This is a genomic window from Streptomyces sp. NPDC026575, assembly GCF_055567415.1.
Genome location: NZ_JBVHQM010000006.1, coordinates 112,104 through 169,774 on the forward strand (window position 1 = coordinate 112,104; position 57,671 = coordinate 169,774).

Here is a 57,671-nt window from a genome sequence, read left to right on the forward strand (position 1 = left end):
CCGGGGGCGACGAGGATGCCGCGCTTGGCGAGCTCGCCGACGGTGTCCCAGCAGGGCTCGTCACGGGTCGCCCACAGGTAGAGCGACGCCTCGCTGTGCTCGATGCGGAAGCCCGCGGCCTCGAAGGCGCCGCGCAGCGCGGCGCGGCGGCGGGCGTAGCGTGCGCGCTGCTCGGCGACATGGGCGGTGTCCCCGAGTGCGGCGACGGTGGCGGCCTGGACGGGCGCCGCGATCATCATGCCGCCGTGCTTGCGGATCTGCAGCAGGTCGCCGAGGACCGCGGCGTCGCCGACGAGGAAGGCGGAGCGGTAGCCGGCGAGGTTGGAGCGCTTGGACAGGGAGTGGACGGCGACGATGCCGTCCGGCGAGCCGCCGCAGACGTCCGGGTGGAGCACCGAGACCGGGTCGGCCTCCCAGCCCAGCTCCAGGTAGCACTCGTCGCTGAAGAGCAGCACACCGTGCTCGCGCGCCCAGGCGACCGTGCGGCGCAGCTCGTCGGCGCCCAGCACCCGGCCGGTGGGGTTGGACGGCGAGTTCAGCCAGAGCAGCCGCAGGCCCTCGGGGTCCAGGTCCCAGGGGTCGTCGTAGACGACCGGCTCGGCGCCGGCCAGGCGGGCGCCGACCTCGTACGTCGGGTAGGCCAGGCGCGGGTAGCCGACCTTGTCGCCGGGGCCCAGGCCCAGCTGGGTCGGCAGCCAGGCCACCAGCTCCTTGGAGCCGACGATCGGCAGCACGTTGGTGTGCGCCAGGCCCCGGGCGCCCAGGCGGTCGGAGGCCCAGCCGGTGAGCGCGTCGCGCAGCTCGGCCGTCCCCCACACCGTCGGGTAGCCGGGGCTGTCGGCCGCCGCGGTCAGCGCCTGCTGGACCACGGCGGGGACCGGGTCGACCGGGGTGCCGACGGACAGGTCGACGATCCCGTCGGCGTGCGCGGCGGCGGTGGTCTTGTACGGCTCCAGCCGGTCCCACGGGAAGACGGGGAGCCGGTCGCGGAGCGACTCCCGGGAGGATTCGGGCTGGGGGGTGGAGGCTGCGCCCACGGTGCTCTCTTTCTCGGTGGTGCCGGGACGCCCGGCGCATACGCCTCGGTCCCGCACGGCGGAGGGCCGTACGGGACCGAGGCAGGTCGAAGCCGTACGGCGGGGCCGTACGGGTCCGGGGCGGCGCCGTGCGACCGCTGACGACGTCGAAGGGCCGGAAGGGAGCGGCAGGGCTCCCTCCTGGGCCCTCGGGTCGTTACTGGTTCTGCGGCGGCAGCCCCGCGATGAAGGGGTGGTCGCGCTCGATCAGGCCGAGCTTGCTGGCGCCACCGGGCGAGCCGAGCTCGTCGAAGAACTCCACATTCGCCTTGTAGTAGTCCTTCCACTCCTCCGGGGTGTCGTCCTCGTAGAAGATCGCCTCGACCGGGCAGACCGGCTCACAGGCACCACAGTCGACGCATTCGTCCGGGTGGATGTACAAGGACCGGGAGCCCTCGTAGATGCAGTCGACCGGGCACTCCTCGATGCACGCCTTGTCCTTGACGTCGACACAAGGCTGCGCGATGACGTAGGTCACGCTGTCGTTCCTCCTCGGTAGGGCCGGCGGGACCGATTGGCGGTACCGCCGCTGGGCGCGCGGGAGCGCGGCGTCGTCGATGCCCGCCACCTAGTATCTCCGTTCCCGGGCACGAGACGAACAAGAGGGGCGGTTTGAGCGATGGAATTCCTGGCCGGCGGTCGCGCGGAAGTCCGCATCACCCGTGCTGACGTGGGCAAAAGGGTATCCGTCCGGCGTCGGACGGGGGGTGGGCCCGGGGAGGCGGCGTTCACGGACGCGGTCGGCGTTCTCACATCGTGGGACCAGGGTGTGCTGAGCATCACACGGCGCAGCGGCGAGTGTGTGCGGATCGAGGAATCGTCGCTGGTCGCGGCGAAGGTGGTGCCCGCCGCACCGGCCCGCAGAAAGGTGCCGGCGGCCGGCACCCGGGAGCTCCAGCAGGTCGCGGCCCGCGGCTGGCCGGCTGTCGAGACCGAACGTCTCGGGGAGTGGACACTGCGGGCCTCCGGCGGCTTCACCCGCCGGGCCAACTCCGTACTGCCCCTCGGCGACCCCGGCGTCCCGCTGGACGAGGCGCTGGAGCGGGTCGAGCGGTGGTACGGCGACCGCGGGCTGCCGGCGGTGATCACGGTCGCCACCGGGCGGGCGGACACCGACGACGAGCTGGCCGCGGAGCTGGCCGGACGCGGCTGGCCCGACGAGGCGCACACCAGGGTCCTGATCTCGGCGCTGGCGCCGCTCGCGGACACCGAGGCCGACACCTCCCGCGTTGCGCTCTCGCGCGAGGCGGGCCCGGAGTGGCTGGCCCTGTACAACCGGACCGGCGACGGCGGCGATCCCACCGGCGCGGCGCGGGCGGTGCTGACCGGCGGCCCCTCGGTGTGGTTCGCCACGGTGCGCGGCGCCGACGGCCGGACGGCGGCGATCGGCCGCCTGGTCGTCGACGGGCGCTGGGCGGGGTTCGCGGCGCTGGAGGTGGACCCGGCCCTGCGGCGGCAGGGGCTGGCCACACTGGTGATGGCGGCGCTCGCCGAGCGGGCCCTGGACGAGGGGGCTTCCGCGGCGTATCTGCAGGTCGAGGCGGACAACGAGGGCGCCCTGGCGTTCTACGAACGGCTCGGCTTCAGCGACCACCACGGATACCACTACCGGCGTGCCCTGCCGGGCGGCCGCGACTGACGGAGTATCGCTCGTATGCCCCAGGAACCCGAGCCGGACCAGGCCGCCCGTGACGCGCGGCGGCGGCTGTTCGCCGAGGCCGCGCGCGCCGAGGCGCCCGACCTGGCGCTGCTGTGCCTGCTGATCGGCGCCGAGGCCGACCCCGGGCTGGACGAGCGGGGCATCGACGACGTCCAGATCGAACTGGACCGCCTGGCCGGGCTGCTGCCGTACGCCCCGACCGGCGGGCCGGGCGCCTGGGCCCGCAACCTCGCCGAGCTGCTCGGCGCCCGCTGCGGCTTCGGCGGCTCCCCGGCCGACTACCGGCGGCTGGAGTCCTCGCTGCTGCACGAGGTGGTGCGGCGCCGCCGGGGCCTGCCGATCCTGCTGTCGGTGGTGTGGATGGAGGTCGCCCGGCGGGCCGGCGCACCCGTGTACGGGGTGGCGCTGCCGGGGCACTTCGTCGTCGGCTTCGGCGACCCGTACGGGGCGCACGTACTGGCCGATCCGTTCGGGGGCGGGCGGCCGCTCACCGACGACGACGCGGCGCTGCTGGTCGCGGGGGCGACCGGTGGGCGGCTGACCGAGCAGATGATCGAGCCCGCCGGCCCGCTGGACGTCGTGCTGCGGGTGCTCAACAACATCCGGGCCTGGGCGCAGGCCCGGCCGGAGCACAGCGCGGTGCAGCTGTGGGCGCTGGATCTGTCGCTGCTGCTGCCGAGCCATCCCGCGCGGCTGCGCCATGAGCGGGCCCGGCTGCTCGTCCAGCGGGGCGAGTTCCTCGCCGGGGCGGCCGCGCTGGAGGAGTACGCGCGGGTGGTGGAGGCCGTCGAGCCGACCGGTGCGGACGCGATCCGCCGCGAGGCGGCCGCGGCCCGCGCCATGCTCAACTGAGCGGCGGCGCCACGCCCGGCGTCAGCTGGGGAAGCTCCGTACCGGAGGCCCCGGCCGCGAGCCCCGTAAGAGGCGTCCGGCGCCGGACGACCAATACGGTCGCGTCGTCCAGCAGCTGGCCGCCGGTGAAGGACTCCAGGTCGGCGCGGAGGGTGCGGGCCAGCTCGGGCGGTTCCAGGCCGGTCCAGCCGGCCAGGCGCTCGGCCAGCGGGTAGAACTCGCCGTCCTCGCCGCGTGCCTCGGTGACGCCGTCCGTGCACAGCACGATCCAGTCGTCCGGCTCCGGCAGGACCCGTACGGCGCGCCGCGGTTCGGCGCTGAGCGGGCCCAGGCCCAGCGGCAGCCCGCCCTCGCCGTCCCGGCGCTCGTACACCGTGCCGTCGCGCACCAGGTAGTACGGGATGTGGCCGCAGGACAGGACGTGGCCCCGGGGGCGGGTGGCGGTGGCAGGCATCTCCATCAGCAGCGCCGTGACGAACCGCTCGTCGGTGCCCTGCTCGACGGAGCGGGCGTTGTAGCGGGTCAGCGCGCTCTCCATGCGCTCGGCCACCGACTCCAGGGAGTCCTGGTACTGCGCGGCCTCGCGGAACGACGCCAGCACCTCCAGGCCCGCGCCGATCGCCGGCATGCCCTTGCCCTGCACGTCGCCGATCATCAGCCGCAGCCCGTGGGGCGTGTCGATGGCCTCGTAGATGTCGCCGCCGACCCGGGCGCCCTCCTGGGCGGAGACATAGAAGCCGTACGCCTCGACCGGCCCGGCGCGCAGCGGCAGCTCGCGCAGCATCGCCCGCTGCACCGTGTCGGCCACCAGGCTCGTGCGGGCGTGCAGCGCCTCGCGCTGGAGCCGGGTGCGGCACAGCACCAGGGAGAAGACCGCCACCAGGACCGCGCCGAAGATGCCGACGACCCGGCTGGCCGGGGCCCAGTCCGGCACCGTGAAGATGTCGACGTAGGTCAGGCACACCACGAAGACGGCGGCCACCAGGCGGGTGTGGCGGTAGGAGCAGCGCAGCGCGGCGTACAGCGGGGCGATGCCCATGAAGGACGAGATGTGCAGCTCCGGGCCGGTCGTCGCGTCCAGGACGGTGACGACGAGGATCGCGAGGATCAGCAGCGCGGTGGCGCGGCGATCGCTCGTTGTGCCTCGGTTGGCGGCCGTCACACCTCCAGCCTGCGCGAAGCCACCCGGCACCGCACAGGGACGAAGGTCCCGTGCCCGGCGGGGCGGCCCTGGACGGCCGCCGGGGACGGCTCCTAGAGCCAGCCCTTGTCGCGTGCCGTGCGGACCGCCTCGGCGCGGTTGCGGGCGCCGGTCTTCTGGATGGCGGTGGAGAGGTAGTTGCGGACCGTGCCCTGGGACAGATGCAGGGCGTGGGCGATCTCGGCGTTGGTGGAGCCGTCGGCGGCCGTGCGCAGCACCTGCCGTTCGCGCCCGGTCAGCGGGCTGGCACCGTCGGCGAGCGCGGCCGCCGCCAGGGCCGGGTCGATGACCCGCTCACCGCGCAGCACACGGCGTACCGCGTCCGCGAGCCGGGCCGCCGGGGCGTCCTTGACCAGGAAGGCGTCGGCGCCGGACTCCATGGCGCGCCGCAGATAGCCGGGACGGCCGAAGGTGGTGAGGATGACGATCTTCACGTCGGGCAGCTCGGCGCGCAGCGCGGCCGCCGCGTCCAGCCCGCTGATGCCGGGCATCTCGATGTCCAGCAACGCGACATCGACGTCCCTGGCCCGCGCCGCCGGGAGCACCTCGTCCCCGCGGGCCGCCTGTGCGACGACCTCCAGGTCCTCCTCCAGCGACAGCAGCGCGGCCAGCGCCTCCCGGACCATCGACTGGTCCTCGGCCAGCAGCACTCTGATCATGACGGCCAGCTTAGGGCCTGTCCGATGGGTCGGGGTCGGAAAGGCCGCGGCGTCTGGTGCGGTGCATCGCAAGGCGCCGGAGCGTCTCGATAGCGGAGCTATCGGGATGATTCGGCAACGCCGCGAGGTGCCGTGCCAGGCGTCGCGGGCCCGGCCAGGACCCATCGGACAGGCCCTAGAACGCGTCGCGGCCCGTGACTCCGCCCGTGCCCGGTATCTCCTCGCGGCCCGTGGCTCGGCCCGTGTCCGGTACCTCCTCGGGGGCCGAGGACCCGGACGGCGAAGGGGCGGGGGCGGTCAGGGGGACATAGGCGCGCAGGGCGAAGCCGCGGCCGCGGGGGGTGGGGCCGGTCTCCAGGCGGCCGTCGGCCAGGGCCAGGCGCTCCCGCAGGCCGCTCAGGCCGTTGCCGTCGTGCTGGGCGCGGGGCGGGCCGGCGCCGTCGTCGAGCACCGCCAGGCACCAGGAGCGCCGCTCGTCGGCCTCCCACTCCTCGGTGAGCAGCACCTCGCAGCGGCGGGCACCGCTGTGCCGTACGACGTTGGTGACGGCCTCGCGCAGCGCCCAGGCCAGCGCGCTCTCCTCGTCGGCCGCGAGCCCGCGGTGCTCGCCCTCCAACGCGGGGTCGACGGTGAGCGCGACGCCGGCGGTGCGCAGCGCGGCCCGTGCGCCCGCCAGCTCGACGGCGAGCCGGGGGCGGCGGTAGCCGGTGACCGCCTCGCGGACATCGACCAGCGCCTGCCTGCTGACCCGTTCGATGTCGGCGACCTGCTGGGCCGCTGCGGCCGGCTTGTCCGGCAGCATCCGCCCCGCCAGCTCGCTCTTGAGCGTGATCAGGGAGAGCGAGTGGCCGAGGAGGTCGTGCAGATCGCGGGCGAGGCGCAGCCGCTCGTCGTTGGCGGCCAGCCGGGCGACCTCCTCGCGGGCCTCGCGCAGCTGCGAAGTCGTACGGATCAGATGCTGGACGCCGACCATGGCGAAACCGCTCAGGAGGCAGGGCAGCGCGTAGGCGAAGAGGTAGATCCGGGTGTGCTCGTAGCGCATACCGATCGCCACGAGGGCGGCCGTGAGCGCCGGTATGGCCCAGCGCGACATCCGGAACGGCAGCGTCACGGCGCAGGCCACGCAGACGAAGGTGAACAGCACCAGCCAGTTCGGGCCCAGGGTCCACGACAGCAGCCCGGCGAGCACCGCGAGGAAGCCCACCAGCGCCCGCACCACGATCCCGCGCAACGGGGCGTGGACCATGTGCCGGAAGACCAGGGTGAAGTAGACGGCGATGAAGACCGACAGGCCCGTCCACCCCAGCGCCTCGCCCCGCGCCGACATCTCGCCGTCGATCAGCTGGCCGACGGGCCCGGACAGATACAGGAACCAGATGACGATCCACAGCGACTTGGTCATCGCCTGCCGGAGGTCGCGCGGCGGGGACCCGATCATGACGGGGTTTCGCTCGGTCCCCGGCTCAGTCATCGCCCATCCGGTCTGCCCATCCCACCGTCGATCCATCCGTGATCACGCCGCGCGGGCGTCCCTGCGGTACAGCCAGGCCGCGCCGCCGGCGAAGAGAACAAGGTAGCCGAGGAGGATGGCGATGTCCTTGCCGTGGGGGGCGCCGCCGACCTCCACCGCCGTGCCGAGCGCGGCGTAGGCGTGGGTGGGCAGCCACTCGGCGATGTTCTGCACCCACTGCGGCAGGATCGTCAGCGGCATCCACAGGCCGCCGAGGAAGGCCAGCGCGAAGTAGACCAGCATCGATATCGGGCGGACCGCGTCGCCGGTGGCGAGGTAGCCGATGGCGACACCGAGCGCGGCGAAGACGAAGCTGCCGAGCCAGGTGCACAGCACGATCGCCGCCCACTGCCAGACTTCGAGCCGGACGCCCTTGACCGCCGCACCGGCGATCATGACCAGCACGATGGAGGGCAGGCTGACCGTCGCCGCCGCGGCTATCTTCGCGGCGACATAGCCGCGGCCGGGCAGCGCCGTCAGCCGCAGCTGCCGCACCCAGCCCTTCTCCCGCTCCTTGGCGATGCGCTCGCTGTTGCCCAGCAGCACGGCGGTCATGGCGCCGAAGGCCGCCATGGAGACCATGAAGTACAGCCCCATGTCCAGCTTCATGCCGGGGATCGGCTTGCTGTCCGCACCGCCGGCGATGATCAGATACAGCGCGGGAGGATAGATCACCGAGAAGAACATGAACTTCTTGTTCCGCAGGGCGCGGATGATCTCCAGCTTGATCAGGGTGGTCATCGGGCCGCCTCCTCGGCGGTGGTGGGGGTCTGGTCGGACGCCGTGGTGAGGGCGAGGAAGGCCTGCTCCAGGCCGAGGCCGGAGACCTCCAGATGCCGCGGGTAGAGGCCGAGGGCGTACAGGGCGTGGACGGTGGCGTCGGCGTCCTGGGACTGGAGGCGGACCGTCCGCCGGCCGGAGCCCGCGGCGGAGCCGCTGTCGGACACCGTCAGGGAGGTCAGGAACGGCAGGCCGGCGAGGGCATCGGCGTCGACCGGCTCGTCGAGGTCGAAGGCGACCCGGCGGGCACCGGCCCTGGCCTTGATCTCGGCGGCGCTGCCGTCGGCCAGCACCCGGCCGCGGTGCAGCACGATCACCCGGTCGGCGATCTCGTCGGCCTCTTCGAGGTAGTGCGTCGCGAAGAGGACCGTACGGCCCTGTCGGGCCTGCCGGCGCATCGCGCCCCAGAACGTCTGCCGGGCCGAGACGTCCATGCCGGTGGTCGGCTCGTCCAGCACGATCAGGTCGTTGGCACCGGCGGTGGCGAGGGCGAAGCGCACCCGCTGCTCCTGGCCGCCGGAGAGCTTGTCGACCATGCGGTCGGCGATGTCGGTGATACCGGCGGTGGCCATGATCTCGTCGAGGGGGTAGCCGCGCGGATGCAGATCGCGGGCCAGCCGGACCAGCTCCTGGACCTTGACGCCCTCCATCAGGCCGCCGCTCTGCAGCATCGCGCCGACCCGGCCCTGCTCTATGGCGCGCTGCGGGCTCGTGCCGAACAGGGTCACGCTGCCGGAGTCGGCGGTGCGCAGCCCGAGCAGGAGGTCGAGGGTCGAGGACTTGCCGGCGCCGTTCGGGCCGAGGAGGGCGACGGTCTCGCCCGGATACAGCTCCAGATTCAGGTCGGCCACCGCGCGCACCGCGCCATAACTCCGGCTGACCTGACGGAAGCTGACCACGGGCGCCCGGCCCGCCTCCTCGGCGGTGGTGGCTGTGGTGGTCGCTGCGGTCGTCATGCTCTTCAGCTTCCGGGATCCGCCCGGCGCGCGGCAGTGCCGATCGTCCGCACTCACCCATGACATCTGTCATGGGTGAGGCCCCCTAGGGGTCTCCTCGGGGTGCTGCCGAGAAAACCCCCAGGGGGCCTGTTCACCTGCGGTTTCGCATCTTGGGGCGGTCGGCCGCCACACGGCCGTCGGCCGGTGCGCGGCCTCCCGTCGGCCGGTACGCCGCCGGCCGTCAGCCCGCGTCCGCTCCGATGGTCTGGATCCGCTCGGCCGGGGTGGTGCCCTGCAGCGCCTTGCCGACCGCGCTGGCCACCTCCTCGACGGAGACCGGCTTCTTGGACCCGTCGCCCTTGGTCAGCAGCACGCCGTTGAAGGTGTCGCCGTAGAGCTCCTTGAGGGCCTGCCGGTCGTAGTACGGCACCAGCTCGCCATTGCTGCCGATCTTGAAGGACAGGAACTTCGGGATCGACTTCTGCGGGCTGAAGGAGACCGCGTGCACCGCGTCCGTACGGACCGTCACCAGGCCCCGCATCGCGGGCTCGGCGTACTGCTTCATCGCCTTGTCCACCGCGGCCTTGCTGACCTGCGGCTGCTGGGTGCTGGCCGCGAGCACGACCGGTGTGTCGGTGCCGGTCTCGATGCGGCTGCGATAGGCGTCGGCGATCTTCTGCTTGGACGCCTTGACGTCGACCGCCTTGTGGGGCGCGCCGTAGTGCGGCACCGCCTTGCCGTTCTCGAAGGTGATCCCGCCGTCCTGGGCGGCGCCCCCGGGCCCGGCGGCGTTGGCCAGCGCGACCTGCAGCTTCTCGTCGTCGACGATCATCGCCGGCTTGGCCGTGCGGGTGCCGCCGAACAGCGACCCGATGACGGAGACCGGGTTGTAGTCCCGGCCGGCCGCGTTGCGGACCGTGGCCTGCGTGTCGACGTCCAGGCCCGCCTTGGCCGGCTGGAGGGTGACGGCCTTGCCGTCGACGGTGAGCTTCAGCGGTGCGGTGCGGCTGTTCTTGAGCGCCTCGTCCAGCTTCTTGACGGCCTCTTCCTTGGTGGTGCCGCCGATGTCGACGCCGAGCGCGGTGGTGCCGTTGGGCACGTCGGCGTGGTCGAGCAGCAGACCGGCGCCGTAGGCCACACCGGCCAGGACGACGATCGCGACACCCGCGAGGACGAGCTTGTTGCGGCCCTTCTTGGGCGGGTTGATGGGCTCGGGGATCTTGGGCCGCGGCTTCGGCGCCGCGCTGTCGCCCTCACCGGCCGGGGTGGCCGCGAACGGCGAACGGGACGACGGCCCGTCGGCCCCGGGGGTCGCCGGGATGCCGCTGACCAGGGTGTCGCCCGACACCCGGCCGGCCGGGGCGCCGCCCTGCGGGCCGCCCGCGGGGGCGCTCTTCGCCCCGCGCTTGCCCTTCGGGCCACCGGGCGCCGCGGCGCCCTGTCCGCCGGGCAGTCCGCCCGAGATGCCGCCGCCGGGGCCGTGACCGCTGCCGGGGCCGGCGAGCGGCGCGGGCGGCTGCGGGGTCAGCTCCGCGGTGTCGCCGATTCCGGGCGCGGTGCCGCCACCGGCCAGCGGATCGCTGAACCCGGGCGGGAGGTTGAGCGCGGAGTTGCCGCGGGCCGGTCCGGTCGTCGGGCCGCTGGGGCCCGCCGGCGCGTCGAACGGGCTGTGGTCGCGCGCGAGTCCGGAGGGGGCGTCGAACGCCGGCCCGTCATCGGGGCCCGCGCCGTCGAACGGCGAGCCGCCCCGCGGACCGCCGTGCGCGGCGCCGTCGAACGGTGAGGAGGCGCCGCGCGGACCGCCGTCGAAGGGCGACGGACCGCTCGGCCCGGGACCGCCCTCGAACGGTGCCGCGCCGCCCTGCGAGGCCGGGGCGTCGGAGAAGTACGGCAGGTCGGGGCGCTGCGGAGGCGTGGCGCCCGGGGTGCCGTGCGGCGGGGTGGCACCACCCGGGGCGGCCGGTGCCGCATGGGACCCGGTGGTCGAGGACGAACCGGACGGCCCCTGCGCCTTGCGCGGTGCGAACCAGTCGCTGGTCTTCTCGGCCGGACCGCCCGTGGTGGTCTCGCCCGCCGGGGCGTCGGGCCGGGGCGTGTTCGCCGTGCGCTCCGCGCCGCGCTCGGCTCCGCGCACGGGGCGGGTCGCGCCGCGGGGCGCGGCGGAACCGCCGGTGGCGGCCGGTCCGTTCTTGCCGGACTCCTCGCCGACCGGCTTGCGCACGACGACCGGCGGGATGGGGCGCGAACCCGGAATATTGATCTTGATCCGCGTCGTCAGCGTGGTCTCGGTCTTGGGCTCCTCCGGGCGCGCCGCGGCACCGGGCGCCAGCGCCTCGTCGGCGTCTCCCCTGGGCGAGCCGTACGGCGGCGTCCCTGACGGGTACGCGGCTGCGCCACGGCCCTGAGGGCCGGAGGACGAACTGTCAGATTCACGACTCAAAGCAGGTTCTCCCGGTTGGCTCCGCCGCTCGTCAGAGATGTTCCCCGGCCCGAGGCCGAGGGGTGCCCCCAGGGCGGCGCGACGGCGCGCACCACCATACTGTCCGCCGCGGGCGGACACCCGGGGAGCGTACGAAGACCGCCGCCACGGGCGATACCCCCGCGTGCGGGCCGTTCACCCGCACCGGCATGGCATTCGTCCCGGTATGTGCCACGTCATCCGCCAACTCCGCCGTGCCGCAGGCCCGTAGCGCGCACCTGGGCGGCGGTGGCGCAGATCACAGCGGCGAGGATGCCGCCGAGCAGGAAGATGTACGAACCGGCCCCCGGGCTGAACAGGAAGTCACCTTCCGGCCGCACCTCGCCGAGCAGCAGGAACACGGTCACCAACCAGGCCGCACCGGGCGCCAGCACACCGGCCGGGGTTCCGGTCGCCCTGGCTCCCCCGTAGAACAGGCCGCCCACACCGGCCAGAGCCAGGACCAGGCCGCCGGGGAACCAGGCCGCCTGCACCAGCGTTCCGGCGATCGCGACCAGCACGCCCGCGACCAGAAGCAGCACATACAGGCCGATCCGACCGGGCGTCAGCGGTGCGGGCGCGGCGGAACCGGCGGTCGGCGCCATGGGGCCGCCGGACCGCGCCCGGGGCCCGGGGCCGGACGTGCCGCCCGAACCCGCCCGGGACCGCCGCCCCTTCCCGGCGGACCCGCCGACATCCCTCTTGCCGGCGGACGCGCCGCCGTCGCCACCCTTGGCCGTGCTCATTCCGTCATCTCCTCGATCCGGGCACTCTCCTGCATACCCAGCATTTCGCCGATACCCGCGAAGAGATCGTCCTCCCTCGCGCCGGCCGGGGCGCCCGGAGAGCCGTGCACCAGCCGATAGTGCTCCGTGGCGAACAGCGGCTGCCCCAGGTCGTTGGAGAGTGCGAAGAACGGCCCGTCGACCGCGATCTGGGTGTAGTGCGCCCGCATCGCCGCGGTCTTCGCGGCCACCTGCGCCGGGTCGCCGGCGATCGAGGCGGTGACCTCGCCGTCCGGCACCACACCGGGCACATCGTCGACGGCGGCGATCCCCGGGAAGCCCCGACCGGCCGCCCGCAGCCGCTCGAATCCCTCCTCGACCACGGAACGGGGGTTGCAGTTCCAGTAGATCTTCCCGATCTCGTGCGCGGTGCCCAGCTCCGGCCGGAAGTCCGCCCGCGCGGCGAGCTCCGCACCGCGCATGGCGACGCGGTGCGCCTGGATGTGATCGGGGTGCCCGTATCCGCCGTTCGGGTCATAGGTGACCAGAACCTGCGGGCGGACCTCGCGGATGACGGCCACCAGGTCGGCGGCGGCCTCGTCGAGCGGGGCCTGCCAGAAGGAGTCCGGCCGCTCGTTCTGGGGGGCGCCCATCATCCCGGAGTCGCGGTAGCGGCCCGGCCCGCCGAGGAAGCGGTGGTCGCCGACGCCCAGGGCCGCCATCGCGGCGGCCAGCTCGTCCTCGCGGTACGGACCGAGGGCGTCGTCGCGGTCCGGCGCGAGCGCGGCCAGCTCGGCCGGGATGACCTCGCCCTCCTCGCCGCGCGTGCAGGTCACGAGGGTGACCAGCGCGCCCTCGGCCGCGTACTTGGCCATGGTCACGCCGTTGTTGATCGACTCGTCGTCCGGGTGGGCGTGCACGAGCAGCAGACGGCGGGCGGGAACGTCATCGCGGGGCGCGGTGTCCCCGCTGGAGGCGGTGAGAGGCGACGGGGCGGTCATGCCGACAGCCTACGAGCCGACCGGCCCGCCCTCACCATGCGATCCCGCTCGCCCGCCCGGCGGCCGGGCGGAGTGCGGGCGCGGCGGAGGCGGGCCGGTCCGGGAACGGCTCAGAACTTGATGCCGCCGATCATGCTGGCGACATTCGTCGTCAGCGACTTGACCGTCGGCGCGACGGACGAGCTGGCCAGGTAGAAGCCCAGCAGCATGCAGACAAAGGCATGCGCTGCCTTCAGTCCGGACTTCTTGACAAGCAAGAAGACGATGATCGCCAGCAGCACCACCGCCGAAATCGAGAGTGCCACGGCGGCTCACCTCCAAGTACTCACGGTCCGGTCAGAGTTGATGGTGCACGGACCGCTTCCACGGACCCGCGCACCGGGGTATGCCAAGGGCTCTTTACCCCGTACCCACTACGCGCAAGGGATCATAACTTTCCGCGCTAGCGCATAAGTCGGAGCACGGGAGCAGAGTGGGGGCGCACACGATCTTCACGAGCACGACCTCGGTGAGCCCCGGCGTCTCGCCGCCGGTCCGGCCCCGATCGGCCCCCCAGGCCATAGGCTCGGCCCATGACAGGACAGCCCTCGTTCCCGCGGCAGTATGCCCGTACGCAGCGCTTCACCCTGGGCGCACCGCGCGGCTACAGCGTCTCCCCCGACGGCACGCGCGTCGCCTTCCTCCGTTCCGCTTCGGGTACCGACCGAAGCCAGCAGTTGTGGGTGCTCGACCTGGAAGAGGGGCGGGAGTTCACGGCCGCCGACCCGCAGGTCCTGCTGGCCGGCGCGGAGGAGAAGCTCCCGCCCCAGGAGCGGGCCCGCCGCGAGCGCAGCCGGGAGAGTTCGGCCGGCATCGTCGGCTATGCGGCGGACTCCGCCGTGGAGTTGGCGGCGTTCTCGCTGTCCGGCCGGCTGTTCGTCTCCGAGCTGCGCGCCGGGACCACCCGCGAACTCCCGGTCCAGGGGCCGGTGGTGGACCCCCGCCCCTCCCCGGACGGACGGCATGTCGCCTTCGTGGCCGAGGGCCGGCTGCGGGTGGTCGCGGTGGACGGCGCCGCGACGTCGGACGACGACGGGGCGGCCGGCGGCGCGCGGGCGGACCGGGTGCTGGCCGAGCCCGACGGCCCCGAGGTGACCTGGGGCCTCGCGGAGTTCATCGCGGCCGAGGAGATGGGCCGCTACCGGGGCTTTTGGTGGTCGCCGCAGAGCGACGCGGTGCTGGCCGCACGGGTCGACGAGGCGCCGGTGCGGCGGTGGTGGATCTCCGATCCGGCCCATCCCGACCGTGAGCCCGCGCAGGTCGCCTACCCGGCGGCGGGCACCCCGAACGCCGAGGTCGCCCTCGCGCTCTTCGGCCTGGACGGCTCGCGCACCGACGTCACCTGGGACACCGCGCGCTACCCCTATCTGGCGCGCGTGCACTGGTCCGCGGCCGGTCCGCCGGTACTGCTGGTCCAGGCCCGCGACCAGCGCGACCAGCGCTATCTGACCGTCGACACCGCGACCGGCGCGACCCGCACGGTGCACGAGGACGAGGACGAGGACTGGGTCGAGCCGTTCCCCGGCGTGCCGGCCTGGACGCCGGACGGCCGACTGGTGCGGATCGCGGACGAGGGCGGTGCGCGCAAGCTGTTCGTCGGCGACCGGCCGCTGACCGGGGCGCCGCTGCATGTGCGGGCCGTACTGGACATCGGCGAGGACGACGTCCTGTTCTCCGCGAGCGGCACCGACATGCACGACATCGGCGTCTACCGCGCCTGGTTCCGCGGCAGCGGCGACCAGGGCGGCTGGGAGCGGGTGGGCGAGCGCCCGTATCCGACGGTGTCCTCGGCGGTGCGCGGCGGCACGCTGACCGTGCTGTCGCAGACCTCGCTGGAGCGCCCGGGCACCCAGGTGGACGTGGTCCGGCTGGATCCCGACGGCGGGGAGAAGACCCTCGCCACGATCGGTTCGTACGCCGAGGAGCCGGCGCTGACCGCCCGGCCCCGCCTGGTCCTGGCCGGGGAGCGGGAGATTCCGTGCGCGGTGCTGCTGCCGGGCGGGTATGCGGAGGGCGACGGTCCGCTGCCGGTCCTGCTGGACCCGTACGGCGGTCCGCACGGTCAGCGGGTGGTCGCCTCGCACAACGCCCATCTGACCTCCCAGTGGTTCGCCGACCAGGGGTTCGCGGTGATCGTCGCGGACGGCCGGGGCACCCCGGGCCGCTCCCCCGCCTGGGAGAAGTCGGTCTCCCGGCGCATCGCCCAGTGCGCGCTGGACGACCAGGTCCACGCCCTGCAGGCGCTGGCCGGATCCTTCCCCCTCGACCTGGACCGGGTGGCGATCCGCGGCTGGTCCTTCGGCGGCTACCTCGCCGGGCTCGCCGCGCTGCGCCGGCCCGATGTCTTCCACGCGGCGGTGGTCGGCGCTCCGGTGACCGATCTCCGCCTGTACGACACCCACTACCAGGAGCGCTATCTCGGCCACCCGGACGAGGAACCGGCGGTCTACGCGGAGAATTCGCTGATCACGGACGAGGGACTGTCGGGAGCGGTGGAACCGCACCGCCCGATGCTGATCGTGCACGGCCTCGCGGACGACAACGTGGTCGTGGCGCATTCGCTGCGGCTGTCCTCGGCACTGCTGGCGGCGGGCCGCCCGCACGAAGTTCTGCCGCTGTCCGGGGTGACCCATATGACACCCCAGGAACAGGTGGCCGAAAACCTACTGCTGCTCCAGGTCGAATTCCTCAAGCGGTCGTTGGGGATGCGCATCTGATACCGGGGATATAGGGGAGGGCGATAACCCTGGACGCATACCGGGGGCATAGGTGAGGGCGATACCCCTGGACGGATACCGGGGATATAGGTGAGGGCGATGGCCTTGATCGAATACCGGGGATTCCCCCTCACGGACATCGAGTCGCTCATGTGTCGTATACGGCGCAGGCCCGTCCGACGCTCACCAGCCGGGCGGGAGTGTGGACGGCGGGGGCGGGGCGTGCGGAGGCCGCGCCGCATCGGGTGCGGAGCCGTAGGCCCGTACGGCGTCAGGGTCCTCGGAGGCGTCGGGGACGCCGGGGCGGGCCGCCGCGATCAGCGCGGTCAGCCCGGCGGCCGTCACGAACGCCGCGGTGGCCAGCTCCAGCCGGGCCACACCGGGCAGCGCGGCGAGGCGGCCGAACTGCCCGGTGCGTCCGGCGAAGGCGAGCGCCGTGGCCCCGTGCACGGCCAGCAGGGCGGCGGCGGTGAGCGCCGCGGGCCGGGCCCAGGCCGCCTGGCGCAGCGCGGCGGCCGCGGCCCCCAGGGCCAGCAGCGCGAGCGCCAGCGCATGCCAGTGCACCGGGGGCGCCAGCAGGGCCCCGAAGACCGACGCGTCGCCGAGCAGCCCCTTGCGGTAGACGTCCCCGCCGACCCGCATCCACCAGTGGATCTCCCATCCGGCGACGGCGGCCCCGGCGGTCCCCAGGAGGACGGCGGCGACCGCGGCCGCCCCCTTGTACGGCCGTCCCGGCGGCCCCGCATCGGCTCCGTGGGGCGCCGCGTGGACGACCCCGTAGGCCGACGAGGCCACCGCCGCCGGCCCGCGCGCCGGGCGCCCCGTATGACGGCCGGCCCGGCCGCCCCGCCGGCGGTCCGCCGCGACCACCACGAGCAGGGCCGCGGCCAGCGCGAGTTGGACCAGGACGCTCGCCCGCGCCTGTGCCGTCAGCCCGCCGTCCGGCCCCGGCGGCCGGCCCGCGCCCAGCGTCCAGGTCAGGGGGGTGCGCAGCAGGGCGGTGGCGAGGGCGAGGGAGAGCAGCGCACCGGCCGCCACGGACGCGGGGACGGCGCTGCGCCGCACCGCGACCGCGGCGGCCAGGGCGCCGAGCACCAGCAGCGGGTCGAGCGGCGAGGTGGCCCAGGCGGTGGCCTCGCGTGGCCGGCGGGCGTCGCCGAGCCAGGTCCACCACACGTCCGCGAAGTGCCGCGCGACGGCGAGGTCCCGGACGATCCAGCCCGCGCTGAGCAGTGCGAGCAGCAGGCAGACCAGCGCGCCGGCGCGGCGCGCGCCTCGGGTGAGATCGCGATCCCGCACTGTGGACACGGCCCGCCCCCCGTCCGTGTCGAAGTACCAGGGTGGCCCACGGCGCCCCGGTACACGAGGCGTCCACCGCAGGTCTACTCGACTCCCGGCGCCGGGACAACAGCCCCGAACGGAGTAGTGGGCGAAGTGGTGCAAAACGGCGACCGGCCGGGGCGCCCAGCGGCGTCCCCGACCGGTCTACGGCACCCGCACGGCCGTACGTTGTTCATCATGGCGCGTCCGTATATCGGTGTTGCGACAGTGAAGTTGCCTTCATGTTAAAGCGGTTGGTGGGCATATGTCCCCCATGCCGCATATCCCGCCCACCTGTCAAGCACGCCCTGGCGTCGATCTGCGCAATCTTCGCTCAAGAAGTAGACGACCTGTTCGTAAGCGCACCCGATCCCCTTGACTCCGCCGTAATTCACTTGCGAAAGTCCGCTCATCCAGCGGTGCAACTCGGCGCCGCTTCACGTTCCAAGAGAACTCGGCGCGGGGGCACTTCGCGATGACTAGTCCATCCCAGACCGCGGTTACCAAGTCCGATACCCCGGGACTTGGACCCAAGGGTCTGAAGAAGGAAAAGAAGAGCAAGGGCGGTGAGCTCGTCGGCCGATCCCCCGGCCAATTGATGTGGATGCGCTTCAAGCGCGACCGCACGGGCATGATCTGCGCGATCGTCGTACTGGCTTTCTTCGTGATCGCGGCGCTGGCCCCGGTGATCGGCTCGCTGTACGGGAAGGATCCGTACACGTTCTACGGCAGCGAAGATCCCAACCTGCTGGACGAGTTCGGTTACCCGGCCGGGGCGAACGGGGGCATCTCACCCGAGCACTGGTTCGGCATCGAGCCGCAGCTGGGCCGGGATGTGTTCATGCAGCTGATCTACGGCATCCGGATGTCGCTGGGCATCTCCGTCGCGGTGACCGTCCTGACCGTGCTCACCGGCATCCTCATCGGTGTGACGGCCGGGTACGTCGGCGGCAAGGCCGACTTCTTCATCAGCCGGGTGATCGACTTCCTGCTGGCCTTCCCGAGCCAGCTGACCTTCGTGGCCTTCATGCCGGTCGTGGTGGCGCTCTTCGTGGACCCGGGTGACGAGACCCCCACGTACGTACGCGTCTGCGCGCTGATCATCGTCCAGTGGTTCCTGGGCTGGATGGGTCTGGCACGACTGCTGCGAGGGCAGGTGCTCTCCCTGCGCGAGCGGGAATTCGTGGAGGCCGCCAAGATCACCGGGGCCTCGCCCTGGCGGATCATCCGCAAGGAGCTGCTGCCGAACGTGGTCACGCCGGTACTGGTGCAGAGCACCTACATGCTGCCGCTCTTCGTCACCGCGGAGGCGGGCCTGTCCTTCCTGGGCGTCGGCATCGTCGAGCCGACCCCCGACTGGGGACGGCTGTTCCAGTCGGGCGCCCGCTTCTACGAGAACGACCCGACGTTCCTGCTCTTCCCCGCCGCGGCCATGCTGATCTTCGTGCTCTGCTTCAACCTGCTCGGAGACTCGGTCCGCGACGCCTTCGACCCCAAGTCCGGGCGCTGATCGTCCACTTGCGGGGGGCTCGCTGTCACCCCCACCTCCCGGGCCTGCCCCGGTTGCTTCGGACAGCACAACTGGACCCCAACTGACAGGCAGGTGCTTGGAACTCATGAACGCACTTTCTACGCGCAGAGCACGCGCGGTGATCGTGGCCCTGGCGGCCGGTTCACTCGCGCTGACCGGTTGCAGCGGCGGCAGCGGCTCCAACAAGGACAAGGCGCAGACGGACGCGGACGCCGCGGCGCAGGCCAAGGCGGTCCCGCTGGGCACCGCCGCCGACTCCGTCGGCCCGGCCGTCGCGGTCAAGGGCGCCCACTCCGGCGGCACCATCCGCGTGTACCAGCGTGACAGCTACAACCACCTCGACCCGGGCCAGATGTACGTCAGCGACATGAAGGCCCTGTCGCAGCTGATCTTCCGCGGCCTGACCGCCTTCAAGCAGGACGACAAGGGCAACGCCAAGGTGGTCGGTGACCTGGCCACCGACGCCGGCCAGATGTCCGACGGCGGCAAGACCTGGAAGTACACGCTCAAGGACGGCATCAAGTTCGAGGACGGCAAGCCGATCACCTCGAAGGACATCCGGCACTCGATAGAGCGGCTGTACGCCAAGTTCATCACCGACGGCCCGACCTACATCCAGACCTGGCTGTCGGGCAGCGGCACGACCTACCGCAAGGCGCTGCCGGACGGTCCGTACAAGGGCGACCACCTGCCCAAGAGCGTCCTGGACACCCCGGACGAGAAGACCGTCATCTTCCACTTCAAGAAGCCGCAGTCGCAGCTGCCCTACGCGCTGACGATGCCCGGCTACAGCGTGGTGCCGGACAGCGCCAAGGACACCAAGGACGCCTACGACGTCAAGCCGGTGTGCGCCGGTCCGTACAAGATCGCGTCGTTCAAGTCCGGCAAGTCCATGCAGCTCGTGCGCAACAAGAACTGGGACCCGAAGACGGACCCGATGCGCACCGGTTACCCGGACGGCTACAACATCACCTTCAACCACCAGGCGTCGGACTCCACCAAGCGCCTGATGGCCGACCAGGGCGAGGCCAAGAACGCGGTCAGCTTCACCAACGCGGTGGAGCCCACCCTGACCAAGAACGTGCTGGACAACGCGAGCGCGAGCAAGCGCCTGGTGCAGGGCTACCAGCCCTACGTCTGGCAGATGAACTTCAACATGGACCGCCTCAAGGACAAGAAGATCCGCGACGCGATCACCTACGCGCTGCCGAGCCAGCAGATCGTCCGGCTCAACGGCGGCAGCTACGGCGGTGAGATCGCCGGCGGTCTGCTCGCCCCGACCGTGGCCGGCTACAAGAAGGGCTACGACCCCTACGGCAAGCTGAAGAACCCCAACGGCGAGCCGGAGAAGGCCAAGAAGCTCCTGAAGGAGGCGGGCAAGACGGGTATGAAGCTCGTGTACGCCTACTCCAACACCGAGTCGCGCCAGAAGGAAGCCGTCGCCATCGAGGACGCCCTGACCAAGGCCGGCTTCAACGTGCAGAAGAAGGAGATCGACGCGGCCTCCTGGTACGAGCAGATGGGCAAGGTCGACAACGGCTTCGACATCTACATGACCGGCTGGGGCCAGGACTGGGCGGACGCCTCCACCGTCATCCCGCCGTCGTACGACGGCCGCCAGATCCAGGACGGCGCCGCGAACTACTCGCACGTCCGTGACCAGCACGTGTCCGACGAGATCGACCGCATCGAGAAGATGACGGACCTCAACAAGGCCACCGAGGCGTGGACGAAGCTGCACCAGTACATCGTGGAGAAGGTCAACCCGGCCGCCCCGGTCTTCTACACCAAGATGCTCCAGCTGTACGGCTCGAACGTCGGTGGCGCCCGCTACAACATGGACGTCAGCTACCTCGACCCGAACACGCTGTACCTGAAGAAGTAGCGGTAGCCGCTCAGGCGACCACCTGACGAAGGCACTCCGGACGGCGCGCACACGGCGGAACGCGCGCCCTCCGGGGCCTTTGTCCTCCCACCCCTCACGCCCACCGCCGCCGCCGTCCTGAGAGCAGCGAACTGCCATGCTTCAATTCCTACTTCGCCGGACGTTCGGCGCTGTTGTCATCCTTCTTCTGCTCAGTGCCTTCACGTTCTTCGTGTTCTTCGGTGCCGGTGACCCGGCCGCGATGTCCTGCGGAAAGAACTGCACCGCGGACAACATCGCGCTGATCCACCAGAACCTCGGCCTCGACAAGCCGCTGCCGACGCAGTACTGGGACTGGCTCGTCGGCATCTTCGCCGGCCGCGACTACTCCATCGGCCACTGCGACGCCCCGTGCTTCGGCTACTCCTTCGCCACCAAGCAGGACGTCTGGGCGACGCTGATCGACCGGCTGCCCACCACCGCCTCGCTGGCCGTCGGCGGCGCCGCGGTGTTCCTGACCGTGGGCCTGGGCACCGGCCTGCTCGCCGCCTACAAGCGCGGCTCGTTCCTGGACAAGGTCCTCACCTCGGTCTCGATGGTGCTGAGTTCCGCGCAGATCTACATCCTCGGCCCGATCGCCCTGGGTCTGTTCGTCTACAGCGGCCTCATGGACTCCCCCAAGTACGTGGAGCTGACCTCGGACCCCGCGGGGTGGTTCATGGGTCTGCTGCTGCCCTGGCTCGTCATGGCGACGATCTTCACCGCGCAGTACACCCGTATGTCCCGCTCGACGATGATCGAGCAGCTGCAGGAGGAGCACGTCCGGACCGCCAAGGCCAAGGGCCTGTCCCGCTCGTACGTCTTCCTGCGCTACGCCTGGCGCGGCTCGCTGATCCCCATCGTCACGATCCTCGGCATGGACCTCAGCTCGCTGTTCGGCGGCGCGATGATCACCGAGTTCACCTTCCAGCTGGCGGGCGTCGGACGGCTCGCGATCGACTCCGTCCTCACCCTGGATCTGCCCATGGTCATGGGCGTGCTGGTCTTCAGCGCCGCCCTGATCCTGGTGTTCAACATCATCGTGGATGCGACGTACGCCTTCATCGACCCGCGCGTGCGCCTGTCCTAGGAGAGCCTGAAGTGACCACACTCACCAAGACCGAGGACGCCACCACGCCGTCCGGGTCCGACCCCTTCCTGTCCGTTCGTGACCTGCAGGTGCGGTTCTCCACCGAGGACGGCATCGTCAAGGCGGTCGACGGTCTCTCCTTCGATCTGGAACGCGGCCAGACGCTCGGCATCGTCGGCGAGTCGGGCTCCGGCAAGTCGGTGACCAACCTCTCGATCCTGGGGCTGCACAACCCCAAGACCACCGAGATCTCCGGCGACATCACGCTGGACGGCCAGGAGTTGACCGGGGCCAAGGAGAAGACCCTGGAGAAGCTCCGCGGCAACAAGATGGCGATGATCTTCCAGGACGCGCTGACCGCCCTGTCGCCGTACTACACCGTCGGCCGGCAGATCGCCGAACCGTTCATCAAGCACACCGGCGCCAGCAAGCGCGAGGGCCGGCAGCGCGCCATCGAGATGCTGGCCAAGGTCGGCATCCCGCAGCCGACCCTGCGGGTGGACGACTATCCGCACCAGTTCTCGGGCGGTATGCGCCAGCGCGCCATGATCGCCATGGCGCTGGTCTGCAACCCCCAGCTGCTGATCGCCGACGAGCCGACCACCGCGCTCGACGTCACCGTCCAGGCGCAGATCCTCGACCTGCTCAAGGACCTCCAGCAGGAGTTCGGCTCCGCGATCATCCTGATCACCCACGACCTCGGCGTGGTCGCCAACACGGCGGACGACCTGCTGGTGATGTACGCGGGCCGGGCCGTCGAGCGGGGCTCGGTCAAGGAGATCCTCACCCAGCCCCGGCACCCGTACACCTGGGGCCTGCTGAGCTCCATGCCGCGGCTCTCCTCGGACGTCAGCGAGGCGCTGCACCCGATCCCGGGCAGCCCGCCGAGCCTGCTCAACCCGCCGTCGGGCTGCGCGTTCAACCCGCGCTGCGGCTTCGCCGGCGAGGTCGGCGGCACCAAGTGCACCGACGAGCGGCCGCTGCTGGAGCTGGGGCGGGCCGCGGCCTGCCACCTGAGCGCCGAGCAGAAGCAGACCCTCTTCACCGAGCAGATCAAGCCCCGGCTGGGCTAGGGAGCGACCACCATGTCAGACAACGTCACCCTCCCGGCACCCCGCGACGCCGCGCCCGCCCAGGGCGAGCCGCTGCTCACCGCCGAGGGCCTCACCAAGCACTTCCCGATCTACGGCGGCTTTCCGTTCAAGCGGAGGGTCGGCGCGGTCCAGGCGGTCGACGGCGTCGACCTGACCGTGCACGCCGGCGAGAGCTTCGGCCTGGTCGGCGAGTCGGGCTGCGGCAAGTCCACCACCGGGCGGCTGCTCACCCGGCTCATGGAGCCGACCTCCGGCAAGATCACGTACGCGGGTCAGGACATCACCCACGCGGGCCGCAAGCAGCTGGCGCCGATCCGCTCCGAGATCCAGATGATCTTCCAGGACCCGTACGCCTCGCTCAACCCGCGGCAGACGGTCGGCAGCATCATCGGCGGCCCGATGGAGATCAACGGGATCAACCCGCCCGGTGGGCGGGAGAAGCGGATCCGTGAGCTCCTGGAGACCGTGGGCCTGAACCCGGAGCACTACAACCGCTTCCCGCACGAGTTCTCCGGCGGCCAGCGGCAGCGCATCGGCGTGGCCCGGGCGCTGGCCCTGGAGCCGAAGCTGATCGTCGCCGACGAGCCGGTCTCGGCCCTGGACGTCTCCATCCAGGCCCAGGTCGTCAACCTGCTCCAGGAGCTCCAGCGCGAGCTGGGCATCGCGTTCCTGTTCATCGCCCACGACCTGGCGATCGTGCGGCACTTCAGCGAGCGGGTCGCGGTGATGTACCTCGGCAAGGTCGTCGAGGTGGGCTCCCGCGACGCGATCTACAACCGGCCGCGCCACCCGTACACCCACGCGCTGCTCTCCGCCGTGCCGGAGGCCAAGCTGGTGGAGAGCGAGGAGGAGGCGCGCGAGCGCATCCGGCTCGCCGGCGACGTGCCCTCCCCCGTCAACCCGCCCTCCGGCTGCCGCTTCCGCACCCGCTGCTGGAAGGCGCAGGACAAGTGCGCCACGGAGCAGCCGCCGCTGATCCAGCTCTCCGGCAACGAGGCGGGCCACCTGACAGCCTGCCACTTCCCGGAGGAGCCGACGACCGCGGCCCGCGACGAGGACATCATCCTCGACCCGGCGCTGGCGGCGATCGAGGACGCGGGGACCGACTCCGACAAGTAGCACGCAGGATCTGCCGACTGCCGCCGTGGCGGGAACTTCTCCCGCCACGGCGGTGTTGTCGTTCGGGGAGGGGGTGACGCCGATGCGGATCGGAGAGCTGTCGGCGCGCACGGGCACGCCTCGGCGGCTGCTGCGCTACTACGAGGAGCAGGGGCTGATCGTCGCCACGCGCTGCGCCAACGGCTACCGCGCGTATGACGAGTCCTGCGTCGACCGGGTGCTGCAGATCCGCGGGCTGCTCGACTCCGGGTTGCCGACCCGGATCATCAAGCAGATCCTGCCCTGCCTGGACAAGCCCCGGGCCATCCACTTCCCCGACGCGACACCGGAGATGCTCGCCACACTGGAGCACGAGCGCGACCAGATGACCGAGCGCATCGAGACGCTGATACGCAACCGGGACGCCATCGGGGCGTATCTGGAGGTGGTGCGCGGCACGGTCGGCGGCGCGAGGGGCGCGGCGCGGGGGGTGGCCTAGGGCCTGTCCGATGGGTCAGGGTCGGAAAGGCCCTAAGGGCTGTCCCGTAATCCCTGGCGGGCGCACGACGACAGCTACGGCACCTCTCCCCCACGCCTGAACGGCGCGGGGGGACCCCCACCGTTGTCGGAACGTCCGGATACGCCCAGTATCCGGACGCCCCTCCGCCTTGCGATGCACCGCATCTGACGCCGTGCGCTGATCCACCAGGGATTACGGGACAGCCCTTAGCGATGCGCCACCGGCCCCGGTTCCGGGCCGTCCGGCAGCCGCTCCTCGCCGTCCTCTCCGCCGGGCAGCCGCTCCTCGCCGTCCTCGCCCTCGGGCAGCCGCTTCTCGCCCCGTGCCGCCTGGCGCTCCTGGGCGAAGTGGCAGGCCGAGGGGTGCCGGGCCGGGCCGGTCGACTCCCGGAAGGGCGGGGGGACTTCGAGCGGGGGGACGACCTCGGCGCACAGGTCCCGGGCCTTCCAGCAGCGGGTGCGGAAGCGGCAGCCGGACGGCGGGCTGGCGGGTGAGGGGACGTCGCCGGTGAGCAGGATGCGGTCGCGGGCGGCGCGGGAGTCGGGGTCCGGTACGGGCACGGCGGAGAGCAGGGCCTGGGTGTAGGGGTGGGTGGGGTGGTCGTAGATCTGCTCCTCGGTGCCGATCTCGGCGAGCCGTCCCAGGTACATCACCGCGATCCGGTCGGAGATATGCCGGACGACGGACAGGTCGTGGGCGATGAAGACGTAGGAGAGGTCGAACTCGTCCTGCAACTGCTCCAGGAGGTTGACCACTTGGGCCTGGACGGAGACGTCCAGCGCGGAGACCGGCTCGTCGGCGACGATGATCTCCGGGCGCAGGGCCAGGCCGCGGGCGATGCCGATCCGCTGGCGCTGGCCGCCGGAGAACTGGTGCGGATAGCGGTTGATGTACTCGGGGTTGAGCCCCACCACGTCCAGGAGTTCCTGGACCTTGCGGCGGCGGTCTCCCTTGGGGGCCACCTCGGGGTGGATCTCGTAGGGCTCGCCGACGATGTCGCCGACCGTCATCCGGGGGTTCAGGGAGGTGTAGGGGTCCTGGAAGACCATCTGGATGTTGCGGCGCACCGCCTTCATCGCCCGGCCCGACAGCCGGGTGATGTCCTCGCCGCGGTAGCGGATCCGACCCGCCGTCGGGCGTTCGAGGCCCACCAGCAGCTTGGCGACCGTGGACTTGCCGCAGCCCGACTCCCCGACGATCCCCAGGGTCTCGCCCTTGCGGAGGTCGAAGGAGACCCCGTCGACGGCCTTGACGGCGCCGATCTGCTTCTTGAAGAGCACGCCCCGGGTCAGGGGGAAGTGCTTGACCAGATCGCGGATCTCCAGGAGGGGCTCGCCGGGCGCCGGTCCGGCGCCGGCCGCGGCCGGGCTTGCGTCATCGCGCGCCACCTAGGGTCTCCTTCCAGAAGTGGCAGGCACTGGCCCGGCCGGGGCCGGCCTCGTACAGCGGCGGCAGGTCCGTGCGGCAGATGTCCTGCGCCAGCGGGCAGCGCGGGTTGAACGGGCAGCCCGGGGGGATGGCCGTCAGATTGGGCGGCAGTCCCTTGATCGCGTACAGCCGCTGCCCCTTGTGGTCCAGCCGGGGGATGGAGTCCAGCAGCCCTCGGGTGTACGGGTGGGCGGGCGCGCGGTAGAGCTGGTGGACGGGTGCGGTCTCCACGATCCGCCCGGCGTACATCACCGCGATGGTGTCGGCGACGTCGGCGACCACGCCCAGGTCATGGGTGATCAGGATCAGCCCCATGGTGAACTCGCGCTGCAGCTCCGCGAGCAGGTCCATGACCTGCGCCTGGACGGTGACGTCCAGCGCGGTGGTCGGCTCGTCGGCGATGATCAGATCGGGGCCCAGGGCCAGCGCCATCGCGATCATGATGCGCTGGCGCATCCCGCCGGAGAACTGGTGCGGATAGTCCCCCACCCGCGCCCCGGCCGCGGGGATGCCCACCCGCTCCATCAGCTCCACGGCCCGGCCGCGGGCCTCCTTGCGGGACATCCCCTCATGGACCTGGAACATCTCCCCCAGCTGCGCCCCGACGCTGAGCACCGGGTTCAGCGAGGACAGCGCGTCCTGGAAGATCATCGCCATCTTGGCGCCGCGGACCCTGCGCCGCTCGTCCTTGCGCAGCGTCAGCAGATCGCGGCCCTGGAAGATGATCTCGCCGCCGGTCACGAAGCCGGGCGGCGAGTCCAGGATCCCCATCACGGCCTGTGCGGTGACGGACTTGCCGGAGCCGGACTCGCCGAGCACCGCCAGCGTCTGGCCCGGCGCGACGCCGAAGCTGACGCCGTTGACGGCCTTCGCGATCCCGTCCCGGGTACGGAACTCCACCCGCAGGTCCCGCACGTCGAGCAGGGCGGTGTCGGTGACCGTACCCGCGCCACCGCCTACGGCCTCACCGGCACTGTTCGTCATCTGCCGCCTCCTCAGCGCAACTTGGGGTCGAGGGCGTCGCGCACCGCGTCGCCGAGCATGATGAACGCCAGCACCGTGATGCTCAGCGCGCCCGCCGGCCACAGCAGCATGTGCGGCGCGCTGCGGATGTAGGTGGAGGCCGAGGAGATGTCGATGCCCCAGGAGACGGTGGGCGGCTTCAGGCCCGCCCCCAGGTAGGACAGCGTCGCCTCCAGCGCGATGTACGTACCGAGCGCGATGGTGGCGACGACGATGACCGGCGCCACGGCGTTCGGCGCGATATGCCGCAGCAGCATCCGCCCGTTGCCGGCGCCCAGGGCGCGGGCGGCCTGGACGTAGTCGTGCTGCTTGGCGGTGACGACGGAGCCGCGGGCGATACGGGAGACCTGCGGCCAGCCCAGCAGCACGATGAACCCGACCACCGGCCAGACGGTGGTGCTGGTGACGACGGAGAGGAAGACCAGCCCGCCGAGGATCACCGGGATGCCGAAGAAGATGTCGGCGGTCCGGGAGAGCAGGGTGTCCGACCAGCCGCCGAAGAAGCCGGCCAGCCCGCCCATCAGGCTGCCCAGCAGCGCGGCACCGGCGGTGGCGCAGACGCCGACGGTGATGGAGGCGCGGGCCCCGTAGACCACGCGGGTGTAGACGTCCCGGCCCTGGGTGTCGAAGCCGAAGGGGTGGCCGGGCTGGGAGCCCTGCTGCGCCTTGGCCAGGTCGGCGCGGTAGGGGTTGCCGGTGGCGATCAGCTGCGGCCAGATCGCGATGACCACCAGGAAGACGATGACCAGCGCGGAGAGCACGAAGACCGGGTTGCGGCGCAGATCGTGCCAGGCGTCGCTCCACAGGCTGCGCGGCTTGCCCAGGGGCACGGGGGCGGGTGGCCCGGCACCGGGCGGCGCGGCGCCGGGCCTGCGCTCCAGCGACTCGGCCTCGCCGATGGCCAGCGCGGCGGAGCCGCCGTCGCCGTGGCCGATGGCTTCCTTGGGGACGTAGGAGTCAGGCATAGCGGATCCTCGGGTCGAGGACGGCGTAGAGCAGGTCGACGAGGAGGTTCGCGACGAGGAAGACCAGCACCAGGATCGTCACGAAGCCCACGACGGTCGGCGAGTTCTGCCGGAGGATTCCCTGGTAGAGCTGGAATCCGACGCCGTGGATGTTGAAGATGCGCTCGGTGACGATCGCGCCGCCCATCAGGGCGCCGATATCGGTACCGATGAAGGTGACCACCGGGATCAGTGAATTGCGCAGCAGATGGCGGGTGATGACGCGGCGTTGCGGCAGGCCCTTGGCGACGGCCGTACGGACGTAGTCGGCGCGGGCGTTCTCCGCGATCGAGGTGCGGGTCAGCCGGGTCACATACGCCAGCGACACCAGCGCCAGCACCAGGCCCGGCAGCAGCATCTCGTTCAGCGGCGCCTCCGGGGCGACGGACGGCGCGGCCCAGCCCCACCGCACGCCGAAGACGAACTGCAGCAGATAGCCGCTCACGAACGTCGGGATGGACACCACGACGAGCGAGAGCAGCAGCACGGTGGTGTCGATGCCCCGGCCCCGCCGCAGACCGCTGAAGACCCCCAGCACCACGCCCACGATCATCTCGATCACGATGGCGATCACCGTCAGCCGCAGGGTGACGGGGAAGGCCGAGGCCATCAGCTCGGTGACCGACTGGCCGTTGAAGGCGGTGCCGAAGTCCCCCCGGAAGATCTGCCCCATGTAGTGCAGGTACTGCTGCCACAGCGGCTGGTCGAGGTAGAGGTCGCGGCGGATCTGGGCGGCGGTGGCGGGGTCCGGCGCCCGGTCGCCGAACATCGCCGCGACGGGGTCGCCCAGCGCGTACACCATGAAGAAGATCAGGAAGGTGCTGCCGACGAACACCGGGACCATCTGCAGCAGCCGCCGGATCACATAGCGTCCCACCGGCCCCAACCTCCCTCATCGCGCGGACAGTACGGGCGGCGCGGGCGGCAACAGGGCCCGCGGCGCGCTCAGTTGACCTTGATCTCGTTGTAGACCGGCACGCTGAACGGATTCAGCGACACATTGCTGATCCGGTCCGAATAGCCGCCGCTGCCGTTCTGGTACCACAGCGGAATCGCCGGCATCTGGCGGACGAGTATCCGCTCCGCGGCCTGGAACTTCTCGACGGCCTCCTTGCTGTCCGGCGCCGCGTTCGCCGCATTCACCAGCTTGTCGAATCCGGCGTTGCTGAACTTGCCGTCATTGGCCGAGGAGTTGGTGTAGTACAGCGGCTGAAGGAAGTTCTGGATCAGCGGATAGTCCATCTGCCAGCCGTTGCGGAACGGTCCGGGCATGCCCTTCGCCGCGATCTTGTTCCGGAAATCGGCGAACGTGCCGATCGGATTTCCCACACAGGCTCTGTCGTCCCGCAGCGATTTGTTGATGCTGTTGCAGATCGCGTCGACCCAGTCCTTGTGCGAGCCGGTGTCGGCGTTGTACGTGATGGTCATCCGGCCGCCGGGCAGCCCGCCGCCTTCCTTGATCAGCGCCCTGGCCTTCGCCGGATCGAACATGCAGACCTCACCGCACAGCCCCGCCTTGTACCCCCCGTCCATCCCGAGCACCGGCGAGGTCCAGTCCGTCGCGGGCGTCCGCGTCCGCTGGAAGATCTCCCTGGTGATCTGCTGCCGGTCGATCGCCATCGACAGTCCCCGGCGCACCTTGTCCTTGCCCGGCTCGCCCCATCCCTTGAGGTACATGGGGAAGGCGAGGGTCTGGATGATCCCGGCCGGCTGGTTGATGTACCGCTTTCCCAGATCGGCGTGGACGCTCTTGAGCTGGGCGGCCGGCACGTCGTCGACCAGATCGAGGTTCCCGGCCTGCAGATCGGTGTAGGCGGTATTGCTGTCCGTGTAGACGCGCAGGTCGATCCCGGCGTTCCGGGCCGGATCGTCGCCCGGGTACTTCGCCCATTTCCGCATCCGCAGCACGGACCCCTTTTCATAGGAGTCCACGACGTACGGGCCATTGCCGATGGGCTGTTCCAGCCATGCGTCATGGTCGGTGAAGAACGCCCGCGGCAGCGGCATGAAAGCCGCATAGCCCAGCGTGTCCGGCCAGCTGGAGAATTTCTGACGGAGTTTCACGGTGAAGGTCCGGTCGTTCTTCACCGCAAGCCCCGACAGGGTCCGGGCGGTGGCCACACCATTGTCCGGATGCACCCGGTCGAAGCCGTCGATGTACTGGAAGAACGGCGCGTTCTTCTGCTTGTTGTCCAGCAGCGCCCCGTAATTCCAGGCATCCACGAACGATGCGGCGGTGACCTTCTCCCCGTTGCTGAAGGACCAGCCGGGCTTCAGCGTCACCGTGAAGTTCTGCGAGTCCTCGGTCTCGATGCGCTCGGCGACGACGTTCTGTGCGGCCCCGGTCCTCGGGTTGTAGCGCTTGAGCCCCCGGAACAGCATCTCCAGGACCTTGCCGCCCTGGACCTCGTTGGTGTTCGCCGGCTCCAGAGGATTCTGCGGATCCCCCCACGAGGCGCTGACCACCCCGGCACGGGCCGCGTTCCCCCCGCCGCAGCCCGTGGCCACGAGGGCCACCGCGACGGCGCACGCGCCCCACTTCGCGCGCGTGGCTCCACCCATGGTGCCTCCTCAGCTCCGCGATCATTAGCCCACATAAGATCGCAAAGTGGGGGGTGTCGCATTTTTGGGGTGCTCCATTTGCCGGTTCGCTGCGCTTGGCTGGCTTCCCACGTTGTTGTCTGCGGCGCCGTGGGGGTTTCTCGCCGTTGCGCCTGCGGCGGGCGGTGCCGCTGCGCGGGGCTGTTCGGCTGCCGGTGACGGGCCGGTGGGGTAGGGGTGTGGGACTGCTGCGCTTTACGTCCCACACCCCTACCCCACCGACCCGCCCCCTCCCGTTGAGTGTGGGAGAAGACCGTGGGGGTGAACGTCAGCCCTCGTCTGCGCGCGGTCGACGGATAAGGCCCGCCCCCACCGGCCTCCCCAACCCCCACCCACGGGAGGGGACAGACCGTAGGACGAAGTCCGTAGGGCTGTCACCGCACCCGACACACAAACGCCCGCCGCTGGGGGTACCTCCCACGCCCTTTAGGCAGAGGGGGAGCAACGGCGAGAAACCCCTACGGCGGGAAAGCCGACAACGTGGGAAGCGGGCCAAAACGCAGGGAGGGGCGCCCCCCGTACAAGAGGGACGCCCCACAAACCTGAGCCCGAATAACGGCCCAGCGCCCAGCGTTACCGCTTGGCGCGGGACGCGGTGCGGCCGCGCTCCTTCTGGTCCAGGACGACCTTGCGGATGCGCACGGCCTCCGGGGTCACCTCGACGCACTCGTCGTCGCGGCAGAACTCCAGGGACTGCTCCAGGGAGAGCTTGCGCGGCGGGACGATCGCCTCGAAGGAGTCGGCCGAGGCCGACCGCATGTTGGTGAGCTTCTTCTCCTTGGTGATGTTCACGTCCATGTCGTCGGCGCGCGAGTTCTCGCCGACGATCATGCCCTCGTACACCTCGGTGCCGGGGTCGGTGAACAGCACACCGCGCTCCTGGAGGTTGGTCATCGCGAAGGCGGTGACCGCGCCGGAGCGGTCGGCGACGAGCGAGCCGTTGTTACGGGTCGCCAGCGTGCCGAACCACGGCTCGTGGCCCTCGTGGATCGAGTGGGCGATGCCCGTACCGCGGGTGTTGGTCAGGAACTCCGTGCGGAAGCCGATGAGGCCGCGGGACGGGACGACGAACTCCATGCGGACCCAGCCGGAGCCGTGGTTCGACATGTTGTCCATGCGGCCCTTGCGGACGCCCATGAGCTGCGTGACGGCGCCCATGTGCTCCTCGGGGACGTCGATGGTCATGCGCTCGACCGGCTCGTACGTCTTGCCGTCGATCTCCTGCGTGACGACCTGCGGCTTGCCGATGGTCAGCTCGAAGCCCTCACGGCGCATCTGCTCGACCAGGATCGCCAGGGCCAGCTCACCGCGGCCCTGCACCTCCCAGGCGTCGGGGCGCTCGGTGTCCAGGACCCGGAGGCTGACGTTACCGATCAGCTCGCGGTCCAGGCGGTCCTTGACCTGGCGGGCGGTGACCTTGCGGTCCTTGACCGCGGCCTTGGCGTCCGCGCCCTTGCCGGTGCCGCCACGGCCGACGAGCGGCGAGGTGTTGGTGCCGATGGTCATCGAGATGGCCGGCTCGTCCACCGTGATCAGCGGCAGCGCGATCGGGTTCTCCGGGTCGGCCAGGGTCTCGCCGATCATGATGTCCGGGATACCGGCCACGGCGCAGATGTCACCGGGGCCCGCGACCTCGGCGGGCTTGCGGGTGAGCGCCTCGGTCATCATCAGCTCGGTGATGCGGACGTTGGCGACCGAGCCGTCGCGCTTGATCCAGGCCACGGTCTGGCCCTTGCGCAGCTCGCCCTGCTCGACGCGGAGCAGCGCGATACGGCCGAGGAAGTTGTCCGCGTCGAGGTTGGTGACGTGGGCCTGCAGCGGCGCCGTCTCGTCGTACTCGGGGGCCGGGACGTGCTCCAGGATCGTGGAGAAGAACGGCTCCAGGTTGGTGGAGTCCGCCGGGACCGTGCCGTCCTCCGGCTTGGTCAGCGAGGCGATGCCGTCACGGCCGCAGGCGTAGACGATCGGGAACTCGATCTGGTCCTCGTCCGCGTCCAGGTCCAGGAAGAGGTCGTAGGTCTCGTTGACGACCTCGTCGATCCGGGAGTCCGGGCGGTCCGTCTTGTTGATGCACAGGATGACGGGCAGACGCTGCTGGAGGGCCTTGCGCAGCACGAAGCGGGTCTGCGGGAGCGGGCCCTCGGAGGCGTCCACGAGCAGGACGACCGCGTCCACCATCGACAGACCGCGCTCGACCTCGCCACCGAAGTCGGCGTGGCCGGGGGTGTCGATGATGTTGATCGTGATGACGTCGCCGCCGTCCTTGGGGTGATACTTCACCGCCGTGTTCTTGGCGAGGATCGTGATGCCCTTCTCACGCTCCAGATCGTTCGAGTCCATCATGCGGTCGTCGAGGGACTCGGCGGCGTGCGCGGCGAAGGAGCCGGCCTGCTTGAGCATGGCGTCGACGATGGTCGTCTTGCCGTGGTCGACGTGGGCGACGATGGCGACGTTACGAATGTCGTGGCGGGTGGGCATACTGGCGGCGCTTCTCCCGGAATCGTGGATGGCGACGCGTCCATCCGGTACGCGCGCCTGCCGGGCATGACACGCCACGGCCTCACCCCATGGTACGTGGCTGCGGCGGTTATGGCCGCCGCAGCCCAGGCCCATACCCTCTGACCTGCGGTTTTTTACCGATTGTTAGCTTTGGGGTGGCCCTTACTTCTTGTAGCCGATGTCCTGGAAGCGCGGTGTGGCGAACCCGAAGGCGCCCACGTTGGCCAGCGACTCCTTGGTGGCCACCAGCTCGGGCCGCTGGTAGAGCGGGATCGACCCGGCGGCCGCCCAGATCCGGGCGTCGGCCTGCTCCACCAGCGTGCGCGCGGCGGTCTCGTCCAGCTCGGAGGCGGCCTGGTCGAAGAGCTGGTCGATGTGGTCGGTGCCGACCCGGCTGTAGTTCTGCTCGACGGTCAGCGAGCCGTCGGGCGCCGGCTGCGGCTTAGCGTAGATCGGACGGGCGTCGGTCGCCGGGTAGGCGGTGCCGGGCCAGGAGTACAGCGCCAGGTCGAAGTCGCCGGAGGCGATGTGGTCCTGGAAGTAGCTGGCGTCGGAGACCCGCTGCAGGGAGGTCTGCACGCCGATCTTGGAGAGCATCGTGGCGATCCGCCGGCCGACGGTGCGCAGCGGCTCGGCGGCCGCCCCGTCGGGCAGGACGAAGCGCAGCGTGAGCGGTTTGCCGTTCTTCCTGACCGTGGTGCTGCGGGCCGCCGCCTTGTCCCCGGCCGGGTCCCGGTCGGCGCGGGCGACGGCCGCGCCGTGGACGTGCCCGGCGACGACGTGGCGGGCGCCGGGGCGGCCGCCGGACGCCGGCAGGTCCACCTGGCGGCCGGTCTCGACCAGCTCGGCGGCGCTCAACGTCTGCGCCGCGCGCTTGCGGTACCGCTTGTACCGGGCGTACGCGGCCGAGTCGCGGTCGCCGTCCGCCTGCTGCTTCTGCCGGGCGGCGGCGTCCTTGTAGATCGCGGCGCTCTGCCGCAGCAGGGCCGCCCGCTGGATCTCCGAGCCGACCGCGCCGGTGAAGGACAGCGGCGCCTCGGCGGCGGCGGGCCGGGCGCCCGGCTCCTGGGCGCCGCGGGCGGGCGGGCCGGCGTGCCCGGGAGCGGGGCGGCCCGGGTTGCGGCCGTCGTTCGCGCCGTCGGCGTCCTCGTCGTAGGCGTCGGTCCCGCCGTCCCGGTCGTCCTCGCCGTCGTAGCCGTCCCGCCCGGGGCCGTCCCCCACCCGGTCGCGGCCGGCCGCCCCGCCGTCGTCCCCGGGGCCGTCCGCGCCGCGCCAGGCGCCGGGCGCCGGTGCGGCCGCCTTCCCGCCGGCCTGCCGCCCCTCGCCGTCGGCCTTCCAGCCGGCGTCGGCGAGCAGCGCCTTGGCCGCCCCGGTGTCCTGGTCGCCGAGCGCGTCGCTGTGGTCCTCGTAGCCGCGCTGCCCGGCCATCAGCAGATGGCTGCCCAGCGGCTCGGACGGCAGGTCCAGCGGCTTGAGGACGACGTCGGCGAGGGCCTGCCGGTCGATGGCGCGGGCCACCGCGCGGCGCACCCGGTCGTCGGCCAGCGGGCCGCTGCTGCCGTTGAGGGCGAGCTGGGTGTAGGCGGGCTCCAGGGCCTTGTGGAGGGTGTAGCCGCTCAGTGCCGCGCGCTCGGCGGCGTTCTTGGCTCCATGGCGGTCCTGGGCGCGGCTGCCGTCGCCCTGGGGGCCCGCGTTGCCGGCGGCGGGCTTGCGCAGGAAGCCCGCCGCCGGCCCCCGGGCGGAGGCGACCCGCTTCGCGGCGATCTGGTCGACCGCGGCGACGTCGATGGACCCGGCGGCCAGCGCCGCGGACCGCTTGTCCCCGGGCAGCGCCTCCAGCACGATCTTGTCGAGCTTGGCGGTCGCGCCCCACCACGACGGGTTGCGCACGAGGACCACCCGCCCCTTGGCGGCGTCCCGCTTCTGGACCAGGAACGGGCCCGCGCCGACCGCGAGCCGCTCGCGCGCGGAGTCGTTGAAGGCGTTGGCGTCGCCCATCACGCTCTTGGGGTAGAGCGGGGTGAACAGCGACCGCCAGTCGGCGTAGGGCCGGGCGAAGGTGACCTTGACCTCGCGGCTGCCCGCACCCTGCTCGACCTTGCCGATCCGGTCGTAGCCGGCGTTGCGGGCGGTCCAGTACGCGTTGTCCTTGCCGCGCAGCGCCGTCCACTGGGCGATGAAGTCCGCGGCGGTGATCGCGGTGCCGTCGCTCCACCGCGCCTTGGGGTTGATCTTGTAGGTGACGACCTGCTTGGGGTCGCGGGCGCTGATGTCCGCGGCGTCGAGGTAGTCGGCGTTGCGCTGCGGGGCACCGCCGGCGTCGACGGTGAACATGCTGGGCAGCACCGCACCGGCGATCCGGCTGGTGGTCGCGTCGGCGTCGGCCTGGAAGGCGTTGAGGGTGCCGGGCATCGCGTCGACCGCCCAGCGCAGGGTGCCGCCGTCCTTGACCTCGTCGCGGGGCGCCGGGGCGATGTCCTGGGACGCCGGGGCGGACGACTGCCCGCCCTCCCCGCTGCATCCGGAAAGGGCCGGCAGCGGGAGCAGCACCCCCGCCGCGGCCAGTGCGGCGATGCGGCGTCCACGGACCGCGCGGGCCGAGGGGTTGTCGTGGTGGGTCATGACCGTTACCTCCGGGCTCGCCCGCGCGGCGCCGCCGGCGTTCTGGCTCCGGCACACCACGTTCGGCCGACTTTGCGGCTCATCACATCTATGAGCCCCTACTGAAAGCGACCGTTCGACGCCCGGCCACCCGACACGTCCAAGCCCGTACGAAGGCCACCCGCCCGGCGCAATACGACAGGACCGACAGGGGGTCAGCAGGCGTGCGTACGGCCGTATTCACCGCCCCCGCCCGTATCGGCGTTCGATCTCCGCCGTCGCACCCGGTAGCCGAAACGCACCGGTTCGAGTCGTAATCGCGCCGGACCCCTTCCCAACCCCTACTGTGACGCGCGACACTCTCGGGCGCATGAGATCGCCCACCACACCTTCAAAGTGAGGGCACGTGATATGTCCCATCAGGACGAACTGACGGCGGTTGAACGCAGCCTGGACGACCTGGTCCGGTCGGTGGGAAGGCTGGAGGCGCGACTCGGCACCGGCCTGGACGTGCGCCGGGTGCGCAGCGATACGGACCACCTGCGCGAGAGCCTCGACCTGCTCAAGCAGAGCGCGGCGGCCGGACCCTCCGTCCGGGGCGGCGCTCCCCCGGCCGTCGAGATGGTGACGATCTCCGACGCCCCCTACGACGCAGCGCTGTGGGCGGGCGCCGAGGACGAGGGACTCGGCTGCCGCAACGGCCATGCGCCCTAGGGGGAAACCCCTGGTGGATGGCCCTTAGGGGGTGTCCTCGCCCCACTCAGACCCCTACCCCGTTGCCGCCCCGACGGAAAGCGTTTCGAAGCAGCATTCCGGACGGAGCGCCCTTCACGGAGACCGACGTTGGCCACTGGCACCGAACCCTCATCGCAAACGGGCGCGAGCGGTGTGCACACTGCCTCGCGCGCCGCCATCCCCGCCCGCCATCTGCGCACCGACCGCTGGTGGCTGGCACCGGCCGGCACCGCCGCCGGACTGCTCGCGTTCATCGTCTACTCGACCTGGCGGGCGTTCGCGAACGCCGACTACTACGCCGCGCCCTATGTCTCGCCGTTCTACTCGCCGTGCCTGGCGCAGAACTGCCACACCATGCGCGGCGGGCCCAACTGGGAGATCGTCGGCAGCTGGTGGGGCCTGTCCCCGGCGCTGCTCATCCTGATCTTCCCGCTGGGCTTCCGGCTGACCTGCTACTACTACCGCAAGGCGTACTACCGCGGCTTCTGGGCCTCGCCGCCGGCCTGCGCGGTCGCCGAACCGCACAAGACGTACACCGGTGAGACCCGCTTCCCGCTGATCCTGCAGAACCTCCACCGCTACTTCTTCTACTTCGCGGTGCTGGTCGCCGGGGTGCTGACCTACGACACCGCGCTGACCTTCCGCGACGCGCACTACGAGTGGGGCCACATGGGTCTGGGCACCCTGGTCTTCCTCGCCAACATCGTGCTGATCTGGGCGTACACCCTCTCCTGCCACTCCTGCCGGCACATCATCGGCGGCCGGCTGCGGCACTTCTCCAAGCACCCGGTGCGCTACCGGATGTGGGGCTGGGTCGGCAGGCTCAACGAGCGGCACATGCTGCTCGCCTGGTCCTCCCTGATCAGCGTGGCCCTGGCGGACTTCTACGTCTACCTGCTGGCCAGCGGGGCCATCTCCGACCTCCGCTTCTTCTGACCGACTTCTGCGACGGCGGCTGCCCCCGCGGCAGCCGACCGACGGCAGCTTCTCCAAGGAAAGGTGTGCCCCCGATGGCGCATGTGGACCGGCAGGCATGGGACGTGGTCGTGGTGGGCGCGGGCGGCGCCGGGCTGCGCGCCGCCATCGAGGCCCGCGAGGCCGGTATGCGGACGGCCGTGATCTGCAAGTCCCTGTTCGGCAAGGCCCATACGGTGATGGCCGAGGGCGGTATCGCGGCCAGCATGGGCAACGTCAACGAGCACGACAACTGGCAGGTCCACTTCCGCGACACCATGCGCGGCGGGAAGTTCCTCAACCACTGGCGGATGGCCGAGCTGCACGCCCGCGAAGCACCCGACCGGGTATGGGAGTTGGAGTCCTGGGGCGCGCTCTTCGACCGCACGCCCGACGGCCGGATCTCCCAGCGCAACTTCGGCGGCCACGAGTACCCGCGCCTGGCGCACGTCGGCGACCGTACGGGCCTGGAGCTGATCCGCACCCTCCAGCAGAAGATCGTCTCGCTCCAGCAGGAGGACGAGAAGGAGTTCGGCGCCCACGACGCCCGGCTGAAGGTCTTCCAGGAGTGCACCGTCACCCGCATCCTCAAGGAGCGCGGCCCGGAGGCGGACGGCCGGGTCGCCGGGGCCTTCTGCTACGAGCGGGAGTCCGGCCGCTTCTTCGTCCTGGAGGCCCCGGCGGTGGTGCTGGCCACCGGCGGCATCGGCAAGTCCTTCAAGGTGACGTCGAACTCCTGGGAGTACACCGGCGACGGGCACGCGCTGGCGCTGCTCGCCGGGGCACCGCTGATCAACATGGAGATGGTGCAGTTCCACCCCACCGGCATGGTCTGGCCGCCGTCGGTCAAGGGCATCCTCGTCACCGAGTCCGTACGCGGCGACGGCGGGGTGCTGCGCAACAGCGACGGCCGGCGCTTCATGTTCGACTACATCCCCGACGTCTTCAAGGAGAAGTACGCCCAGACCGAGGAGGAGGGCGACCGCTGGTACGAGGACCCGGAGAACAACCGCCGCCCGCCCGAGCTGCTGCCCCGCGACGAGGTCGCCCGCGCCATCAACGCCGAGGTCAAGGAGGGGCGCGGCTCCCCGCACGGCGGGGTCTATCTGGACGTCTCGACCCGGATGCCGGCCGAGGTGATCAAGCGCCGACTGCCGTCGATGCACCATCAGTTCATGGAGCTGGCGGACGTGGACATCACCGCCGAGCCGATGGAGGTCGGGCCGACCTGCCACTACGTGATGGGCGGGGTCGATGTGGACCCGGACACCGCGGCGGCGACCGGCGTACCGGGCCTGTTCGCGGCCGGTGAGGTCGCCGGCGGCATGCACGGCTCCAACCGGCTGGGCGGCAACTCCCTGTCCGACCTGCTGGTCTTCGGCCGCCGGGCGGGGCTGCACGCGGCCGAGTACACGGCGGCGCTGACCGAGCGGCCCGCCGTCGACCCGCTGCAGATCGACGCCGCCGAGGCGGAGGCGCTGCGCCCCTTCAGCGCCGAGGGCGGCGAGGACGCGGACGGCACCGGGCACGACGAGGGCCCGGCGGAGAACCCGTACACCGTCCACCAGGAGCTCCAGCGGGCGATGAACAGCCTGGTGGGCATCATCCGCAAGGAGGGCGAGATGTACGAGGCCCTCAAGCGGCTCGCGGATCTGCGGGTGCGGGCCCGGCGGGCCGGCGTCGAGGGGCACCGGCAGTACAACCCGGGCTGGCATCTCTCCATGGACCTGCGGAACATGCTGCTGGTCAGCGAGTGTGTGGCCCGGTCCGCGCTGGAGCGCGAGGAGAGCCGGGGCGGGCACACCCGCGACGACCACCCGGCGATGGACCGCAGCTGGCGCAACATCAATCTGGTCTGCCGGCTCGCGGACCCGCAGGGCGACTCCCGGGCCGCGGACCCGGCGCTGGGGCAGATCCGGCTCTCCCGCCGCGAGATGCCGCCGATCCGCCGCGATCTGCTGGAGCTGTTCGAGAAGGACGAGCTGGCGAAGTATCTGACGGACGAGGAGCTGAGCCGGTGAGCGAGCAGCAGACGGTTTCCCACGCGGCCGAGGGTTCCGGGAAGTCCGGCACCTACCAGGCGCACTTCCGGGTGTGGCGGGGCGAGACCGGCACCGGAGGTCTGGAGGACTACACGGTCGAGGTGCACGACGGCGAGGTGGTGCTGGACATCATCCACCGCCTGCAGGCGACCCAGGCGCCGGATCTCGCGGTGCGCTGGAACTGCAAGGCGGGCAAGTGCGGTTCGTGCAGCGCGGAGGTCAACGGCCGGCCGCGGCTGATGTGCATGACCCGGATGTCGGTGTTCGACCGTACGGAGACGATCACGGTCACGCCGATGCGGGCGTTCCCGGTCATCCGCGACCTGGTCACCGACGTGTCCTTCAACTACACCAAGGCCCGCGAGATCCCCTCGTTCGTGCCGCCCGCGGAGCTGGCGCCCGGCGAGTACCGCATGCAGCAGGAGGACGTGGGCCGCTCGCAGGAGTTCCGCAAGTGCATCGAGTGCTTCCTGTGCCAGGACACCTGCCATGTGGTCCGCGACCACGAGGAGAACAAGGCGGCGTTCGCCGGCCCGCGCTTCCTGATGCGGATCGCCGAACTCGATATGCACCCGCTGGACGCGGCGCCGGCGTCCGGCATCGACCGCAAGAGCACCGCGCAGGACGAGCACGGGCTGGGCTACTGCAACATCACCAAGTGCTGCACGGAGGTCTGCCCCGAGCACATCAAGATCACCGACAATGCGCTGATCCCGCTGAAGGAGCGCGCCGCGGACCGTAAGTACGACCCGCTGGTGTGGCTCGGGAACAAGATCCGGCGCCGTACGGAATGACCTCCCCGCGGATCAGACGGCGCGCGGTGCTCGCGGGCATCGGCGGCCTTCCGCTCGCCGCGGCGGCCGGCGTGCCCGAGTCCGACGACCGGGCCGCGGGCGCCGCCGCGGCCCGGGACGGCGCGGCGCCGACGCTGCTGCGCGGCGCCGATCTGGTGCTCACCATGGACCCCGGTATCGGCGAGGGCCCCCTGGGCGCGCTGGCGGACGGCGTCGACCTGCTGCTGCGGGGCGGCACGATCGCCGCCGTCGGACGGCGCCTGGAGGCGCCGCCGGGCGCCCGGGTGCTTCAGGTCGGCGGCAGGATCGTGCTGCCGGGGTTCGTGGATCTGCACAACCACCTGTGGCAGTCCAGCATCCGGGGCGGCTGCGCGGACCGGGACCTGAAGGGCTGGCTGTCCGGCTGCAACGGGCAGGTGCTGTCGAAGATCGGCCCCCGGGACATGTACCGCTTCGTGCGGCTGGCCGCGCTCGACGTCCTCGGCGCGGGCGTCACCACCGTCGTCGACTGGGTGCACCCCCTCCCGTACGACACCGCCGGGGCCTACGTCCGGGCGCTGGACGACGCCGGGGTGCGGTTCGTCTACGCGGCGGCCCAGCACGCGGCCGACCGGGAGCTGATCCCCCGGGTCAAGAGGGACTTCCTGGATCCGCTGCCGCTGGCCTCCGCTCAGGTGTCGGCGCAGCCCGGGATGTCCGTCCGCGCCGAGCTGCGGCAGTTCCACACGCTCGCGCGGGAGCTGGGCGTGATGCTCAACTGCCATGTGCTGGAGTGCCGCCAGGACCGCGCGGACGATCCGGTCCGCGCGCTGCGCGAGGTCGGCGCGTTCGGCCCGGACCTGCTGATGAACCACGCGGTGCACCTCGACGACCGGGAGATCGCGCTGACCGGCGAGCACGGCGTCCGGGTGGCGCACTGCCCGCTCAGCAACATGCGGCTGGCCTCGGGCATCGCGCCGCTGCCCGCACTGCACCGGCACGGCGTACCCGCCGGGCTCGGCCACGACGGCGGGACCAACGACACCTCGGACATGTTCAACCTGATGAAGGCGGCGGTGGGCCTCCAGCGGGCCCGGCACGAGGACGCCGGGGTCCATCCGACGATCCCGGCGGTGCTGCGGATGGCGACGCTGGGCGGTGCGGAGTGCCTCGGCATGGCCGACCGGATCGGGTCGCTGACTCCGGGCAAGCGCGCCGACGTCGTCGTCCTGGACCCCGGCACCCTCAACTTCGCCCCGCGCTTCGACTGGACCAGCCAGATCGTGCTCAACGGGCAGCCCCCCAACGTCAGCGAGGTCTTCGTCGACGGCCGGCCGCGCAAGGCGCACGGTGAGCTGGTGGGGGTGGACACCGCGCGGGTGGTCCGCGAGGCGGAGCGGGCGGCGGCGAACCTGCGCGCCGCCGCCTGACACCGCCCTCAGAACAGACTCAGCAGCGCTTCCGCCGGGTCCATGCCCGTCGACTCCCCGTCGGGCAGGGCGAGTTCGAACCAGACGGTCTTGCCGCGCGGGGTGCGGCGGCTGCCCCAGCCCTCGCTGAGCAGGCCGACCAGCTGCAGCCCCCGGCCGCCCTCGTCGGTGTCGCGGGCGCGGCGGCGGCGCGGCTGGGCGAGATCGGCGTCCCAGACCTCGCAGACCAGCGTGCGGTCCAGCAGCAGCCGCACCCGGATCTCACCGTGGCCGTGCCGCAGCGCGTTCGTCACCAGCTCGCTGACCAGCAGCTCCGCGGTGTCGACCAGTTCCTGAAGGCCCCAGTCCGTGAGCTGGTCGCGGGCCAGCTCACGGGCGCGGGCCACCGAACGGGCCTCCGGTGCGAGGCTCCAGTCGCCCACCGAGTCCTTGGGCAGCCCGTGCACCCGGGCCATCAGCAGCGCGATGTCGTCCTCGCCGTGCGAGGTGTCCAGGGCGCTCAGGACGTGGTCGCAGGCGTCCTCCAGCGGGCGGTCGGCGTCCGACAGCGCCGCCCGGAATGCCTGCAGCCCCTCGTCGAGGGGGTGGTCGCGGGACTCCACCAGCCCGTCGGTGTACAGGGCCAGCAGCGCGCCGTCCGGCAGCTCCACCTCGGTCTCCTCGAACGGCTCGCCGCCGACGCCCAGCGGCATCCCCGGCGGCACGTCGAGCAGCAGCGCGTCCTCGCCCTCCTCGACCAGGACCGGCGGCAGATGCCCGGCGTTGGCGAACGTCGCCCGCCGGGTGACCGGGTCGTAGACGGCGTAGACGCAGGTGGCGAGGTAGACCTCGGAGAGGTCGGCGGTACGGGCGGAGCGGCCCGGCTCCGGCGCGCCGGACCGGCCGCGGGCAGCCCGCCCGGCGGACCGGCCGTCGCCGCTGCCGCCGAGCCCGCGGGCGATCTCGTCCAGCGCCGAGAGCACCTCGGCCGGTTCCAGGTCCAGCAGCGCCAGCGTCCTTACGGCGGTGCGCAGTTCGCCCATCGCCACGGCGGCGCGCAGGCCGCGGCCCATCACGTCGCCGACGACCAGCGCCGTGCGGTGGCCGGGGAGTTCGATGACGTCGAACCAGTCGCCGCCGACCTCCGTGGCGGTGGTGCCGGGCAGATAGCGGCAGGCGATGTCGAGGCCGGCCGCCTCCGGGTCGCCGGGCGGCAGCAGACTGCGCTGGAGGATCAGCGCGCGTTCGTGCTCACGGCGGTAGAGGCGGGCGTTGTCGATGCAGACCGCGGCGCGCGCCGCGAGCTCCACGGCCAGGGCGGTGTCGCGCTCCCCGAACGGCTCGCTGCCCTTCGCGCGGGAGAACTGCACCAGCCCGACGACGGTGTCCCGGGCGACCATGGGCACGACGAGCGTGGAGTGCACCACGGCGCCCAGCTCCGGTCCGTCCTCGCTCTCCCGGCCCGGGATGATCTGCGCCTGGGCGGTGCGCAGGGCGGCCGCGCAGGGGGAGTTGAAGGGGTAGCGGTGGACCGCGCCGACGGCGACCGGCGGGTCCTGGGGCGCGCCGCCGGCGGCGGACGCGAACGGGGCGTCGGAGACGGCGCTGGCGAACGCGACCCGGCGCAGTTCGGCGCTGCCGTCGCTCATGCCGGGCGGCGCCTCGTCGCCGGACAGCAGGCCCTGGTAGAGGTCCACCGACGCCAGATCGCAGAACTGCGGGACGGCGACGTCCAACAGGGTGCGGGCGGTGGTCTCCAGGTCGAGGGAGTTGCCTATCCGGGCGCCGGCCTCGTTGAGCAGGGCGAGGTTGCGGCGGGCGCTGGCGGCCTCGCGCTCGGCCCGGCGCCGGCCGGTGACGTCGGCGGCGAGCGCCGCGACGCCGATGGGGCGGCCGCTGGCGCCGTGCAGCCGGTAGAGCGACACCGACCAGCGGCGGCGCTCCTCCTCGCCGGGCACCGATCCCACCAGCTGCATCTCGGTGACCGGCTCGCCGGTCTCCAGGACGCGGCGCAGCGCGGCGGTCATCCGCTCGGCCTCGGGGCGCGGCAGGAAGTCGTGCGGGGTGCGGCCGCGGTACTTGTTGGCGGGGCCGCCGAAGACCGCGGCGAAGCGCTCGTTGACCCGCAGCAGCTTCAGGTCCGTGCCGAACAGGGTGAAGCCCATGGGGGATTGACCGAAAACGGCCTGTGAGGCGGCGAGGTCGGTCTCGATGCCGCGCAGCGCCCGGACATCGACGACGACGCAGACCGCGGCGCGTTGCCCGGCCTCGTCGTGCGAGGGCATCACATAGATCTCGGCGAGTCCGTCGGCCGGCCCGCCCTCGGCCCTGCGGTAGGGCACCAGGCCGGTCCACTCGCGGCCGTCGAGTATCTCCGACACCTTGCGGCGCCCGGTCTCGCGGAACTCGCTGGGAACGAACGCCTCGATGGGGTCCTTGCCGATGGCGTAGCGGGCGGGGATGCCGAGCATCTGCTCGGCCCGCTCGCTCCACTGGTCGATCCGCCCGTCGGGGCCGAGCGAGAAGGAGGCCACTCTGATGTAGTCGTAGATCGATCCGGGCCGGCTGCTCTGCCATACGGGCGGACCTTGCAGGTCGGGGGCGTACGAACGCCCACCTGGGTCACCGGGGGCGTCCGCACCACCCTGACCATCGGCCTGTGCGGGTTCTGCCCCGCCAGATGACATCTCGCTCACGAGCCCCGTCCCCTCCAGCTCATCGTGCCCGGACCGGACCAGCCTGAGTATCCAGCACCTCGGCTATCCGGAACACGGTCTTCACGATCACAGCACAGTCTCGATCGCAGGCCATCTACAAAATGTCGATGAAATGGCAACGATCAGGACTCCACATGTCTCCTAACCAGCCACCGACAGCTCGAACCACACTGTCTTGCCACTCTTTCCACGCCGGGTCCCCCAGCGTCGCGAACTGCACGCGACCAGCTGCAATCCGCGGCCGCCCTCGTCGTCCGGAGCGGCTGCGCGCTCCTGCGGCGGATCGGGCAGCGGATCGGAGACCTCGACGAGCAGCCCGCCGGAGCTCAGCAGCACCATGCGGACGCCGATCGGTCCGCTGGCGTAGCGCAGGGAGTTGGTGACGAGCTCGCTGACGAGTAGTACGGCCACATCAGCGGCGCCGTTCAGCCCCCAGTCGTCCAGCACCCGGCGGACCATCGTGCGGGCGGTGCGCACCGCGCCGGGGTCGGCCGGAAAACTCCATTCGGCGATCGGTGAGCCGGTGGCCCTGCCGCGCTTGCGGACACTGCTGGAGCCGGTTTCCGGGACCCCTGCCGCTGCGCTGTCGCTCACGCCGATCACATCCCAACCCCGAGGGCATCCCCGTCGGATTGCCCATATTGAGGGGGTCAATCTGGACATACCCGATATCGAGGCCGAAGTATCGCCGCCAACGGTGCGCTGTGACACAAATGGCGCATATGGGAACGGTGGGGCTGTGCGGGCGCGGCGGGCGGTCACGCGTGCGCGGCGAACGCGCCAAGGCACACGGGGCGCGAGCCAGGGCGGACGGACGGCCGCGCGCGCTCAAGCGGACCGCACGCCCGGGATCCCGGCCGTGGCGACCAGCCTGCGCATCGCCTCGGCGACCGCCGGGCGGTCCTGATCCAGCCAGTCGACCTGCGACTCCTCGCCGGGCAGCAGCCAGCGCAGCTCGTCGTGGTCCTGCAGCGGCCGCGGCTCGCCGGACACCAGCCGGGCGGTCCACACCTGCAGGACATAGCCGGGCCGCAGCACCCACTCCCCCGGGATGCGCTCCCCGACCACCACCTCGACGCCGAGCTCCTCAAGCAGTTCGCGCGCCAGCGCCCGTTCGGGCGTCTCACCGTCCTCCACCTTGCCGCCGGGCAGCTCCCAGCGGCCGGCCAGCGCGGGCGGCGCGCTGCGGCGTGCGGCCAGCAGCCGCCCGCTCTGGCACACCGCTCCGCCCACCACTACGCGCTCCGTCGTCATGCGCGGCAGCCTACGTCCCCCGTCCCCGTCCCGCTTCTTCTCGCCCGCCGCCCCTCAGGTGGCCGCGTGGTCGACCTTCTCGACCACGTAGAGCTGCCGCCGGCCCGGTGAATCGAGCCGGTCGGCCACCCGCTCCGCCTCCGCCCGGGTGGCATAGCGGCCGACGCGGTACCGATTGCCCCCTTCGTCCTGGCGGATGACGAGCCAGGGGAGCACCGCTCCGCCCTCGGTCATTGCGCCCCTCCGTCCGCCACGCAGCGCGTCATGACGCGCCCCTCGTCTGCTGATGCCGAAATCGCAATCCGCATATGCCCGAGCGTACGCCCGACCTTTACGCACCGGATATGGATTTACACAAAGAGGTACCGAACCGGCCACCCGCGGGCCCCGGCGTACCGGAAGCGGCCTGCGAGTGGCCGGTTTTACCCGAAGGATCGGGTCTGTGTACGAGACTGCGCGGTGCGGCGCCGGGCTGACTCAGGCCCCGACGGACGCCTTGGAACCTTCGGCCTCCCCGGCCGCGTCCGCCGCAGAGGTCTCTTCCGCCTCACGGATCTCGGCCTCGACCTGGACCAGCGACGGGTTGCGCCACGAGCTGCGCACGCCCCAGTAGTAGAAGGCCAGTCCGATCACGGCGACCACGACGATGTCCCAGCCCGCGGGCAGATAGCCCTTACCGCCGAACTCCTTGCCGCCCGCGTACGACACGGCGGCCATGACCAGCAGATACGCCACCATCCAGGCGCCGGCCTTGAGGTGCGGGCGCAGCCCGGCCCACGGCTTGCGGCCCTGGGTCAGCGGCTTGCCGATCTCGTACCAGGCCCAGACCGGCAGCCCGACGGCCATGATCAGGATGACCTTGCCGGTCAGCGGCCAGCGGCCCCAGTACAGGACCAGCGAGCCGAAGACCATCGCGACCGGCGCGATGATCGGCATCACCCGGAGCTTGACCGGGCGGTTGAGGTCCGGCGAGATACGGCGCAGCGACATCACGGCGACCGGGCCGGTGATGTACGAGATGACGGTGGCGACCGAGACGATCTCGGCGAGCGAGCCCCAGCCGCGGAAGACCGCCAGGAAGAGGAACGCGATCACCAGGTTGAGCAGCAGCGCCGGGCGCGGCACACCGGTCTTCTTGTCCACCTTGCCGAAGACGCCGGGCAGATGGCCGTTCTCCTGCACGCCCTGGATCATGCGCGAGGTGGTGGCGGCGTAGATCATGCCGGTGCCGGACGGCGAGACGAAGGCGTCCGCGTACAGCAGCAGCGCCAGCCAGTTCAGGCCCCAGGCCACCGCGAGGTCGGCGAGCGGCGAGTTGTAGCCGAGGCCGGCCCAGCCGCCGCTGGCGCCCAGCTTGTCGGCGGGAACCGCCATCAGGAACGCGACCTGCAGCGCGACATAGATGACCAGCGCGATCAGGATCGACCAGACGACGGCCTTGGGCAGCGACTTGCCCGGGTTGCGGGCCTCGCCGGCGAGGTTCAGCGGGGACTGGAAGCCGTTGTAGGCCCAGACGATGCCGGAGACGGCGACGGCGGTGAAGACCGAGCTCCAGCCGTTGGGGGTGAAGCCGCCGTGGCCGGAGATGTTGTCCGTGTCGAAGTGCGCCAGCATCAGCGCGCTGGCCGTCAGCACCGGCACCACGACCTTGAAGACCGTGATCGCGGTGTTGGTCTTCGCGAACAGCGAGATGGCGAACCAGTTGAGGAAGAAGTAGAAGATCAGCAGGATGCTGGCGAGCCCCACACCGGTGCCCGTCAGCTCCTTGCCGTCGTAGAGCGCCTTCGCCCAGCCGAAGTCCCAGGAACTCATGTACTGGACCGAGGCGGTGGCCTCACCGGGGATGACCGAGACGATCGCGATCCAGTTGGCCCAGGCGGCGAGGTAGCCGGCGAGCGAGCCGTGCGAGTACTGGCCGTAGCGGACCATGCCGCCGGCCTTCGGGAACATCGCACCCAGCTCGCTGTAGGTGAGCGCGATGGTGAGAGCGACCAGCGCGCCGATGACCCAGGCCAGGATCGCGGCCGGACCGGCGATGGCGGCGGCCCGCTCGGCCCCGAAGAGCCAGCCGGAGCCGATGATGGACCCGAGGCCCGTCGCGGTCAGAGCGATGGTCCCGAGGGACCGCCGGTAATTCGAATGCGAACCCTGCTCCGCACCCTGGGTTTTCGTCGTGCTCACGTGCTGGTCTCCTGGTCTTCCCCCGTGCCGTGCACAAACTTCGCCATCGTAAGAGCGAATCAGAAGATCGGCTTCCCGCTGCTGGCCAAAACTCCCGCCCAGCTGAGGGTCTGTGAGGTTTCCAACACCAAGATCCAGCCAACATTTACGGGCGTATCGCCACAAAATGGACATCGGACTGGAGACTGAAAGCCGCCACGCATCCAGTACGGGGCCACCCGGAGAGCGGACACGGGCGGGGAGGTGGGATACCGGGAGGCGGAAGCGAGGACGCGGAAGCCAGGACGCAGCGAGACGGGGAGGCGGAGGCGGCAGGGGACGACGCCCCCGCAAGCCGCCCGACCACTTCACCGGCCGGTGAACCGCCCAGCCACCCCACCGACAGGTGAACGCCCGGCCACTTCACCGGCAGGCGAACCACCCGACTACTTCACCGGCAGGTGGTAGGCCACCCGATACCGGTCCGCGAGCGCGACGACATCGGCCGTCTCGACCGGCCGGCGACCCGCGAAGTACGTCCGCGAGACCACCAGCACCGCATGCCCCGGCACCCCGCCCAGCGCCATGGCCTCCTCGGCCAGCGCGGCCCGCGCCCCGACCTCCTCGACGACGTTGTCCACCACCACGTCGATGGCCGCCATCCGCTCGACCACCCCGCGCCCCGCCAGCGGCCCCTCCTCCGGCAGCATCACGGGCGTCCGCCCCGTCACGTCCAGGGGCTCCCAGGACGTCGAGAGCATCGCCGGCTCGCCCTCCGCCCGGAACACATAGCGGGTGCGCATCACCCTGGCCCCCGGCGGCACGCGCAGCCGGGAGGCGACCGCCGAACTTGCCGCCTCCTGCTCGCTGTTGGACTCCCAGGTGCCGCGCACCCGCTCGTCGGTCTGCTCCTGCCGGAAGGGCGTACAGCCGCCGACCGCATGGAATCCGGCCCGGGCGATACGGCGCGGCACGGGCTGTTCGCGCACATAGGTGCCCGACCCCGAGCGGCCCTCGACCAGCCCCTCGGCCATCAGGACCTTGCGCGCCTCCAGGGCGACGGTGTCCGAGACGCCGTACTCCTCGCGGATACGTGCCTGGGAGGGGAGGCGGGTGTGCGGCGGCAGCACCCCATCGACGATCTTCTGGCGCAGGTCGCCGGCGACGCGGAGGTACGCGGGCTGCTCACCGAAAGGCACGTGCCCCTCCCAACAGCTTGACAGTCAGCAACAGCGTGGCAACGGCGCGTTGCCGACCGCAACCTTGGGCCAGATATTCACCTGATGTGATGAAACCCAGCTCAGCCCCCTGGGGAGCGCGCACGGACCCCACCGGCCCCGTATCCCCCACCTCACCCACACCCCACGCCCCACCTCCCGGTGAGCGCCGCCCGCGCATGTCACGATCGACCCGGACCGGCCCGCAACGGCACCGCCCGGCAGCGGGACCCGCTGCACCACATGGATCGTTCCACCACACGGACCGCTCACCACACGGCAGCGGCCCGCAAGCAGGTTCACCGGAAGGGAAGGAAGGCGCCCATGCCCGCCGAACCCCGTCTCTCCCCCATGCCCGAGGACTGGCAGCGCGCCCTCGCCGTCGTCGCCCACCCCGACGACCTGGAGTACGGCGCCGCGGCCGCCGTCGCCGAGTGGACCGCCGCCGGACGCGAGGTCAGCTACCTCCTGGTGACCCGCGGCGAGGCAGGCATCGACGGACTGGCACCCGTCGAGTGCGGGGGCATCCGCGAGGCCGAGCAGCGGGCCGGCGCCGCGCTTGTCGGCGTGCACACCGTCGAGTTCCTCGAAGACCACCGCGACGGCGTCATCGAGGCCGGTACGGCGCTGCGTCGCGACCTCTCCGCGGCCGTCCGGCGCCACCGCCCCGAACTCCTGATCACCCTCAACCACCACGACACCTGGGGCGGGGTGCAGTGGAACACCCCCGACCACCGGGTGGTCGGCCGCGCCGTCCTGGACGCGGCGGGCGACGCCGGCAACCGCTGGATCTTCCCCGAGCTGGCCGACACGCGCGGCCTGGCGCCCTGGAACGGCGTCCGCTGGGTCGCCGTGGCCGGCTCCCCGCACCCCACCCACGCCGCCGAGGTCGGCCCCGGCATCGACCGCGCGGTCGCCTCACTTGCGGCACACGCCACGTACATCAGGGGCCTGGGCGGCCCCGACCAGGACCCGCACAGCTACGCCCGCACCTTCATCGAACAGACCCTGCACGCCGGCGGCGAGACCTACCGGGGCCGCCCGGCGACGCTCTTCCAGGTCTTCCCGCGGTAGGGACGTCTCTTCGGTCTCCACGGATCAACGACGAACCGCCCCCGGTCCCCCCACCCCGGCCACGAATCCACCCACCACCTCCGCCTCCTCCTCCGGCCGCTCCAGCGCCATCGCATGGGTCCCGTCCACCCCCGCCGCCATGAACTCGCCAGGTATGCCCAACTGGCCCGCCATGGCGCCCTGGGCGTGTCGGGCAGCAGCTCCAGGCACCGCGCGGCCACCATTCGGACACCGCTCCACCGTCTACGAGAACTGATCGCCCCGTCGACGATCTCGTGGCCCGCGCCTCGCCCAATCGCTACGGTTGAGCCATGACCGCACTGCCCGACTGGATGCGCCCGCCGCGCGCGGAAGGCTGGTTCGCGGAGGACCTGGACCGCCTCCCCGAGGCACCCCGCCACACCGAGCTGATCGACGGAGCCCTCGTCTTCATGATGTCGCCGCAGAGGTGGTGGCACGGCCACCTCGTCACCATGCTCACCGTCGCCCTCATGGAGCAGGCACCCGCCGACGCCCGGGTCGGCCGAGAGATGACGATCAAACTGGATCAACGCAACCGGCCCGAGCCGGATCTCTTGGTGACGAGTGCCGACTACGACAGTGAGCGCACCTGGTTCACCCCGGACGAGGTGCAATTGGCCGTCGAGGTCGTCTCCCCCGAATCCGCGCACCGCGACCGCACGGTCAAGCTCCGCAAGTACGCGGAGGCCGGGATCCCGCACTACTGGTGCATCGAGGACGAGAACGGGGCCCCCGTCGTCCACGTCTACGAACTCGACGAACCCACCCACGCCTACGCGCCCGCCGGCATCTTCCGGGGCACCCTGAAGCGCCCTGTGCCTTTCGAGATCAGCCTCGATCTCGACAAGCTCACCCCGCCGCGGAACAGCTAGGCCGGAGCCAGTACCGAGGCAGCACGAAAACCCGGAAGGGGCCGGGCTCATCAGAGCCCGGCCCCTTCTGAGCTGCGCATTCGCCCGCTCAGCGACGTGGTGTCACGTCACCCGCTCACACGTTGAACCGGAACTCCACCACATCCCCGTCCTGCATCACGTACTCCTTGCCCTCCATGCGGGCCTTGCCGGCGGCGCGGGCGTCGGCTACGGAGCCGGTTTCGACGAGGTCGGCGAAGGAGATGACCTCGGCCTTGATGAAGCCCTTTTGGAAGTCGGTGTGGATGACGCCGGCGGCCTCGGGGGCGGTGGCGCCCTTCTTGATGGTCCAGGCGCGGGTTTCCTTGGGGCCGGCCGTCAGGTAGGTCTGCAGGCCGAGGGTGTCGAAGCCGACGTGGGCGAGGGTGGCCAGGCCCGGCTCGTCCTGGCCGACGGACTGGAGGAGTTCGAGGGCCTCGTCCTCGTCGAGTTCGGCGAGGTCGGCTTCGAGCTTGGCGTTGAGGAAGATCGCCTCGGCGGGGGCGACCAGGGCGCGCTGCTCGTTCTTGAAGTCCTCGTCGGTCAGCTCGTCCTCGTCGACGTTGAAGACGTAGAGGAAGGGCTTGGTGGTGAGGAGGTGCAGGTCGTGCAGGAGTTCCTCGTTGCCGGAGCCCTGGACGATGCCCGCGGAGAAGAGCGTGTCGCCCTTCTCCAGGATCGCCTTGGCCTCTTCGACGGCCTTGACCTTGGGGGCGACGTCCTTCTTGATACGGGATTCCTTCTGCAGGCGCGGAAGGACCTTCTCGATCGTCTGGAGGTCGGCCAGGATCAGCTCGGTGTTGATGGTCTCGATGTCGTCCTTGGGCGAGACCTTGCCGTCGACGTGGACGACGTTCTCGTCCTTGAAGGCACGGATGACCTGGCAGATCGCGTCGGACTCGCGGATGTTCGCGAGGAACTTGTTGCCCAGGCCCTCGCCCTCCGAGGCGCCGCGGACGATGCCCGCGATGTCGACGAAGTCGACCGTGGCCGGGAGGATCTTCTGGGAGTCGAAGATCTCGGCGAGCTTGGCGAGGCGGGGGTCGGGGACGCCGACGACGCCGACGTTCGGCTCGATGGTGGCGAACGGGTAGTTGGCCGCCAGCACGTCGTTCTTGGTCAGGGCGTTGAACATGGTCGACTTGCCGACATTGGGCAGACCGACGATTCCGATCGTGAGCGACACTGTGGCGACTCGACTTCCGCAGGCAGAGGTGGTGGGGTGGGCCGGCCGCTCCGGGGCCGGGTGCCCGGTCCCGGGAGGGGCCGATCAACCAGTCTACGGGGCGGCCGGGCGCGAGCGGCCGTCACCGGGACCGCGCCCGCGCCCGGCCCCGTCCGGAGCCGCGGCCGGCGTCCGGTGCCCCGCCCCGGGCCCGCGGCGAACGAAGTCCCAAGGTCGGGACAAAGCGCGTGTCCCGCAACCGGTTAATCCCACTTAGCGGCCTACCGTTGGCGAGTGGAGCAACACGAAGCGCGCACGCACCAGCACGGACCGTCATGGTCCGCACACCCGGCCACCGACACGGGCACCCGGCTCCCGCGCCCCGCGGAGGCCGTGGCCGCCGACCCCGACGACGCCTTTCTCTCCGCGATGCGGGCCTCCGGGTTCGCGTCCGTACCGGCCTCCGCCCCGCTGCCGCTACGGGGCCCGGCACAGGCCGGGGCCGCCCGCGGCCCCACCCGGGCGGCCCCGACGCCCCGGGCGCCCGAGCGCGCCCCCGCGCCCGTGGAGGGCCCCGAATCCTCGACCGTCTACCGGGCCCGGCCCCGCCCCGCGGCCGCCCCGTCCGCGCTCCTGCCGCACCGGATGCCGGCCGCCAAGCTCACCGGCCTGGGGTGCTGGCTGCTGGCGACGCTGGCCCTGCTGGCGTTCGCGTACCTCGACCAGCTGCTCCTGGGCGGCGCGCCGACCCCGTACGGCTGCTTCTTCCTGGTGGTGAGCGTGGCGGCGGCGTTCTGGGTCAGGCCCTACGACCTGATCTGCGCGCCGGTCACCGTGCCGATCGCCTTCGCGGTCGGGGCGCTGCCGATCCAGCACGGCGGGGAGGGCGTCGGCGGGGTGGTGACCGGGGTGTTCACCGTCCTCGCGCTGAACGCCGGCTGGCTCTACGCCGGCACGGTCGTCTGCGCGCTGATCGCCATGGTCCGCCGCGCGCTGGTCATCGCGCGGCGTCGGGCCAGCCGACGGGCGAAGCGACCGCGGAACGGGCGGTACGGGACGCCGGAGCGACCGGCCATGCGGGCTGCGGAGCGGGGACGGCCGCGGCCGGGGAGCCGTCCGCGGCGGGTGTCGCGCCAGCCCGAGCGGCGTACGCAGCCATCGCGGCACCCACGATCCCCGCGTTGTTCTGAAGCCGAGCCGGCACGATCTCGGCCCTGATGCCCTCGATCAGCGGCAGGAACTTCTCCGCCTTGCGGCTCACCCCGCCGCCGATCACGAACAGCTCGGGCGAGAAGAGCATCTCCAGATGGGCGAGGTACTTGCGCACCCGGCGCGCCCAGTGCTGCCAGCTCAGCTCCTCGTCCTCCTTGGCCTTGGTCGAGGCGCGCTTCTCGGCCTCGTGGCCGTGCAGCTCCAGATGGCCCAGCTCGGTGTTGGGCACGAGGCGGCCGTCGGTGAAGACGGCGCTGCCGATGCCGGTGCCGAGGGTGAGGACGATGACCGTGCCGGCCCGCCCGCTGCCCGCGCCGAAGCGCATCTCCGCCAGGCCGGCCGCGTCCGCGTCGTTGAGGACGGTGACGGGACAGCCGCCGGACTCGCCGCCCAGCCGGCCGGTGAGCAGCGCGCCGGCGTCGGTGCCGATCCAGCGCTTGTCGACGTTGGCGGCGGTACGGGTCGTACCGCCGGTGACCACGCCGGGGAAGGTCGCACCGACCGGCCCCGACCAGCCGAAGTGCTCCACGACCTGTCCGACGCACTCCGCGACCGCATCCGGGGTGGCCGGCTGCGGGGTCAGCACCTTGTAGCGCGTGTCGGTGAGCTCTCCGCGCTCCAGATCCACCGGAGCGCCCTTGATGCCCGATCCGCCGATGTCCACACCGAAGACCCTCATGGGAAAAAGGCTAGGCGCCTACGGGGCCGCCCGCCCGGGGGACGGCTGATCCGGCCGGATCAGCCCTCGGAGGCCGCCTTGGCCTCGGCGCGCAGGTCGCGGCGCAGCTCCTTGGGCAGGGAGAAGGCGATGGACTCCTCGGCGGCGGTGACGGTCTCGACGTCCTCGTAGCCGCGCTGGGCGAGCCAGGCGAGGACGTCCTGGACGAGGATGTCGGGGACCGAGGCGCCCGAGGTGACGCCGACCGTGCCGACGCCCTCCAGCCATGCCTCGTCGATCTCCTCGGCGTAGTCGACCAGGTGCGCGTCGCGGGCGCCGGCGCCCAGCGCCACCTCGACCAGGCGGACCGAGTTCGAGGAGTTCTTCGAACCGACGACGATGACCAGGTCGGCCTCGGCGCCCATCTGCTTCACCGCGATCTGGCGGTTCTGCGTGGCGTAGCAGATGTCGTCGCTGGGCGGGGAGAGCAGGTTGGGGTAGCGGCCCTTGAGGGCGTCGACGGTCTCCATGGTCTCGTCGACCGAGAGCGTGGTCTGGGAGAGCCAGACGACCTTGTCCGGGTCGCGGACGTCGACGTTGGCGACGTCGTCGGGGCCGTCGACCAGGGTGATGTGCTCGGGCGCCTCACCGCTGGTGCCGATGACCTCTTCGTGGCCCTCGTGGCCGATCAGGAGGATGTCGTAGTCCTCCTTGGCGTAGCGGATCGCTTCCTTGTGCACCTTGGTGACCAGGGGGCAGGTCGCGTCGATGGTGGCGAGCTTGCCGCGCTTGGCCTCTTCGTGGACGACGGGTGCGACACCGTGGGCCGAGAAGATGACGATGTTGCCCTCGGGTACCTCTTCGGTCTCCTCGACGAAGATCGCACCCTTCTTCTCCAGGGTCTTCACGACGTACTTATTGTGGACGATCTCGTGGCGTACGTAGACGGGGGCGCCGTACTGCTCAAGGGCCTTCTCGACGGCGATCACGGCGCGGTCCACGCCCGCACAGTAGCCACGGGGGGCGGCGAGCAGGACCTTGCGGCTGGCGGGCGTAGCAGTCATGCCGTCCATCGTAAGGCCGCGCCCCCGCCCCTGAAGATCGCGCCCGTGTCCCAGACTGGGGGCCGGACTTCGTAAGGAGGCATCGATGGCGTCGCTGCGGCGGACCGGGGAGGCGGGGGCGGGAGCGCTGCGGCGGACGCTGACGTTCCGGGACCTGATCGTCTACGGGCTGCTGTTCATCGCCCCGATGGCTCCGGTCGGCATCTTCGGCACGCTGCAGGCCAAGTCGCACGGGGCGATCGCCGTGGTCTACGCGGTGGCGACCCTGGCGATGGCGTTCACCGCGTACTCCTACGCCCTGATGGTGCAGGTCGCCCCGCAGGCCGGTTCGGTCTACACCTACGCCCGGGTGGGGCTGGGCGAGGGCGCGGGGTTCGTCGCCGGGTGGATGGCGATGCTGGACTACCTGCTGATCCCGGCGGTGGCGTATCTGTTCTCCGGGATCGCGCTGCACGCGCTGGTGCCGTCGGTGCACCAGTGGGTGTGGACGGCGCTCGCGGTGGTGGTGACGACGCTGCTGAACCTGTGGGGCGTACGGGTGGCCGCCCGGGTGGGGTTCGCGGTGCTGGCGATGGAGATCGCGGTGCTGGCGGTGTTCGTCGTCGCGGCCGGGTACGCGCTGGTCGCCCACGGGGCGCAGCGGAGCTGGACGGCTCCGTTCACCGGCGAGGGCGGCTTCTCGATGGGCGCGGTGCTGTCGGCGGTGTCGGTCGCGGTGCTGTCCTATCTGGGCTTCGACGCCATCGCGTCGTTCGCGGAGGAGTCCGCAGGAGGCGCCCGGCGGGTGGCGCGGGCGGTGCTCACCTGCCTGGTGGTGGCGGGGGTGCTCTTCGCCGTCCAGACGTATCTGGCGGCGCTGCTCGCCCCGATGCCGGCGGCCGAGCTGGCGGCCGATCCGGGGCGGCAGGGGGACGCCTTCTATGTGACGGCCGACGCGGCCGCGGGCGCGTGGCTGGGGAAGCTGGTGGCGGCCAGCAAGGCGATCGGGGCGGCGTTCGCGGCGCTGGCGGGGCAGGCGGCGGCCGGGCGGCTGCTGTTCGCGATGGCCCGGGACCGGCGGCTGCCGGGGGCGATGTCAAAGGTGGACGCGGGCAGCGGGGTGCCGCGCCGGGCGCTGCTGGGGGCGGCGGCGGTGACGCTGGTGGCGGCGGTGTGGGCGGCCCGCCGGGACGACGGGCTCGACCAGCTGTCGTCGATCGTCAACGTGGGCGCGCTGACCGCGTTCGGGCTGCTGCACGCGTCGGTGATCGGCTGGTTCCGGATCCGCGAGGGGGCCGCGGAGTCGCGCCTGGCGCGGCATGTGGTGGTGCCGCTGCTGGGGCTCGCGGTGGTGGTCGCGGTGGTCCTGGCGGCGTCCCCGACCGCGCAGGTCGTGGGCGGGGTCTGGATGGCGGTGGGGCTGGTGGTGCTGGCGGTGCAGTACCGGGCACGGGCGCGGGCCGGCGGCGGAGCGGGCTGAGGGCGAGCCGGCGGCCACTGTCAGTGCGCGCCGTTAGTCTCGCTCGTATGGCTGTCTCAACGTCCCCGGAAACGCCGATCCCGGTCGGCGAGGTGTCCCGGCTCATCGGCGGGTGGATCGACCGCCTCGGCGCGGTGTGGGTCGAGGGGCAGATCACCCAGCTCTCGCGGCGGCCGGGCGCGGGGGTCGTCTTTCTGACGCTGCGCGATCCGTCGTACGACATCTCGCTGAGCGTGACGTGCTACCGCCAGGTCTTCGACAAGGTCGCCGACGTGATCAGCGAGGGCGCCCGGGTGGTGGTGCACGCCAAGCCGGAGTGGTACGCCCCGCGCGGTCAGCTGTCGCTGCGGGCCGCCGAGATCCGGCCGGTCGGCGTGGGCGAACTCCTCGCCCGGCTGGAGCAGTTGAAGAAGTCGCTGGCGGCGGAGGGGCTGTTCGCGGCGGACCGCAAGAAGCCGCTGCCGTTCCTGCCGCAGCTGATCGGGCTGGTCTGCGGCCGGGCGAGCGCCGCGGAGCGCGACGTACTGGAGAACGCCCGGCACCGCTGGCCCGCCGTCCGCTTCGAGGTGCGCAACGTCCCCGTGCAGGGCGTGCATGCGGTGCCGCAGGTGATCGCGGCGGTCCAGGAGCTGGACGCGCTGCCCGAGGTGGACGTGATCATCGTGGCGCGCGGGGGCGGCAGCGTGGAGGATCTGCTGCCGTTCTCCGACGAGCAGCTCGTACGTGCCGTGGGCGCGGCGGCGACACCGATCGTCTCGGCGATCGGCCATGAGCCGGACACCCCGCTGCTGGACCTGGTCGCCGATCTGCGCGCCTCGACGCCGACGGACGCGGCGAAGAAGGTGGTGCCGGACGTGGGCGAGGAGCTGACCCGGATCCGGCAGCTGCGGGAGCGGGCCTTCCGGGCCGTCGACGGCCTTGTGCAGCGCGAGGAGCGGGGGCTGGCCGCGGCGCTGCACCGGCCCTGCATACAGCGGCCGCAGCGGATGGTCGAGGAGCGCGAGGAGCAGATCACGGCCCTGCTGGAGCGCGGCCGGCGCACCCTCGGGCATCTGCTGGACCGCGCCGACTCCGAGCTGGCGCACACCCTCGCGCGGGTGGTCGCACTCTCCCCCAAGGCGACGCTGGAGCGCGGCTACGCGGTACTGCAGAAGGCGGACGGCGCGGCGGTCCGCTCCCCCCAAGAGGTCGGTGCGGACGAGGAGTTGCGGGCCCGGGTGGCCGAGGGCGAGTTCACGGTGCGGGTGGGCGGCGCCGAGGGCGCTGTCGCACCCGGCGCATAGGGTGGGAGACATGGCGAAAGCGAAGACGGACGGCGTGGTGGACGAGGAACAAGGCGCCGCGGCCGGCGCATCGGCGCAGGTGGCGCCGGTGGACTCCACGCTCGGCTATGAGCAGGCGCGGGACGAGCTGATCGAGGTCGTCCGCAGCCTGGAGGCGGGCGGTACGACGCTGGAGGAGTCGCTGGCGCTGTGGGAGCGCGGCGAGGCGCTGGCGAAGGTCTGCCGCCGCTGGCTGGACGGCGCGCGGGCCCGGCTG

At 71.7% G+C, this 57,671-nt stretch carries 48 protein-coding genes and 1 pseudogene (2 of these 49 cut by a window edge); 20 read left to right on the plus strand and 29 right to left on the minus strand.

Features of this window, described 5'->3' with window-relative positions; genetic code table 11:
- Positions 1–1,037, minus strand: the 5' portion of a protein-coding gene (dapC, locus tag ACZ4NB_RS10325) for a succinyldiaminopimelate transaminase (RefSeq protein WP_467659984.1). It extends 97 nt beyond the left edge of the window; 1,037 of the gene's 1,134 nt are visible here — the first part of the coding sequence; the start codon lies at positions 1,035–1,037; the stop codon falls past the left edge of the window.
- 196 nt (positions 1,038–1,233) lie between these two features.
- Positions 1,234–1,554: a ferredoxin gene (gene fdxA / locus ACZ4NB_RS10330; protein WP_187811607.1), complete on the minus strand. Its 321-nt coding sequence runs from the start codon at positions 1,552–1,554 to the stop codon at positions 1,234–1,236.
- Between the two features lie 141 nt (positions 1,555–1,695).
- Here fdxA and ACZ4NB_RS10335 point away from each other — a divergent pair, with 141 nt between their 5' ends.
- On the plus strand, positions 1,696–2,715 hold the full coding sequence (locus tag ACZ4NB_RS10335) for a GNAT family N-acetyltransferase (protein ID WP_467659986.1): 1,020 nt from the start codon (positions 1,696–1,698) through the stop codon (positions 2,713–2,715).
- A gap of 15 nt (positions 2,716–2,730) precedes the next feature.
- On the plus strand, positions 2,731–3,588 hold the full coding sequence (locus ACZ4NB_RS10340) for a transglutaminase family protein (protein ID WP_467659988.1): 858 nt from the start codon (positions 2,731–2,733) through the stop codon (positions 3,586–3,588).
- On the opposite strand, the gene ACZ4NB_RS10345 is transcribed toward ACZ4NB_RS10340, so the two are convergent.
- The 9 genes from ACZ4NB_RS10345 to ACZ4NB_RS10385 all read right to left on the minus strand — a co-directional run bounded on the left by ACZ4NB_RS10345 (position 3,581) and on the right by ACZ4NB_RS10385 (position 13,165).
- Positions 3,581–4,750, minus strand: coding sequence for a PP2C family protein-serine/threonine phosphatase (locus ACZ4NB_RS10345; RefSeq protein WP_467659990.1), 1,170 nt, complete (start codon positions 4,748–4,750; stop codon positions 3,581–3,583). The two genes, ACZ4NB_RS10340 and ACZ4NB_RS10345, sit on opposite strands and share 8 nt — an antisense overlap.
- 92 nt (positions 4,751–4,842) lie before the next feature.
- On the minus strand, positions 4,843–5,448 hold the full coding sequence (locus ACZ4NB_RS10350) for a response regulator (protein ID WP_467659992.1): 606 nt from the start codon (positions 5,446–5,448) through the stop codon (positions 4,843–4,845).
- Positions 5,449–5,623: 175 nt separating this feature from the next.
- Entirely contained in the window at positions 5,624–6,919 is a 1,296-nt protein-coding gene (locus ACZ4NB_RS10355) for a sensor histidine kinase (protein WP_467659993.1), read from the minus strand.
- Between the two features lie 42 nt (positions 6,920–6,961).
- Complete coding sequence (locus ACZ4NB_RS10360) at positions 6,962–7,699, minus strand: ABC transporter permease (RefSeq protein ID WP_467659994.1); 738 nt, start codon at positions 7,697–7,699, stop codon at positions 6,962–6,964.
- Positions 7,696–8,694: an ABC transporter ATP-binding protein gene (locus tag ACZ4NB_RS10365; RefSeq protein ID WP_467659996.1), complete on the minus strand. Its 999-nt coding sequence runs from the start codon at positions 8,692–8,694 to the stop codon at positions 7,696–7,698. The genes ACZ4NB_RS10360 and ACZ4NB_RS10365 overlap by 4 nt, the downstream gene beginning before the upstream one ends.
- A 223-nt stretch (positions 8,695–8,917) precedes the next feature.
- Complete coding sequence (locus tag ACZ4NB_RS10370) at positions 8,918–11,116, minus strand: hypothetical protein (RefSeq protein ID WP_467659997.1); 2,199 nt, start codon at positions 11,114–11,116, stop codon at positions 8,918–8,920.
- Positions 11,117–11,331: 215 nt separating this feature from the next.
- On the minus strand, positions 11,332–11,880 hold the full coding sequence (locus ACZ4NB_RS10375) for a DUF6113 family protein (RefSeq protein ID WP_467659999.1): 549 nt from the start codon (positions 11,878–11,880) through the stop codon (positions 11,332–11,334).
- Entirely contained in the window at positions 11,877–12,860 is a 984-nt protein-coding gene (gene mshB / locus ACZ4NB_RS10380) for an N-acetyl-1-D-myo-inositol-2-amino-2-deoxy-alpha-D-glucopyranoside deacetylase (protein ID WP_467660001.1), read from the minus strand. The genes ACZ4NB_RS10375 and mshB overlap by 4 nt, the downstream gene beginning before the upstream one ends.
- A gap of 110 nt (positions 12,861–12,970) precedes the next feature.
- Entirely contained in the window at positions 12,971–13,165 is a 195-nt protein-coding gene (locus tag ACZ4NB_RS10385; protein WP_384432225.1) for a hypothetical protein, read from the minus strand.
- 267 nt (positions 13,166–13,432) lie between these two features.
- Between ACZ4NB_RS10385 and ACZ4NB_RS10390 the strand changes: the two genes are divergently transcribed.
- The gene (locus ACZ4NB_RS10390) at positions 13,433–15,616 is read left to right on the plus strand and encodes a S9 family peptidase (protein ID WP_467660003.1); all 2,184 of its coding nucleotides are present in this window, start codon (positions 13,433–13,435) and stop codon (positions 15,614–15,616) included.
- A 183-nt stretch (positions 15,617–15,799) separates the two neighbouring features.
- On the opposite strand, the gene ACZ4NB_RS10395 is transcribed toward ACZ4NB_RS10390, so the two are convergent.
- On the minus strand, positions 15,800–16,924 hold the full coding sequence (locus ACZ4NB_RS10395) for a hypothetical protein (RefSeq protein WP_467660005.1): 1,125 nt from the start codon (positions 16,922–16,924) through the stop codon (positions 15,800–15,802).
- Between the two features lie 487 nt (positions 16,925–17,411).
- Here ACZ4NB_RS10395 and ACZ4NB_RS10400 point away from each other — a divergent pair, with 487 nt between their 5' ends.
- The 6 genes from ACZ4NB_RS10400 to ACZ4NB_RS10425 all read left to right on the plus strand — a co-directional run bounded on the left by ACZ4NB_RS10400 (position 17,412) and on the right by ACZ4NB_RS10425 (position 24,151).
- Positions 17,412–18,446, plus strand: a complete 1,035-nt coding sequence (locus ACZ4NB_RS10400) for an ABC transporter permease (protein WP_467660007.1) — start codon at positions 17,412–17,414, stop codon at positions 18,444–18,446.
- Between the two features lie 106 nt (positions 18,447–18,552).
- Positions 18,553–20,352, plus strand: coding sequence for an ABC transporter substrate-binding protein (locus ACZ4NB_RS10405; protein WP_467660009.1), 1,800 nt, complete (start codon positions 18,553–18,555; stop codon positions 20,350–20,352).
- Positions 20,353–20,488: 136 nt separating this feature from the next.
- On the plus strand, positions 20,489–21,460 hold the full coding sequence (locus ACZ4NB_RS10410; RefSeq protein ID WP_393489221.1) for an ABC transporter permease: 972 nt from the start codon (positions 20,489–20,491) through the stop codon (positions 21,458–21,460).
- Positions 21,461–21,471: 11 nt separating this feature from the next.
- Positions 21,472–22,533: an ABC transporter ATP-binding protein gene (locus ACZ4NB_RS10415; protein ID WP_467660012.1), complete on the plus strand. Its 1,062-nt coding sequence runs from the start codon at positions 21,472–21,474 to the stop codon at positions 22,531–22,533.
- 12 nt (positions 22,534–22,545) lie between these two features.
- Positions 22,546–23,673 carry an ABC transporter ATP-binding protein gene (locus ACZ4NB_RS10420; protein WP_467660014.1) on the plus strand — a complete coding sequence of 376 codons (1,128 nt, stop codon included), beginning with the start codon at positions 22,546–22,548 and terminating at the stop codon, positions 23,671–23,673.
- An 82-nt stretch (positions 23,674–23,755) separates the two neighbouring features.
- Positions 23,756–24,151, plus strand: a complete 396-nt coding sequence (locus tag ACZ4NB_RS10425) for a MerR family transcriptional regulator (RefSeq protein WP_467660016.1) — start codon at positions 23,756–23,758, stop codon at positions 24,149–24,151.
- Between the two features lie 227 nt (positions 24,152–24,378).
- Here the strand turns inward: ACZ4NB_RS10425 and ACZ4NB_RS10430 are convergent, their stop codons facing one another.
- From ACZ4NB_RS10430 to ACZ4NB_RS10460, 7 genes are all read right to left on the minus strand, one after another.
- Complete coding sequence (locus ACZ4NB_RS10430) at positions 24,379–25,560, minus strand: ABC transporter ATP-binding protein (protein WP_467660018.1); 1,182 nt, start codon at positions 25,558–25,560, stop codon at positions 24,379–24,381.
- Complete coding sequence (locus ACZ4NB_RS10435; protein WP_467660019.1) at positions 25,547–26,584, minus strand: ABC transporter ATP-binding protein; 1,038 nt, start codon at positions 26,582–26,584, stop codon at positions 25,547–25,549. The genes ACZ4NB_RS10430 and ACZ4NB_RS10435 overlap by 14 nt, the downstream gene beginning before the upstream one ends.
- Positions 26,585–26,595: 11 nt before the next feature.
- The gene (locus ACZ4NB_RS10440) at positions 26,596–27,588 is read right to left on the minus strand and encodes an ABC transporter permease (protein ID WP_467660021.1); all 993 of its coding nucleotides are present in this window, start codon (positions 27,586–27,588) and stop codon (positions 26,596–26,598) included.
- Positions 27,581–28,504 carry an ABC transporter permease gene (locus ACZ4NB_RS10445; RefSeq protein WP_467660023.1) on the minus strand — a complete coding sequence of 308 codons (924 nt, stop codon included), beginning with the start codon at positions 28,502–28,504 and terminating at the stop codon, positions 27,581–27,583. Before ACZ4NB_RS10445 ends, ACZ4NB_RS10440 begins: the two co-directional genes overlap by 8 nt.
- A 68-nt stretch (positions 28,505–28,572) precedes the next feature.
- Complete coding sequence (locus ACZ4NB_RS10450; RefSeq protein ID WP_467660024.1) at positions 28,573–30,189, minus strand: peptide ABC transporter substrate-binding protein; 1,617 nt, start codon at positions 30,187–30,189, stop codon at positions 28,573–28,575.
- Positions 30,190–30,801: 612 nt separating this feature from the next.
- Positions 30,802–32,706, minus strand: coding sequence for a translational GTPase TypA (gene typA, locus ACZ4NB_RS10455; protein WP_467660026.1), 1,905 nt, complete (start codon positions 32,704–32,706; stop codon positions 30,802–30,804).
- A 183-nt stretch (positions 32,707–32,889) separates the two neighbouring features.
- The gene (locus ACZ4NB_RS10460; RefSeq protein ID WP_467660028.1) at positions 32,890–35,349 is read right to left on the minus strand and encodes an ABC transporter family substrate-binding protein; all 2,460 of its coding nucleotides are present in this window, start codon (positions 35,347–35,349) and stop codon (positions 32,890–32,892) included.
- 390 nt (positions 35,350–35,739) lie between these two features.
- Between ACZ4NB_RS10460 and ACZ4NB_RS10465 the strand changes: the two genes are divergently transcribed.
- The 5 genes from ACZ4NB_RS10465 (at position 35,740) to ACZ4NB_RS10485 (ending at position 41,262) form a co-directional block, all read left to right on the plus strand.
- Complete coding sequence (locus tag ACZ4NB_RS10465) at positions 35,740–36,042, plus strand: hypothetical protein (RefSeq protein ID WP_467660030.1); 303 nt, start codon at positions 35,740–35,742, stop codon at positions 36,040–36,042.
- A gap of 129 nt (positions 36,043–36,171) precedes the next feature.
- Positions 36,172–36,999 carry a hypothetical protein gene (locus ACZ4NB_RS10470; RefSeq protein ID WP_467660032.1) on the plus strand — a complete coding sequence of 276 codons (828 nt, stop codon included), beginning with the start codon at positions 36,172–36,174 and terminating at the stop codon, positions 36,997–36,999.
- Positions 37,000–37,073: 74 nt separating this feature from the next.
- Positions 37,074–39,038: a fumarate reductase/succinate dehydrogenase flavoprotein subunit gene (locus ACZ4NB_RS10475; RefSeq protein WP_467660033.1), complete on the plus strand. Its 1,965-nt coding sequence runs from the start codon at positions 37,074–37,076 to the stop codon at positions 39,036–39,038.
- Positions 39,035–39,853 (plus strand): succinate dehydrogenase/fumarate reductase iron-sulfur subunit, encoded by an 819-nt coding sequence (locus ACZ4NB_RS10480; protein WP_467660035.1) that lies wholly within the window; start codon positions 39,035–39,037, stop codon positions 39,851–39,853. The genes ACZ4NB_RS10475 and ACZ4NB_RS10480 overlap by 4 nt, the downstream gene beginning before the upstream one ends.
- On the plus strand, positions 39,817–41,262 hold the full coding sequence (locus tag ACZ4NB_RS10485) for an amidohydrolase family protein (protein WP_467660037.1): 1,446 nt from the start codon (positions 39,817–39,819) through the stop codon (positions 41,260–41,262). Before ACZ4NB_RS10480 ends, ACZ4NB_RS10485 begins: the two co-directional genes overlap by 37 nt.
- An 8-nt stretch (positions 41,263–41,270) precedes the next feature.
- On the opposite strand, the gene ACZ4NB_RS10490 is transcribed toward ACZ4NB_RS10485, so the two are convergent.
- From ACZ4NB_RS10490 to ACZ4NB_RS10515, 6 genes are all read right to left on the minus strand, one after another.
- Positions 41,271–43,928, minus strand: a complete 2,658-nt coding sequence (locus ACZ4NB_RS10490) for a SpoIIE family protein phosphatase (protein WP_467660328.1) — start codon at positions 43,926–43,928, stop codon at positions 41,271–41,273.
- Positions 43,929–44,099: 171 nt separating this feature from the next.
- Entirely contained in the window at positions 44,100–44,561 is a 462-nt protein-coding gene (locus ACZ4NB_RS10495; RefSeq protein ID WP_467660038.1) for an ATP-binding protein, read from the minus strand.
- A gap of 225 nt (positions 44,562–44,786) precedes the next feature.
- Positions 44,787–45,212 (minus strand): (deoxy)nucleoside triphosphate pyrophosphohydrolase, encoded by a 426-nt coding sequence (locus tag ACZ4NB_RS10500; RefSeq protein WP_467660040.1) that lies wholly within the window; start codon positions 45,210–45,212, stop codon positions 44,787–44,789.
- 54 nt (positions 45,213–45,266) lie between these two features.
- Positions 45,267–45,446: an SPOR domain-containing protein gene (locus ACZ4NB_RS10505; protein ID WP_384432289.1), complete on the minus strand. Its 180-nt coding sequence runs from the start codon at positions 45,444–45,446 to the stop codon at positions 45,267–45,269.
- A 243-nt stretch (positions 45,447–45,689) separates the two neighbouring features.
- Positions 45,690–47,393 (minus strand): APC family permease, encoded by a 1,704-nt coding sequence (locus ACZ4NB_RS10510; protein WP_467660041.1) that lies wholly within the window; start codon positions 47,391–47,393, stop codon positions 45,690–45,692.
- 425 nt (positions 47,394–47,818) lie between these two features.
- The gene (locus ACZ4NB_RS10515) at positions 47,819–48,571 is read right to left on the minus strand and encodes a GntR family transcriptional regulator (protein ID WP_467660043.1); all 753 of its coding nucleotides are present in this window, start codon (positions 48,569–48,571) and stop codon (positions 47,819–47,821) included.
- A gap of 342 nt (positions 48,572–48,913) precedes the next feature.
- Here ACZ4NB_RS10515 and ACZ4NB_RS10520 point away from each other — a divergent pair, with 342 nt between their 5' ends.
- Positions 48,914–49,663 carry a PIG-L deacetylase family protein gene (locus ACZ4NB_RS10520; RefSeq protein WP_467660044.1) on the plus strand — a complete coding sequence of 250 codons (750 nt, stop codon included), beginning with the start codon at positions 48,914–48,916 and terminating at the stop codon, positions 49,661–49,663.
- 24 nt (positions 49,664–49,687) lie between these two features.
- On the opposite strand, the gene ACZ4NB_RS10525 is transcribed toward ACZ4NB_RS10520, so the two are convergent.
- Positions 49,688–49,873, minus strand: coding sequence for a hypothetical protein (locus ACZ4NB_RS10525; protein ID WP_467660046.1), 186 nt, complete (start codon positions 49,871–49,873; stop codon positions 49,688–49,690).
- A gap of 101 nt (positions 49,874–49,974) precedes the next feature.
- Between ACZ4NB_RS10525 and ACZ4NB_RS10530 the strand changes: the two genes are divergently transcribed.
- A complete protein-coding gene (locus ACZ4NB_RS10530) occupies positions 49,975–50,556 on the plus strand; it encodes a Uma2 family endonuclease (RefSeq protein ID WP_467660048.1) in 582 nt (193 codons plus the stop codon).
- Between the two features lie 115 nt (positions 50,557–50,671).
- Here ACZ4NB_RS10530 and ychF read toward each other — a convergent pair whose 3' ends face one another.
- Positions 50,672–51,760: a redox-regulated ATPase YchF gene (gene ychF / locus ACZ4NB_RS10535; RefSeq protein WP_384432309.1), complete on the minus strand. Its 1,089-nt coding sequence runs from the start codon at positions 51,758–51,760 to the stop codon at positions 50,672–50,674.
- A gap of 624 nt (positions 51,761–52,384) precedes the next feature.
- Between ychF and ACZ4NB_RS10540 the strand changes: the two are divergent.
- Positions 52,385–52,723 (plus strand): annotated as a pseudogene (locus ACZ4NB_RS10540) (DUF6542 domain-containing protein); the annotation flags it as partial.
- A gap of 13 nt (positions 52,724–52,736) precedes the next feature.
- Here ACZ4NB_RS10540 and ppgK read toward each other — a convergent pair.
- Positions 52,737–53,630 carry a polyphosphate--glucose phosphotransferase gene (ppgK, locus tag ACZ4NB_RS10545; RefSeq protein WP_467660050.1) on the minus strand — a complete coding sequence of 298 codons (894 nt, stop codon included), beginning with the start codon at positions 53,628–53,630 and terminating at the stop codon, positions 52,737–52,739.
- A gap of 59 nt (positions 53,631–53,689) precedes the next feature.
- Positions 53,690–54,673 carry a 4-hydroxy-3-methylbut-2-enyl diphosphate reductase gene (locus ACZ4NB_RS10550; RefSeq protein ID WP_467660051.1) on the minus strand — a complete coding sequence of 328 codons (984 nt, stop codon included), beginning with the start codon at positions 54,671–54,673 and terminating at the stop codon, positions 53,690–53,692.
- 85 nt (positions 54,674–54,758) lie between these two features.
- On the opposite strand from ACZ4NB_RS10550, the gene ACZ4NB_RS10555 reads away from it, so the two are divergent.
- The 3 genes in view from ACZ4NB_RS10555 to ACZ4NB_RS10565 are tightly spaced (at most 47 nt apart) and all read left to right on the plus strand, a layout consistent with a single transcriptional unit that may run on beyond the window.
- Positions 54,759–56,132 (plus strand): APC family permease, encoded by a 1,374-nt coding sequence (locus ACZ4NB_RS10555; RefSeq protein WP_467660053.1) that lies wholly within the window; start codon positions 54,759–54,761, stop codon positions 56,130–56,132.
- Between the two features lie 47 nt (positions 56,133–56,179).
- A complete protein-coding gene (gene xseA / locus ACZ4NB_RS10560; protein ID WP_467660054.1) occupies positions 56,180–57,415 on the plus strand; it encodes an exodeoxyribonuclease VII large subunit in 1,236 nt (411 codons plus the stop codon).
- 10 nt (positions 57,416–57,425) lie between these two features.
- Positions 57,426–57,671, plus strand: partial view of an exodeoxyribonuclease VII small subunit gene (locus tag ACZ4NB_RS10565; RefSeq protein WP_467660055.1) — the 5' portion only. The gene runs 57 nt beyond the window's last position; 246 of the gene's 303 nt are visible here — the first part of the coding sequence; it begins with the start codon at positions 57,426–57,428; its stop codon lies off the right edge, out of view.

Coding starts and splice junctions, on each gene's coding strand:
- ACZ4NB_RS10355 (WP_467659993.1), bottom strand. CDS start 6,919: ATGACTGAGCCGGGGACCGAGCGAAACCCCGTCATGATCGGGTCCCCG.
- ACZ4NB_RS10505 (WP_384432289.1), bottom strand. CDS start 45,446: ATGACCGAGGGCGGAGCGGTGCTCCCCTGGCTCGTCATCCGCCAGGAC.
- ACZ4NB_RS10420 (WP_467660014.1), top strand. CDS start 22,546: ATGTCAGACAACGTCACCCTCCCGGCACCCCGCGACGCCGCGCCCGCC.
- ACZ4NB_RS10425 (WP_467660016.1), top strand. CDS start 23,756: ATGCGGATCGGAGAGCTGTCGGCGCGCACGGGCACGCCTCGGCGGCTG.
- mshB (WP_467660001.1), bottom strand. CDS start 12,860: ATGACCGCCCCGTCGCCTCTCACCGCCTCCAGCGGGGACACCGCGCCC.
- ACZ4NB_RS10360 (WP_467659994.1), bottom strand. CDS start 7,699: ATGACCACCCTGATCAAGCTGGAGATCATCCGCGCCCTGCGGAACAAG.
- ACZ4NB_RS10530 (WP_467660048.1), top strand. CDS start 49,975: ATGACCGCACTGCCCGACTGGATGCGCCCGCCGCGCGCGGAAGGCTGG.
- ACZ4NB_RS10475 (WP_467660033.1), top strand. CDS start 37,074: ATGGCGCATGTGGACCGGCAGGCATGGGACGTGGTCGTGGTGGGCGCG.
- typA (WP_467660026.1), bottom strand. CDS start 32,706: ATGCCCACCCGCCACGACATTCGTAACGTCGCCATCGTCGCCCACGTC.
- xseA (WP_467660054.1), top strand. CDS start 56,180: ATGGCTGTCTCAACGTCCCCGGAAACGCCGATCCCGGTCGGCGAGGTG.
- ACZ4NB_RS10460 (WP_467660028.1), bottom strand. CDS start 35,349: ATGACCCACCACGACAACCCCTCGGCCCGCGCGGTCCGTGGACGCCGC.
- ACZ4NB_RS10405 (WP_467660009.1), top strand. CDS start 18,553: ATGAACGCACTTTCTACGCGCAGAGCACGCGCGGTGATCGTGGCCCTG.
- ACZ4NB_RS10450 (WP_467660024.1), bottom strand. CDS start 30,189: ATGGGTGGAGCCACGCGCGCGAAGTGGGGCGCGTGCGCCGTCGCGGTG.
- ACZ4NB_RS10390 (WP_467660003.1), top strand. CDS start 13,433: ATGACAGGACAGCCCTCGTTCCCGCGGCAGTATGCCCGTACGCAGCGC.
- ACZ4NB_RS10550 (WP_467660051.1), bottom strand. CDS start 54,673: ATGACTGCTACGCCCGCCAGCCGCAAGGTCCTGCTCGCCGCCCCCCGT.
- ACZ4NB_RS10555 (WP_467660053.1), top strand. CDS start 54,759: ATGGCGTCGCTGCGGCGGACCGGGGAGGCGGGGGCGGGAGCGCTGCGG.
- ACZ4NB_RS10440 (WP_467660021.1), bottom strand. CDS start 27,588: ATGCCTGACTCCTACGTCCCCAAGGAAGCCATCGGCCACGGCGACGGC.
- ppgK (WP_467660050.1), bottom strand. CDS start 53,630: ATGAGGGTCTTCGGTGTGGACATCGGCGGATCGGGCATCAAGGGCGCT.
- ACZ4NB_RS10400 (WP_467660007.1), top strand. CDS start 17,412: ATGACTAGTCCATCCCAGACCGCGGTTACCAAGTCCGATACCCCGGGA.
- ACZ4NB_RS10410 (WP_393489221.1), top strand. CDS start 20,489: ATGCTTCAATTCCTACTTCGCCGGACGTTCGGCGCTGTTGTCATCCTT.
- ACZ4NB_RS10350 (WP_467659992.1), bottom strand. CDS start 5,448: ATGATCAGAGTGCTGCTGGCCGAGGACCAGTCGATGGTCCGGGAGGCG.
- ACZ4NB_RS10335 (WP_467659986.1), top strand. CDS start 1,696: ATGGAATTCCTGGCCGGCGGTCGCGCGGAAGTCCGCATCACCCGTGCT.
- ACZ4NB_RS10465 (WP_467660030.1), top strand. CDS start 35,740: ATGTCCCATCAGGACGAACTGACGGCGGTTGAACGCAGCCTGGACGAC.
- ACZ4NB_RS10435 (WP_467660019.1), bottom strand. CDS start 26,584: ATGACGAACAGTGCCGGTGAGGCCGTAGGCGGTGGCGCGGGTACGGTC.
- ACZ4NB_RS10340 (WP_467659988.1), top strand. CDS start 2,731: ATGCCCCAGGAACCCGAGCCGGACCAGGCCGCCCGTGACGCGCGGCGG.
- ACZ4NB_RS10520 (WP_467660044.1), top strand. CDS start 48,914: ATGCCCGCCGAACCCCGTCTCTCCCCCATGCCCGAGGACTGGCAGCGC.
- ACZ4NB_RS10490 (WP_467660328.1), bottom strand. CDS start 43,928: ATGTCATCTGGCGGGGCAGAACCCGCACAGGCCGATGGTCAGGGTGGT.
- ACZ4NB_RS10375 (WP_467659999.1), bottom strand. CDS start 11,880: ATGAGCACGGCCAAGGGTGGCGACGGCGGCGCGTCCGCCGGCAAGAGG.
- ACZ4NB_RS10500 (WP_467660040.1), bottom strand. CDS start 45,212: ATGACGACGGAGCGCGTAGTGGTGGGCGGAGCGGTGTGCCAGAGCGGG.
- ACZ4NB_RS10365 (WP_467659996.1), bottom strand. CDS start 8,694: ATGACGACCGCAGCGACCACCACAGCCACCACCGCCGAGGAGGCGGGC.